A 56019-nucleotide genomic window follows, 5' to 3' on the forward strand; every position below is an offset into this window, starting at 1 on the left:
AAAAACGACCATACCGTGATGCTAGAAGTGTTACCTATGTCCCCGAACACCCGTTACCCATGTCCCCGGTCCATACAAACGCGCGCAACCCATCAAGCAGCATAGGCCTAGCGAAGATTGTTCCTATATAGAGGCCATCACAAGAAAACCGGATAGGAACCGTCGCAAGAAAACCGTTGCGCTGCACGATGGGTTGCGCGCGTTCGACGTCTGCTTGCTATGTTGCGGTTTCGCGCGCTTCACCCATCCTACACCTCGTCGACGGCGTTTCCCACGTAGGATGGGTGAAGCGCGAAGACACACGTCAGAAGGAAAATAAAGCGGAACGCGCGGAACCCATCAAGCAGCCTCGCCCGCATCCACCGCCGCCAAAATCTTCCCAAACAGCGCATCAGCGTGTGCCGAATTCAACCAGCGCACGATAACCACCATCTTGCGCTCCGGTTCCACCCACGTGAACGAGCTGCCCGCGCCCACGCCGAAGAAGCTGGAAGCCGGCACGCTGGGAAACACGCGGCCTTCGTGGTTCAGCCAGATCAGATAACCGTAATACGGCGCAATCTCGCAGGGCGTACGCATCGCCTGAATCCATTCACCCGACAGAATCTGTTTTCCATTTGCGGCCTGCCCGTCATTCAACAGCATTTGACCAATCAGCGCCTGATCGCGCGCGCTGATGGACATGCCGCCGCCCCAGTGCGAACCGCCCGGCACCGACGGCATGCGTTGGCCGTCGATCTCGACCCAGGCGGTGTCGTAGCCCACCCATTGCCAATCTTCGCTGGCGCCGATGGGGCGCGTGACGGCTTCGCGAAAGACCTCGGGCAAGGGTTTGCGGAACAGGTGCAACAGCGCATACGACAACTGGTTGATGCGGACGTCGTTGTATTCCCAATACGTGCCAGGCTGCTGCAAGGGCCGCGCATCGCCCTTCTTGCCGTCGGGCGGCACGCCGAAGGTGACGGCGCGATAGCGGTCTGCCTGGTCCGACACGCCAAAGCGTTCGCCTTCCCATTCGCTTGTCTGCTGCAACAGATGGCGCCAGGTGATGTCGGCGTTCTGGCCTTCGTCAAAGCCGATGCCCGGCACGCGCTTGCCCACGGGCTCGTCCACGTCGGGCAACAGGCCGCGGTCATGCGCCACGCCGGCCAGAATGGCCAGGTACAGCTTGGCCACGCTGAAGGTCAGATCGGCGCGCTCGGGCTCACCCCAGGATGCCACCGTCTTGCCGTCCACCACCACCACGCCCGACACCGGGCCACGATCGTGAATGGGGCCCAGCAGGCGGTTCCAGGGCGGCGGGTCGTTCAGGTGCACGCCAAAGTTGCCCTTGACGCTGCGGTCCCAGGTGGATTCGTGTTCATTGGCGAATTCAATCGCCTGCTGCATAAGCGTGTTCATGGTTTCCCTTCGTGTTGTCTTTGTCTTGCTTGATCTTCAGACCGCCGCCGCGCCCTCGGGCGTGCGCGCCAGAAATTCCATCGCGGCCTGCACGCCGCCGGAACGATGCGGCACGCCCGCGGCGGCCAATCCCATTTCGACGCCGGCCAGCGTGCCGCACAGCGTCAAGTCGTTGAAGTGGCCCAGGTGGCCGATGCGGAAAATGCGGTCAGACAATTTCCCCAGACCCTGCCCAAGCGACATATCGAAGCGTTCCAGAATAAGCTTGCGCAGCGCATCGGCGCTATGCCCCTCGGGCATCATCACTGCGGTCAACGCGGGGCTATGCGCGGCCGGATCCAGGCTCAGCAGTTCCAGCCCCCAACCCGCCACGGCCAGGCGGGTTGCGCGCGCGTGGCGTTCATGGCGCGCGAACACAGCGGGCAAGCCTTCGGCTTGCAACATGGCCAACGCTTCATGCAGGCCGTACAGCAGATTGGTCGACGGCGTATACGGGAAATAGCCCTTGGCGTTGGCCGTCAGCATTTCGCCCCAGTCCCAATACGAACGCGGCAGACGCGCGCTATCGGCTGCCGCCAGCGCACGCGCGCTGACGGCGTTGAACGCCAGGCCCGGCGGCAGCATCAAGCCCTTTTGCGAGCCGGCCACGGTGACGTCCACGCCCCATTCGTCGTGGCGGTAATCAATCGAACCCAAGGAAGAAATCGTGTCCACCATCAGCAGCGCGGGGTGCGCGGCGCGGTCGATCGCGGCACGCACGGCGGCGATGTTGCTGGTGACGCCGGTAGACGTTTCGTTATGCACCACGCACACGGCCTTGATGCGATGCTGCGTGTCTTCGGCCAGGCGCGCGCCGATCACGGCGGCGTCAACGGGATGGCGCCAGTCGCCTTCCACGTAATCCACCTCCAGCCCCAGCCGCCCTGCCAGCTTCTTCCACAGGCTGGCAAAGTGCCCGGTTTCCACCATCAGCACGCGGTCGCCGGGCGACAGCGTATTGACCAGCGCCGCTTCCCAGGCGCCCGTGCCCGACGACGGAAAAATCACCACCGGCGATTGCGTCTGGAAGACCTGCTTCGCGCCTTCCAGCACGGCGAGGCCCAGCGCACCGAACTCGGGTCCGCGATGGTCGATGGTGGGTTGATCAATGGCGCGCAAGACGCGGTCGGGCACATTGGTTGGCCCCGGAATCTGCAAGAAGTGCCGGCCGGACAGATGGGTGTTCAGGGTAAGCATGCGTAGCCCCAGGGTGGAATTTTTTGTATACCAGTGAAAGAAGCACGGCGCTTAACACGGCGTTTGAAACGGCCGGGGCCGAGCACGCGGACTTGCAGCATGCGCCACTCTATCCCATTGTTTTTGCATCGATAACCTAGGGTATACACCCATGATTGAAGTCGCGGCGACGGGTTTATAGTGCAAAAAAACACGGGGAAATGTTGGTATACCAATGAGCAGCAATCCTAGCCTGATGCCGGATTTGGCCAGGTCGGCACGCGCCGATTCCGCCATGCCCGACGCGTTGCCAAACGCCGCCGCGCCACGCGCCGCCGGCAACGGCCGCACGCTGCCCGGCACGGTTGCCAGCGCGCTGCGCGAACGCATCATCCAAGGTGAATTCCCCCCCGGTTCCCGCTTGAACGAACGCGCCTTGTGCGACTTGCTGGGCGTGTCACGCACCCCCTTGCGTGAAGCCTTCCGCGTGCTGGCGGCCGAAGGCCTGGTGCAGATAGAACCCAACCGCGGCGCGCAAGTGGTGGCGCTGTCTGAAGCGAACATCCGCGAGGCCTTCGAAGTGATCGGCGGCCTGGAAGCCATGTCTTGCCGGCTGGCGTGTGAACGCGCCACCGACCTTGAAATTGCCGAGATCCGCGCGCTGACCTACGAGATGATGGCCAGCCACGCGCGCCACGACCTGCCTACCTACTTCCACACGAACCGCGAGATCCACGAACGCATCAGCCTGGCTTCGCACAACAGCCTGCTAAAGCAGTTGTACGAAGCGCAGAACGCGCGCATCCAGAACCTGCGTTTCGTGTCGAACGAGAACCGCCAGAAGTGGGACTTGGCCATGCGTGAACACATCGAGATGGCCGAGGCCCTGGACGCGCGCGACGCGGACAGGCTGGCGGGCATCATGCGGCAGCACTTGCAGCGCAAGTGCGAGGCCGCGCTGAAAAGCCTGAACCCCGATGCGGCGCCCCCGCCCGCGCAATCGTCCAAATCTGGTTGAGCCTGCCCTCCCGGCGCAAGGACGATAACGATAAAAACAGGGCGGCGCGACCCGGAGCGAGACGTTGGATACGCAGTACTTGTAGTGCCTTCCACAGGAGCCTTCACCATGGCTGATAGTCGCTTCACACCGCAGCACCCTGCCTTTGCCCCCGTCTTGCGCGCCCGCCGCATCACCCCGATGCGCGCGGTTGCCGCCGCCCTCCTGGCCTGCGCCACGCTTGCCGCTCAGCCCGCGCTGGCCGGCAAGAAGGACGACACCTTGCGCATGGCCTATGACCAGGCGCCGGAAAGCGTGGACCCGTACTTCAACAATGTGCGGATCGGCGTCATCATTGCCGCCAACGTCTGGGACACGCTGCTCTACCACGACCCCGTCTCCAACGAGTACCGGGGGCAACTGGCCAAGAGCTGGAAGCAGATCGATGACAAGACGATGGAATTCGAGCTGCGCCAAGGCGTGAAATTCCATAACGGCGAAGAGTTCGATGCGGACTCCGTCGTGTACACGCTGAACTATGTGGCAGACCCGAAGAACAAGGCCGTCACGCAGCAAAACGTGTCGTGGATCGACAAGGTCGAAAAAATCGACAAGTACAAGGTGCGCCTGACCACCAAGGCGCCCTTCCCCGCCGCCAAGGAATACCTGTCCACCACCGTGGCCATCCACCCGGCCAAGTACTACAAGGAAGTCGGCCCCCAGGGCATGAACGCCAAGCCGGTGGGCTCTGGCCCGTACAAGGTGGTGGACTACCAGCCGGGCAAGTCCATCACGCTGGAACGCAACACCGAGTACTTCAAGGATTCGCCCAAGGCGCAGCCGAAGATCGGCAAGGTCGTCATCCGCTTCATTCCTGACCGCCAGACGCAGATGGCTGAAGTCATCTCGGGTGGCGAAGACCTGATCATGAGCGTGCCCAAGGACCAGGCCGAACAGCTGGGCCAGATGCCGAACCTGCAGATGGTCACCGGCAACACCATGCGCATCGTGTTCATGCAGATGAACATCAAGGAAGGCACGCCCGCGCCGCAACTGAAAGACGAGCGCGTGCGCAAGGCCATCATCCACGCGATCGACCGCGAATCCATGCTGAAGAACATCGTGGGTGAAGGCGGCGGGCTCATCAACACCATCTGCACGCCCTCGCAAGTGGGTTGCACACAAGATGGCGCGCCCACCTACAAGTACGACCCGGCGCTGTCCAAGAAGCTGCTGGCCGAAGCGGGCTACCCCGACGGTTTCGACATCGACATCGTGGCCTATCGCGAGCGCAACCAGACCGAAGCCATCATCAATTACCTGCGCGCCGTGGGCATCCGCGCCAAGCTGAACTTTTTGCAGTACGCCGCCATGCGCGACATGATCCGCGCCAACAAGGCGTCGCTGACGCACCAGACCTGGGGCTCCAACCTGGTCAACGACGTGTCGGCGTCCACGCCCGTGTACTTCGCCTTCGGCAACGACGACATCACCCGCGACCCCAAGGTGCGCGACCTGCTCAACAAGGGTGACCACACCATCGAGGCCAAGCCGCGCAAAGCGGCCTACAAGGAAGCGCTGGATTTGATTGCGGAGAAGGCGTATGCGGTGCCGCTGTGGACGCTGCCCGCCTACTACGTTGCCACCAAGGACGTGAACTTCAAGCCCTATTCGGACGAACTCGTCCGCTTCTGGGACATGAGCTGGAAGTAAGGCGCAGGCTTGGCGCCGGGCGTGCGTAATGCGCGCCCGGCGTGCTGACACGTTAGAGGAAGTCCTATGCTGTATTTCACGATCAGGCGTCTGGGCCTGGCAGCGCTGGTGGCGCTGACCGTATCGGTCCTGGCGTTCCTGCTGCTGCACCTGTCGGGCGACCCCGCCCTGGCCCTGGCGGGCGAAGGCGCGCGCCAGGCCGACATCGACATGATCCGCAAGACCTACGGGCTGGACCGGCCGCTGGTGGTGCAGTATGCCGATTGGCTCTGGCATATTGCGCAAGGCGATTTCGGTACGTCTGTGTACTTCAAGACCGACGCCGGCCCGCTGATTTGGTCCAAGCTCAAGACCACCTTGATGCTGGGCATGGGCGCGCTGGGCTTCGCGCTGTTTATCTCGATTCCGCTGGGCGTGCTGGCCGCCATCTACAAAGGCAGCGTGATCGACCGCGCCTGTCTGGCCATCGCGGTGCTGGGCCAGGCGCTGCCGAATTTCTTTTTCGCGCTGATCCTGATCATGCTGTTCTCGATCTCGCTGCGCATCCTGCCGGTATCGGGCAGCGGCACCTGGCAGCACTTCGTGATGCCCGCCATTGCGCTGGGCTACTACGTGGCGCCCGCCTTCATGCGGCTGATACGCGCCGGCATGATCGAGGTGCTAGGCGCCGACTACATCCGCACCGCGCGCGCCAAGGGCCTGCCGGCCCGCAAGATCATCTTCAAGCACGCGCTGCGCAACGCCATCGTGCCCGTGGTGGCGCTTGCCGCCGTGCAGTTGGGCTACCTGCTGGGCGGCTCGGTCGTCATTGAAACCATCTTCGCGCTGGACGGGCTGGGCTACCTGGCCTACCAAAGCATTACGTACAAGGACTTTCCGGTGATGCAGCTGATCGTGCTGCTGCTGTCCGTGCTGTATGTGCTGCTGACGCTTGCCGCCGATATCGCCAACGCGTGGCTAGATCCGCGCATCCGGGTGTCCTGACATGACTACGCCTATCCTCACCCCTTCCGTTCCCGGCGCGCCCGCTCCCGCCGCGATGGAGCTGTCCGCGTCCACCTTGCGCTGGCGCCGACTGCGCCGCAACAAGGCCTTGCTGGCGGGCGGCGGCATCCTGCTGATCATTGTGCTGATTGCACTACTGGCGCCGTGGATCTCGCCGCACGACCCCTACTTCCAGGACCTGGCCTACCGAACCGCGCCGCCCGTCTGGTACGAAAAAGGCACCTGGCTGCATCCGCTGGGTACCGATCAGTTGGGCCGCGACTATATGTCGCGCCTGTTCTACGGCGCCCGCATCTCGCTGTTGATCGGCATCAGCGTGGCGCTGATTTCGGGAATCATCGGCACCGCCATGGGCATGGCCGCCGGGTACTTCGGCGGCAAGGTCGACATGGCCGTGTCGTTCCTGATCACAACGCGTTTGTCGATGCCTGTGATTCTGGTGGCGCTGGCTACCGTGGCCATCGTGGGCGGCTCACTGTGGGTCGTCATCCTGGTGCTGGGCCTGCTGAAATGGGACCGCTACGCCGTCGTCATGCGCAGCGCCACGCAGCAGGTGCGGTCGTTGGAATACGTGGCGGCGGCGCAGGCCGCGGGCGCGTCCACCTGGCGCATCGTGTGGGGCGAAGTGCTGCCCAATGTGGTGCCGCAACTGATCGTGATTGCCACGCTGGAAGCCGCCAGCGCCATTCTGCTGGAGGCCTCGCTGTCGTTCCTGGGCCTGGGCGTGCAGCCGCCGCTGCCGTCCTGGGGGCTGATGATTTCGGAAGCCAAGGCCTATATGTTCTTCTCGTTCTGGCTGATCGCCATTCCGGGGTCTGCGTTGGCGCTGCTGATCTTCGCGATCAATCTGGCTGGCGACGGGCTGCATCAACTGCTGACGCCTGAAGAGAGGGCCTGACCATGAACGACAAAGAAATTGTTCTGGACGTGCAAGGGCTGACGGTGGACATCGCCACGCCGCGCGGGCCGCTGCACGCGGTGCGCGACGTGTCGTTCCAGGTCAGGCGCGGTGAAACGCTGTGCCTGGTGGGCGAATCGGGCTGCGGAAAATCGATGACCTCACTGGCCATCATGGGCTTGCTGCCCAAGGCCGCCAAGCGCAGCACGCGCCGCCTGGCGGTGCTGGGCGAAGACCTGTCCGCCGCGCGCGGCCGCCGCATCAATGCGCTGCGCGGCAGCAAGATGGCGATGATCTTCCAGGAACCCATGACGGCGCTGAACCCGGCCTACGCCATTGGCGAGCAACTGACCGAGCACTACATTCACCACCGCCACGCCAGCCAGCAGCAGGCGCGCGACCGCGCCGTGGAACTGCTGGAAAAAGTGGGCATTGCCTCGGCCGGACAGCGCCTGACGCAGTATCCGCATCAGTTGTCGGGCGGCCTGCGCCAGCGCGTGATGATCGCGATGGCGCTGATGTGCGGCCCGGAATTGCTGATCGCCGACGAGCCCAGCACCGCGCTGGACGTCACCATCCAGGCGCAGATTTTGCGCTTGCTGGCCGACCTGCAAGCCGAGCTGGGCATTGCGATGGTGCTGATCACCCATGACCTGGGCGTGGTGGCGCGCATTGCGCAGCAGGTGGCGGTGATGTATGCCGGGCAGATCGTCGAGGAAGGCCCGGTGAAAGACATCTTTGCCACGCCGCGTCATCCGTACACGCAAGGGCTGCTGGGCTGTATTCCCGTGCCCGGCCGCACCCCGCCCGGCGAATCGCTGGGCACGATACCCGGCGTGGTGCCGTCGCTGGTGGGCGACTTGCGCGGCTGCGCCTTCGCCGACCGCTGCCAGTATGTGCAGCCGCAATGCCGCGACACGGTTCCCGTGTACGGCCACCCGCCGCACCAGCAATGGCGCTGCATCCGCCAAGAAGAAGGAGTTCCGGCATGAGCGCGCTCTTGCAAGCTGAAGCCGTCAGTCGGCAGTTTTCGATCCGCTCGGGCATGTTCCGCCCACGCAGTACCTTGCACGCCGTCAATGGGGTGGACCTGGCGGTGGAACGCGGCGCGGTGCTGGGCATCGTGGGCGAATCAGGCTGCGGAAAATCCACGCTGGCGCGCATGCTGCTGGGGCTGACGCCGCCCAGCGCGGGCGTGATCAAGCTGGAAGGGCAAGACATCCGCCAGATGGACCGGCGTGCGCTGGCCCGCCGCGTGCAGCCGATTTTTCAGGATCCGTATTCGTCCTTGAACCCGCGCCGTTCCATCGCGTCCATCGTGTCGCTTCCGCTGGAGGTGCACGGCATCCCCAACCCCAAGCTACACAAGGCCATTGAAATGCTGGAACGCGTGGGCCTGCCGCCGCGCCTGGCGCACAACACGCCGGGGCAGTTGTCGGGCGGGCAACGGCAACGCGTGGCGATTGCGCGGGCGCTGGTCATGAACCCCGAGATCGTCATCTGCGACGAACCGACGTCCGCGCTGGATGTGTCGGTGCAGGCGCAGATCATGAACCTGCTGATGGACCTGCGCCGCGAATTCAACCTGACCTATGTCTTCATCAGCCACAACCTGGCGGTGGTGGAGCACATTGCCACGCACGTGGCCGTGATGTATCTGGGCCGCGTGGTGGAATCCGCCGACACCGCCAAACTGTTCCACGACCCGCGCCACCCGTACACGCAGGCCTTGCTGGCGTCGGTGCTGACGCCCGAGCCCGGGCTGGGCATACCTGACATGGGCTTGGGGCTGTCGTTTCCCGACCCGCTAAACCCGCCGCCGGGCTGCCCCTTTCACCCACGCTGCCAGTACGCGATGGCGCAATGCAAGACCGAACGGCCGGCATTGACCTTGCGCGACGAATCCGTGGTGGCCTGCCATCTGTACCCCGCCGTGTCTTCCCCCGTTTCCCCTACCCTGACCGGAGTCCAACCATCATGAGCCGCGAGCAAGCCATCGCCCAGGCGGAACACTGTTTTGATTCTGGCGCCTTCCGCGCGCTGCTGGCGCGCCGGCTGGCGCTGCCCACGGAAAGCCAGAACCCGGAACGCGCCGCCGTGCTGGCGGACTACCTGGAATCGGAAATCCGCCCCGCGTTCGAGGCGCTGGGTTTCACCTGCCGCACCTTGACGCATCCCAAGGCGCTGGCGCCTTTCCTTTATGCCGAACGGATTGAAGACGCGAGCCTGCCCACCGTGCTGGGCTACGGGCATGGCGACGTCATCCGGGGCTTGGAAAAGGAATGGAAGGAAGGCTTGTCGCCGTGGACGCTGACCGAGGCCGAAGGCCGCTGGTACGGCCGTGGCATCGCCGACAACAAGGGGCAGCACACCATCAACATGGAAGCGTTGCGGCTGGTACTGGAAACGCGCGGCAAGCTGGGCTTCAACGCCAAGTATTTAATTGAAATGGGCGAAGAGACCGGGTCGATGGGTTTGCGGGAACTGTGCGCCGAGCATCGCGACATGCTGGCGGCCGACCTGCTGATCGCGTCCGACGGCCCGCGCCTGGCGCCCCAACGGCCCACCATCTTTCTGGGCGCGCGCGGCAGCCTGAACTTTGATCTGTCGATCGAGGCGCGTGCGGGCGGGCACCATTCGGGCAATTGGGGCGGGCTGATTTCCAACCCCGGCATTCAGTTGGCGCATGCCATTTCCACGATTGTGTCGCCCACCGGCCAGATCCGTATCAAGGAATGGGTGCCCGCGGAATTGCCCGACGCCGTGCGCCGCGCGCTGGCAGATTGCCAGGTGGATGGCGGCACGGACGGCCCCGAGATTGAACCGGAATGGGGCGAACCCGGCCTGTCGCCGGCGGAACGGGTTTTTGGCTGGTGCTCGTTTGAAGTGCTGGCGTATAAAACCGGCAACCCGGAAACGCCTGTCAACGCGATCCCACCGCGTGCATGGGCGCGTTGCCAACTGCGCTTCGTGGTGGGCGTGGACCCGGACGATCTTATTCCCGCGCTGCGCCGCCATCTGGATCGCGAGGGCTTTCCGATGGTGAAGATTGCGCTGACGCGCGAATCCATGTTCCGCGCCACACGCATTGATCCCGACGACGCCTGGGTGCGCTGGGCGGTGGATTCGCTGGAACGCACGTCGGGGCAGAAGACGGCGCTGCTGCCGAATTTGGGCGGGTCATTGCCGAATGATATTTTCACGGACGTGCTGGGCCTGCGCACGATATGGGTCCCGCATTCGTATCCTGGATGTTCGCAGCACGCGCCGAATGAGCACCTGCCGCCGGAGTTGCTGCGGCAAGCGCTGGGGTTGATGACGGGCTTGTATTGGGATTTGGGCGCGGGGGGAACGCCGGCGGTATCTCGGGAGAAGGATGCTTGATGGTTGCACGCGTTGCGCTACACCCATCCTACGGTGCCGCTTCGTAGGATGGGTGTAGCGCGCGAAGGTCGAAAAAAGAAACCCGATTCCTTTCGCGCGAAACCCATCATGCAGCCTATGCGTTGTGGCAGATGTCGTGTCGAACTCAACCGTTGCTTGATGGGTTTCGCGCGTTGCGTGTCGGCGCTTTTTTCACCGACATGCCGCGCTACACCCATCCTACGGTGCCGCTTCGTAGGATGGGTGTAGCGCGCGAAGGTCGGAAAAAGAAACCCGATTCCTTTCGCGCGAAACCCATCATGCAGCCGCTGCGTTGTGGCAGACGTCGTGTCGAACTCAACCGTTGCTTGATGGGTTTCGCGCGTTGCGTGTCGACGCTTTTTTCACCGACATGCCGCGCTACACCCATCCTACGGTGCCGCTTCGTAGGATGGGTGTAGCGCGCGAAGGTCGGAAAAAGAAACCCGATTCCTTTCGCGCGAAACCCATCATGCAGCCGCTGCGTTGTGGCGAACGTCGTGTCGAACTCAACCGTTGCTTGATGGGTTTCGCGCGGTCGATTTTTGTGTTCTTGCGATGGCCTTGGCGCGCTACACCCATCCTACGCACCACCCGAATTGGTTCTCAACAGACAGAGAAAATTCGACATTAGCCCGCTTCTGCTGTCAAATGCCCGCACTGTGCATTTAAAACCAGGAAACGTGCTTTGTCCTATTGCCGTTGGACCGTTACCGCAGCGCTACTATTTGCTTGCGGCGCAAGCCTTGCATCCCCCACCGTGATCCCCGTCAAGATCGCCGATGATCTCGGCGTGCCGTTTATCAGGGTGACGCTTGGCACGGTCAAGACGGATTTGATGCTGGACACGGGCGGTCAGATTGGCATCACCGTGCCCGAAACCCTGATCACCCCCGAGACCGGGGTGTTCCTGACGGGCAGGCAAGAACGCCGGACCGACGTGACCGGGAAAATCTTCCAGGTGCGGCAATTGATTGCCCCCGACGTCTATCTGGACACCGCAAAACTCGGTCCCGTCGCGGGCGCCCTGCATTACGACTGGGGGCTGCGCATCAACGATGACGACCGCATGCCCGCGCCAGAATCGTTGAACGCTGGCGTCATCGGACTGGGCGCCCTGTCCTCGCGCAACATGCTGCTGGATATGGCGCAGCAACGCCTGCTGTTGTACGAACGCGGTGGCATGGAGCGCCCGGACCTGTCTTCCTGGCAGCACGTTCCGTTTGTCTACGACGACGAGGGAATCGTGATCACGCTACACGCCGATGGCATCCCGATACGCTTCTCGCTGGACACCGGCGCCAGCACGTCGATACTGCGCGACGACGCAGCTATCTTCACCCAGCGGCCGTCGCCCTGCGCCGGCAAACAAGCCGAGGACACGCACTGCGGCATCTGGCGGCTGACGCGTCCCGAATCTAACGGTATGCCGCTGGAGGACCTGGACGTTCTCGTCGTCCCCATGGCAGGCGTGCCATTCGACGGATTGATTGGCATGGATTTCCTGCGCAGCCACAAGGTGTTCATCGACTTCGACACGCAGACCCTGCACATCCAGGCCACGCCCGACACGAATGTGTCCGGCTGACCGCGCGGGCAATGGCCCAAAAAAGCCTCCGTCTACGAGGCTTGTCGTTGAGGGTGGCGGATGCCATCCAGCAGCAGGTCTGTGATGAACTCCGCTAGCGCCTGTTGCTGCGCCGCGTCCGGCATCTGGCGGGTGAAGCGCTCGATGATGCCCATCAGCGACTGCGCAAACCAGTCCGCCGAAATCTCCGGGCGAAACAAACCCGCCTGCTGTTCGGCGCGAATGTTGTCAGCGATCATCGCCACCAGTTCGTCCTTCAACGCTTCGGCCGCCGCCACTTGAAAGAAGCCGATGCGGGTCAGGTTGGGGTCTTCTTGCAAGATCGCCAGCAGGCCCAGGATGCCGCCACGAATGCGATCAACCAGTTCGGCACCATCCAGACCTGCCGGCACACGCGCCTGGCTGATCGCCTGGCGCAAGCGCTGCGCGAACATGCCGACCAGCTCGTCGTAGGCCGCTTGCTTGCTTGAGAAGTATTGATAAAAGACAGGCTGCGTCACGCCGGCCCGGGCAACGATGTCGCTGATCCGGGTGTGCTGAAATCCGCGTTCGGCGAACTCCGCGGCGGCAACTTGCAAAAGCTGTAAGCGGGTGCGTTCACCTTTGGTGAGACGCTTGTCTTGCGATAAAGAAGGGGGTCGTGCCGTCATCATCGCGAGAAAGTACCCTGCTTCATGGCTTTGCGCTACTAGTTCGCATGGCCTTCCCGCAACGCAATGTCACGGTATTTCAGGGCTTTCCAAGGGGCGCGCCCAAACGCTTACAAATTACTGAAACAAAGCCGTCGCAATTTCCCGACAAGTGCCGATTCTTATGCGTCCCAATACGTTCCCCAGCCGCGTTGAAACCCCTTGAAGTCACTTGAAATGCCGGTAGCTTTTGCAACAACTCTTGATGCCTGCGCAGCAGTAAAGTAGCGCTATCGCCTTGGCGCATTTCAAATATGCCCGTGCCAGGCGGACAGGAGCAAGATCATGAAACGGTTTACAGGCCGGCTGATTGCCGTGACGGTGGCGCTTGCCGTTGCGGGTGCGCCCGCGATGGCGGGCGGTCGTGGCGGTGGGTGGGGCGGCGGCGGTTACCACGGTGGCTATTACAACGGCGGTGGCTATCACCACCATGGCGGCGGCAGCAGTTCGGACGGTTGGTGGATAGGCGGCGCCTTTGCGCTGGCCGCCGTTGGCCTATTGCTGGCGGCGAACTCTGGCCCCAGTTATGCGCAGACCAGCGTCTACGCCTCGCCGGGCATTGCCTACACGAGCCCGCCGATCTATGCCGCGCCCGTCTATGACGCGCCGCCTGTGTATGCCGAGCCGTCCGTTGCCTATGCGCAACCGCAATCGCAGCTTGAATCGCAGCCGCAATACGCGCCCGTGCAGTACGAGGCCGCGCCCAAGGTCAGCGCCGCCCAGGCCAGCGCCACCGCCGATTGCCAGCGTTGGGCCATGAATCAAAGCGGCTATAACCCGGCCACCATTTCGCAATGGACGACGCAAGTGATGGTGGATTCGTACAACCATTCGCTGGATTCGTGCATGACCAGCCGGGGTTACCGAAGTCAATAAAGCGTGTCAGCGCGCACGTTGCCGCCAACCGCGCCACGCCAGCGCCAGCCCGGCGATCAGCGATGCCGTCGCCGGCAACACCCAGACAAAGCCTGACGACGTATAGACCACTTGGTCCACGGGATCGTAATCGCGACCTAATTCGTTGAAGTCCCACTTCCAATAGAACGCATACCAGGCGTAGTAGAAGAAGGCGGACAGCCCCAGGCACAGTACGGCGCCGACGCGCGCCCGCCACGGGTGGCGCGCGGCGCCCTTCCCGCCCGATCGCCTTGCAACGCGTGCCCCCCAGGCCGCAATGGCCAGCAGCGCCAACACCACGGCTCCCGCGCTAATCCACATCTTGCGCCTCCAACGCTGCCAGGCAAGCGTCGGCCTCGGCCCATTGCTTTTCGCTGAAGACCTGCACGCCGGCGCCGATCAGCAATTCGGCCGTGATGCCCACGCCCTTTTTTCGCTGACCCGAGTAATGGCCGTCATACACATAGCCGCTGCCACACGACGGGCTGCCTTCTTTCAGCACCGCGATGCGAATGCCGCGCTGTCGCGCCACGGACAAGGCCGCATGGCCGCCTTGCACGAATGGCTGGGTGACGTCGTCTCCTGTCACGGCAATCACGCGCGCGCCGCCGGCCAACACATCGGCGGCCCGCTTGCCCGGCTCGATCTCGGCGGGCGGGCGCGGGGTAGCCATGCCGCCCGCGACTTCGGGACACACCGCCACCACCCGCCCTTCCTCGCGCCAGCGAGCCAGGACGGCGTCATCGATGGGCACCGCGCGTCCGTCATAGCGCACGGGGTTGCCTAACAGGCAGGAGCTGATCAACACGTATTGCATAGCGACATCAAACTGGGCTGGGCTTGGAAATTAGCAGCCCTGAATCATAGACCAGCAAGCACGCGCGTCAGTCACGCCCCGACATCAACGCGTGTATCCACGCCCGCAAGCCAGGGTCACGCAGTTCCAACACGTCGAACAAACCCAGCGCGCGCAGGGCCGGCAGCGCATCTTGAATGTCGCGCCGCGCTGCGGCCACCGCCTCTGGCGATGCATTGGCATCGGTGCATACGCGCGCGTTCGCCAGAAACGCACCCACGGTGCCCTTGCGCACCGGCACGCCGTTGAATTCACTGTGGTTCATGCCGTCCGGCAATATGTCTTTGGCTTGCATGCTTGGCTCCTGATAGTGAGGCACAAGCGTTACGATAGCGGCATCACGTTGGCGTTACTGCGGGGTTTTGGCCAATGAATACCGTGTTTCTGCCATCGTCGCCTGCCACCTGTTGATATGACGACTCCCTTGCTGCCCCCCGAACAGGCCCAATCGACTCGCGGCCCGGCGCTGATCGCCGTGCGCCGCGACGACGGCCTGCTGCGCGACACCGCCATGCACCAGCATGCGCGCGGCCAATTGCTGGGCGCCTATCGAGGCTTGCTGACGGTGTATGCGGGCGCGCGGCAATGGGTGGTGCCGGCCGCCCATGCCGTGTGGATTCCGCCCGACCAGCCCCATGGGTTGAGGTCGCATGGGCCGTACGCGGGCTATAGCGCCTACCTGAGTCCTGCGGCCTGCGCGGGCTTGCCCACCACTGCCCATGTGCTGCAAACATCAGCCTTGCTGCTGGCTGCCGTGGACCGCGCCGCATCGTGGAATGGCAATGAGACCGTCGCCGCGCGCATCCGCGTGCAAGAACTGATTCGGGACGAAATACGCACACTACCCTCGACAGGCCAGGCGCTGATTCTGCCTGACGACCCACGCTTGCAACGGCTGGCGGTATCTATTTCGGATCACCCCTCGGACACCCGGTCATTGGATGCCTGGGCGGCGCAGGTCGGCATGGCGCCGCGCACTTTGGCGCGCCGTTTCCTGGCGGAAACCGGCCTGCCCCTGGGCGCATGGCGGCAGCAGGCCCGCCTGATGCGGGCGCAGGAGATGCTGGCGGCGGGGAGTGCCGTGACGACGGTGGCGTTGGAACTGGGCTACGACAACATCAGCGCATTCATCGCCATGTTCAAACGCGAAGTCGGAATCACGCCGGGCCGCTTTCGCGGCCCGGTGCTGTAAACCCGATCAGGATTCCTTGGCCGCCGTCTTGCGAGGGCTGCGGGTACGCGACGCGGTCTTGCGGGCAGGCTTGGCAGGCGCCTCGGCCTGCGGTTCAGCAGCCGGTGCCGATGCCGCCGCTTCGGTTGCCGACGGTTTCGTTGCCGTCGCTCCCCTAGCCGTCGACTTGGTCGCCACCGATTCCGTTGTCACGGCCGGGGCAGCGCGACCCGCGTCCGATTCGCCCGACTTGGCCTTCGTGGTCTTGCTGGCGGCACGGGCGCGCTTGGCCGGGGCTGCCGGAGCAGGTTCCGCCGCCGGCCTGGCGTTTGCGCCTGCGAACGGGTCGGCCACTTTGGCGGGCGCCTTGTCGGCTGCCTCGCGGCGCGTCTCCGCGGGGGGCTCAACGAACGTCCATTCCGCGATATTCACGGCAGGCAGCGGCTGGCGCGCTTGCGGCAAGGGCGTCGGCATGGGCGGCAGGCGCGACGGCTGGACAGGCTTGGGCGCTTGAGCGCGCGCCAGGGCATCCGCGCGCATGGACTCCAGTTTGGCGACTTCCCGAGCAAGCGCCTTGGCGGTTTCCTCGTCGGCCTCGGCTTGCTTGTCGACCTGGGCTTGCTGGTTCGCCTGGCGTTCGGCCTGGGCTGCGCCCTGGAACGATACGGGCGGCGTAGTGGCTGCCGTAGTGGCCGGCGCAGTGGCCGGCGTAAATGCGCCCTCTTGAGTCCGCTCTTGGGTCCGCTCTTGGGTCCGCCGCTCTCGGGTCCGCTCTTGCGCCCGATCCTGCACACCCTCGGGTGCTGCGACCAGATCCGCCACCTGCGCGTCCGGCGCAGCGTCAGACGGCGCGGCGACCGCCGCTTCGCCCGCGCCTTGCTCAACCGCGTGGTTGGCGCCTCGGCCGGATCCGCCCGACTTGCGGCCACCGCGCGATCTACGGGCAGGCCGGGAGCTGGTTTCTTCCTGCTCCGCGCCAGCTTGGGTATCGTCAACATCCACCTGCGCCGCCTCGGCCGACTGTCGGCCCTGCCCGGAACGAGACCTACCCTGGCCGCCCGCGCGGTTCACTTCCGGCGCGCCATCAATGCTGTCGCGATACACATAGGTGCCAGACTTCTCTTCGCGGCCCACTTCCAGGAAGCCGCGCGACTGGGCTTCGTCCAGCAGGTTGCCGAAGGCGCGAAAGCCGTAGTACGACTCGTTGAAATCCGGCTTGCGGCGCTTCAACGCATCTTTCAATGCCGACGCCCAGATCTTGCCGCTGTCGCCGCGTTCGGCCATCAGCGCCTCGAAGGTCTCGACGACCATGTCCACGGCCTGGGTCTTGCGCGCTTCCAGTTCTTCCTTGCGGCGGCGTTCTTCGTCCGGCGTGCGGCGCTGGCCGGTGCCGGCAGCGGCGCCGCCACGGTTGTCGCGGCGGGCGTCGGCGGTGCGCTGGCCTTCGCGCGCCAGGTCGTCATAGAAGATGAATTCGTCGCAGTTGGCAATCAGCAGGTCGGACGTGGATTGCTTCACGCCGACGCCGATCACCTTCTTGTTGTTCTCGCGCAGCTTGGACACCAGGGGCGAAAAGTCGGAATCGCCGCTGATGATCACGAAGGTATTGACGTGCGACTTGGTATAGCAGAAGTCCAGCGCGTCCACGACCAGCCGGATGTCGGCCGAATTCTTGCCCGATTGGCGCACGTGCGGAATTTCGATCAGCTCGAAATTGGCCTCGTGCATGGGGGCCTTGAATTCCTTGTAGCGTTCCCAGTCGCAATAGGCTTTCTTGACGACGATGCTGCCCTTGAGCAACAGGCGTTCCAGCACGGGCCGGATGTCGAATTTCTGGTATTTGGTGTCCCGCACACCCAGCGCCACGTTCTCGAAGTCGCAGAAAAGCGCCATGCTGACGTTTTCGTTGGGGGTAGTCATATTCTTCTCCAAAGCGAGGCGGCCACGTACTTCGGGCCGCCAGATAGCGCTCATGATATACATATCCGGCTTTGGTCCCCCATCCCTACCTGAGCAGCCGCACAATTTCACCCGCGCGGCGGCATGACCTGGCCCCGTTTCTGACGCCCCCGACCGCCTTCCTGACGACTTGCCTAAGCCGGCGCTTACCGGCCCTTTCGCCCCGCTTTCCGGCGGATTGACTTGGGCGCGCGCTGGCTAGAATTCCCGAAAATCCGGCATTCCGGCTCGGCGTGCCATCCCCTTCGGGCAAGATCCATGAATCCGTCTACCCTCATCGGCGCCGCCGTCGGCCTGCTTACCCTTGTTATCGTCGTGGCGCTGTCCGCCACCAACGCCAGCATGTACGTCAACCTGCCGGGTCTGGCCATTGTGCTGGGCGGCACCTGCGCCGCGCTGTTCATCGCCTACCCGCTGTCGGAAGTGCTGCGGATCTTCAAGCTGGTCCGCACGGTGTTCCGTAATGATCAGCACGACCAGCAGCGCGACATCGAAGAACTGGCGACGATGGCGCAACTGTGGATGAACACCGACGTCCACAAGGTCGAGCAGGAACTCAAGAAGGTGTCGAACCCCTTCCTGCGCACCGGCGTGCAGTTGATCATCGACAACACGCCCGAAGACCAGATCATTGAAGTGCTGCAATGGCGCGTGGCGCGACTGCGCGCCCGCGAGCAGGCCGAAGCGCAGATGTTCCGCGTCATGGCCACGTTCGCACCGGCCTTCGGCATGCTGGGCACGCTGATCGCCTTGATCAACATGATGGCGGTGCTGGGCGACGGCAGCATGACCACAATCGGCCAGCACCTGGCCGTGGGTCTGATGACCACGTTCTACGGCATTTTGCTGGCCAACCTGATCTGCAAGCCGATCGCGCTGAAGCTTGAACGCCGCACCGCGCGCCGCGTGGAATCCATGAACATGGTGCTGCAAGGCATTTCGATGATGTGCGAAAAGCGCGGCCCGGCCGTGGTGCGCGAAACGCTGAATTCCTTCGTGCTGCACATCGAAGACGAAATCTACGACGGCGGCGTGGCGGCCGCGCCCGCGTCCAAAGCCAAGGCGGCCGCGCCGGCCAAGGGCCCCGCGAAGGGCGGCCAGGCTGGCGTCAACGCCCCCGTCTCCATCAGCCGCCCAGCCGCCACGCGTCAATGAGCCTGATTTCCCCTTCCCTGGCGCAGCGGATCGAACTGGCCCGCCAGGCCCAACTGCGCGCCCAGAAAGCCGCGGACACGAACGCCTGGCGTCCCAGCAAGACCGACCGCAAGGACCGCTACGCCCGCTGGCACGTCGAAGAAACGGTGGAGCAGGACGCCGAGAACTGGCTGCTGAGCTACCTGGACCTGATCACCCTGCTGCTGGCGATGCTGGTCGTGATGCTGGCGGTGTCGCGCCTGCATGGCCTGGGCGCTGAAGCCTCTGACAAACCCATCGAACTGGTCGGCACGCTGGCGACCGCCGGCTTGCCCAAGTACGACGGTGAATATTCGGAGTTCGACGCCGTCGCCATCCCCGCCAGTTGGGCCGAACCGCCCGCGCCCCCGGCAGCCGCCGTCCAGAGCGCCGAGGCCGCGCCGGTCGAAGACGGCGTGAAGGTGGCCGACGCCGCCCCGCCGCTGGTCGCGCCGTCCAAGGAATCCCTGGGACTGGACGACCTGGGCAAGTCGGTGGATGTGATCATCAACGAACAATCCGTGAGCTTTCGGATCAGCAACGAATTGCTGTTCCCCTCGGGTCAGGCCACCCTCAGCCCGTCCGGCCTGGACGTGATCAAGCGCCTGGCGACCATTCTGAACAAGAACGGGCACCCGGTGTCCGTGGAAGGCCACAGCGACCCGGTGCCGATCCAGACGCGCCAGTTCGCCTCTAACTGGGAACTGTCGACCAGCCGCGCCACCAGCGTGCTGCGTGAACTGGTGCGCGACGGCGTGTCCCCCGACCGCCTGCGCGCGGTGGGCTATGCGGAAACGCGCCCGATCGAATCCAACGACACCCCGGCCGGCCGGGCCGCCAACCGCCGTGTCGAGCTGATCATGGACATCGCGCCGAAACAGGCGCCCACGAAGAAGGCGCAGGCGCCCGCCGAGCCGTCGACGCCCCAGGCGGACACGGCACCGGCGCGGTCCTGAGCGGGCAACCCCGCAACGCTGAGTGCGGGCGACATCACAACAATCAGCACGAGGCTTGTGTCGCCCCAGGGTGGATAAAGGCGTCACGGTCAGGCTGGCGGGGTGCTGGGCAAGGGCGGTAAGCTTCGCCCAATTGCCCCACCGCTCGAACCAGGAAACGCCATGTCCTATATGTTGTTGATCGTTGAACCGGTAGGCCAGCGCGCCCAGCGCACGCCGGACGAAGGCCGCGAGGCCTATGCGCAGATGGTGCGCTACGCCGAAGGCCTGAAAAGCCGTGGCCTGCTCGTCAGCGCCGAATCATTGAAATCGGAATCCGAAAGCGTCCGCCTGCAAATCCGCGACGGCGAACGGTCGCTAATGGACGGGCCATTCGCCGAAGCCAAGGAAATGATCGGCGGATTCTTTCTGTTGACCTGCGACACCCGCGAAGAGGCGCTGGCGCTAGCCGCCGAATGCCCCGCCGCCCAATGGGCAACCGTAGAAGTCCGCGAACTTGGGCCCTGCTTTATGTAGAAGCATGGCCGGCTCCTGGCCACCCACCGCAACGCGGGTTGCACAAGTGACGGCATATTCCTAGAATGCCTTCACTGAATGCATCGGGAGCACCCGCATCATGCCTATGTTGACCGTGAGAAATATCTCTGAAGAAGTGCACCGCGCCCTGCGCGTGCGCGCCGCCCAGCATGGCCGAAGCACCGAAGCCGAGGTCCGCGCCATTCTTGAAGACGCCGTCAAGCCTGAAGGGCGCGTCAAGCTGGGCTCGTTGCTTGCGCAGATCGGCCGCCAGGCCAAGCTCACCGACGAGGAAGCCGCCTTGTTCGACCAACGCGACAAGGCGCCCGCCGCCCCACCGAGGTTTGAATGATTCTGCTGGACACCAATGTCATCTCGGAGCCGCTGCGCCAGGCGCCCGCCGACGCCGTCATCGAATGGATAGACCGGCAGCCCCTGGAAACCTTGTTTCTTTCCGCCGTCACCGTCGCTGAATTGCGCTTTGGCGTGGCCTGCATGCCGGTGGGCAAACGGCGCGACGCCTTGCATGCAGACCTGGAACAGCGCGTCCTGGCCTTGTTTGCTGGGCGCATCCTGGCTTTCGATACCGCCGCCAGCCTGGAGTACGCCGCGCTGATGGCGCGTGCGCGGGCCTCGGGCCAGGCCATCGGCGGGCCAGATGGCTACATTGCCGCCACCGCCGCCGCGCACGGCATGAGCGTCGCGACCCGGGACGTGGCGCCCTTTGAAGCCGCCGGGGTTTCCGTCATCAACCCTTGGGGCGCGCATCCACCGCACTAGTAATTACCCTGGTTTCGCGACATTGCTGTCGATCTGACCGTCTTCCATTCGTCGTCCCCCTACAAGCCCCCGAAGATTCACCCCGGATCGGGCGGCGAAGTCCCAATCCAAGGAGAGACTCGGATGCGTTTCATGATGATTGTGCGGGCCACGCCCGATAGCGAAGCCGGCCTGATGCCGGACGACAGCCTGCTTGCCGCGATGGCGACCTACCACGAAGCGCTGGTCAAGGCCGGCGTGCTGCTGGACGCCAATGGCTTGAAGCCCACGTCTCAAGGCTGGCGCGTGCAATACGCGGACGGCCAACGCCAGGTGGTGGACGGTCCTTTCGCGGAAACCAAGGAACTGATCGCGGGCTACACCCTGATTCAGGTGCGCTCGCGCGAAGAAGCCATGCAATGGGCGATGCGCTTTCCGCAACCCTTCCCCGGCCAAAACTGCGCCATCGAAGTGCGCCAGTTGTACGAACTGGACGACTTCGAACCCAGCCAGCAAGTGGAACGCTTTCGCGACATGCCCAGCGCCAGCCACTGATATTCAGGAGACAAGGCCATGCACAAGCAGATTTTCGTCAACATCGCCATCAACGATATGCAGAAGTCGCAGGACTTCTTCAAAAAGCTGGGTTTCACCTTCAACCCCGATTTCACCAACGAGCAAGGCGCCTGCATGGTCATCAGCGATGACATCTACGCCATGCTGCTGACGCGTGACTTCTTCCAGGGCTTTACCGGCAAACCGCTGGTGGACGCCAAAGAGGCAACCGAAGTCCTGATCTGCCTGTCTTGCGAAAGCCGCGCCGAAGTCGACGATCTGGTCGCCCGCGCGCGGGCCGCCGGCGGCGCCGTGCCGCGCGAGCCGCAAGACCACGGCTTCATGTACGCGCACGGCTTCGAAGACCTGGACGGCCACATCTGGGAACTGGTCCACATGGCGCCCGGCGAGGTTCCCGCGGCATGACGCAGGCGGCCACGCATCGAGCCATCGAGGCGGTCTGGCGGATCGAGGCCGCCAGCGTCATCGCTGGCGTCGCGCGCCTGGTGCGCGACGTCGGGCTGGCCGAAGAACTGGCGCAGGATGCGCTGGTGACCGCCCTGGAACGCTGGCCGCAGACCGGCGTGCCGGACAACCCGGGAGCCTGGCTGATGACCACCGCAAAGAACCGTGCCCGCGACCGCTTGCGGCTGGATGCGCTGCACACCCGCAAGCACGAGCAGATCGGCCACGAACTTGAAGCCTTGCACGCGGACGTAGAGCCCGACTTTGTCGACGCGCTGGACGCCGCACGGCAGGACGACATCGGCGACGACCTGCTGCGCCTGGTGTTCACCGCCTGCCATCCGGTGCTGTCCACCGATGCCCGGGTGGCGCTCACGCTGCGCCTGCTGGGCGGGCTGTCCACCGCCGAGATCGCCCGTGCGTTTCTGGCATCGGAATCCACCATTGCCCAGCGCATCGTGCGCGCCAAGCGCAGCTTGACCGCCGCGAATGTGCCGTTTGAAGTGCCCGATGCCAAGGACCGCGCCGCGCGCCTGGCGTCGGTGCTGGAAGTCATCTACCTGATCTTCAATGAAGGTTATTCGGCGACCTCGGGCGACGACTGGATGCGCCCGGCGCTGTGCGACGAAGCCCTGCGGCTGGGCCGCATCCTGGCCGAACTCACGCCGGACGATGCGGAAGTGCACGGTCTGGTGGCGCTGATGGAACTGCAAGCCTCGCGCCTGCATGCGCGCACGGATGCCGACGGCAAACCGGTGCTGCTGATGGACCAGGACCGCAGCCGCTGGGCCCCCTTGCTGATCCGGCGCGGCTTGGCCGCGTTGACCCGCGCCGCCGCGCTAGGCGGGCCGCCTGGCCCCTATGTCTTGCAAGCTGAACTGGCCGCCTGCCACGCGCGCGCGGCCACGCCGCCCGACACCGACTGGCCACGCATCGTGGCGCTTTACGACGCGCTGGTGCAATTGACGCCCTCGCCCGTGGTGGCGTTGAACCGCGCGGTGGCCGTGGGTATGGCGTTCGGGCCGCAGGCGGGCTTGGACCTGGTCGACGCGCTGGCAAGCGAGCCCGCCCTGGCCAACTACCACTGGCTGCCCAGCGTGCGCGGCGACCTGCTGGCCAAGCTGGGGCGCAACGCCGAAGCACGTACAGAATTCGAGCGCGCGGCCGGCATGACCCGCAACGCCCGCGAACGCGAACTGCTGTTGGCGCGCGCCCAGGCGATGCAGGCGTAGGTGGTTTAAATTCCACGCATGGGTTCCCTGCCTGCCGCCTTATCCGATTCCGACGCCGATGCCGGCGCTTCCGTCTTGACGGGCGTGCCGGCGGCGTTCGACCATCCCAACGACCGCGCCGAATTTCGCCGCGCGGCGCATCAGCCCGGCGTGGAGCTGTACCGCGCCCACATCATCCGCCACGCCTTCGAACCGCACACGCACGAAGCCTATGGCCTGGGCGCCATCGAATCCGGCGTCGAACGGTTTCGCTATCGGGGCGCCGATCACCTGGCGCCGTCCGGCTCGGTCGTGCTGATGAACCCCGACGAACTGCACACCGGCCGCGCCGAAACGGAAGGCGGCTGGCGCTATCGCATGGTGTACATCGACCCCGACGTGGTGGCGCGTGTATCAGGCGAAGCCGGGTGGTGGTTCGACACGGCCGTCGGCCATGACGTCGCCAGCGCACAGCGCGTCACCGCCCTGCTCGACTCCTTGTGGCAGGCGCGTGAACCCCTAGCCTTCGACAGCGCACTCTACACGCTGCTCAGCGAATTCCGCCGCCACGCCCAGGTGCCGCGCGATGCGCCGCCCGAGGGCGCGCCGCGTTTTGCGCCGGTCGTCGACTACCTGCGCGCGAACCTGTCGCGCCGCCTCACGCTGGATGAACTGGCGGCGGTGGCGGGGCTGAGCCCCTTTCATTTCCTGCGGCGCTTTCAGTCGCACTACCACGCCACGCCCCAGCAGATGCTGATGGCCTTGCGGCTGTTTGAAGCCAAGCGGCTGTTGGCTGCGGGCATCCCGCCCGCTCAGGCGGCGCTGGCGGCCGGCCTGACCGACCAGGCGCACCTGACGCGGGCGTTTTCGCGCCGCTACGGCGTCACGCCCGCCCGCTATCAGAAGCAGGTGCGTGGGTAGGCTCACCACACCGCAATCTGGTACAAGAATCGCCCCGCTCGCGCCGCTAGACTGCCCGCATCGATACGCAGGAGCATGGCATGTGGGCAGGAACCCTTTACGCGCTGGCCGCTGGCTTGATGTGGGGGCTGGTGTTCGTGGGGCCGTTGTTGCTGCCGGAATACCCGGCCGCGCTGCAATCGGTGGCGCGCTACCTGGCGTTTGGCTTGATCGCGCTGCCGTTGGCGTGGCTGGACCGCAATCGGCTACGGCAGTTGCGCCGCGCCGACTGGATCGAGGCGCTGAAACTCGCCGCCATCGGCAACCTGCTGTACTACCTGTGCCTGGCCAGCGCCATCCAGCGCGCGGGCGGCCCCGTGCCCACGATGATCATCGGCACGCTGCCGGTGGTGATTGCCGTTTGCGCCAACCTGCGCAACGCGCGCCGCGACGGCAAGCTGCCATGGAAGCGGCTGGCGCCATCGCTGGCTCTGATTGCGCTGGGCATTGGCTGCGTCAACCAGGTAGAGCTGCAAGCGCTGCGTCAGGACGCGGACGCCGACTTATCGCGCTACGCCGTGGGCGCCCTGCTGGCGCTGGCCGCCGTCGCCTGCTGGACCTGGTATCCCCTGCGAAACGCCGACTGGCTGCGGGCGCACCCCGACCGCAGCCCCAGCACCTGGGCCACCGCGCAGGGCGTGGCCACCCTGCCGCTGGCGCTGGCGGGCTACGCCGTGCTCTGGGCAGGCATGGCCGCTACCGGCAGCCCGTTCGACATGCCGCTGGGACCGCGCCCCGACGTATTCCTGGGCCTGATGATCGCCATCGGCCTGTTCGCGTCCTGGCTGGGCACGCTGTGCTGGAACGAGGCCAGCCAACGCTTGCCCACCGCCCTGGCCGGCCAGCTTATCGTCTTTGAAACACTGGCCGCGCTGGCCTACGCCTTCATTCTGCGCGGCACCATGCCGCAACCGCTGACCTTGGTTGGCATCGCGTGCCTGATGGTGGGCGTGCTGCGCGCGGTGCGCGTCAAGCCGGTGCCGGTGCCCACGCCGCTATAGCCGGGCCGCCCGAACTCGCCGTAGACCGGCGGCAATCACCAAGCCCCCCAGCCCCGCCGCCAACACCACATACGACGCGGCCCCCCATCCGTAGCGGTCTATCACCCCGCCCACGGTGACCGGCCCGATCACCTGGCCCAGGTTGCTGCCCTGCATCACCAGCCCGACCGACGCCGCCGTCAGCGCGGGGCGTGGCGCGACCAGCGGCGCGGTGCCCAGCAACGTGGCGGGGATCAGGCCGCCCACCGCCGAGAACAGCACGCACAGCAGGAAGGTCGGCATGGCCGGCAACACGGATTGGAAGATCAGCAGTGCCACCAGGCCCATCGTGGCGCTGGCGCAGGCGATCAGGGTGGATCGCCGCCAGCCGCGCGCCAGCAGCACGCCCGCGCCCAGATTGCCGATGATGTTGGCGGCGCTGGCGATGGCGCTGTACAGGCCGGCTTGCGCCAGGGTCAGGCCCAGTTGTTCCATCAACAGCACCGGCAGGAATGTGAACAGCGCGAAGAACATCAGGCTGTAAAGCGTGAACGACAGGGCCAGCAATACCGGCCCGGCCGCGCCCAGCGTATCGACGGTGTCCTGCCGCAAGCCGCGCCAAGACAGCGATGCCGAGGCCGTGGATTCCCCCACGGGCACCAACGCCGCCACGCTTGCCAGCGCCACGGCCACCGCCGCGCCCGCGCACCACCAATAGGCCTGCCAGTGGTCAAACGCCTGCGAGGCCAGCATCGCGACGGCCATGCCGGTCGGCATGTAGCAGCTCCAGAGCGCAAAGGCGAAATCCCGGCCGGATGCCGACACCATGCGCTGCAAGGCTGCGGGGCCGGCCACGGTAATCATCAGGAAACCCAGGCCCTCGACCACGCGGGACGCCAGCAGCAGCCCGTAGCTGGGCGCCATGGCGCCCATGGCCGTGCCCAGCGCCGTGGCGAGCAAGCCCAGCAGCAGCATGCGCCGCGCGCCGAAACGCGCGATCACGCCGCCTGCGGCAATACCGCCCACCACGCCCAAAAGAGAAAACACCGCGGTCAGCGTGCCGATCGACGCCAGGTCCAGGCCCATGTCCTGGCGCAACAAGGGCGCGGCGATGATCACCTTGCCCACCTGCAACGACGCCACCACGCCGGCGCCCACAATAGCCAGCACCCCGGTCCAACGGGTTTCACCCTGATTCATTGCTGCCTCGATACCCATGCGATGGTCGCCAGCATGCCCGCTGGAAGCGATCTTGAGAAGTGATAAATTTTCGATAAAAATGATCGACAAAATAGATCACTGAATCGACCAGCCCGCCCGATGATAGACGCCCTGACCCTGGACCAATTGCGCGTGTTTGCCGCCGTGGCCGACGCCGGCAGCTTTCGCGCCGCCGCCCGACGCCTGTCGCGCGTGCAATCGGCCGTCAGCCACGCCATCGCCAATATGGAACAGCAGTTGGGCGTGACGCTGTTCGACCGCGCCGGCCATCGCCCGGTGATGACGCCGCAAGGCCAGGCACTGCTGGCCAATGCCCGCGACATTCTGCTGCGCGTGGACGCCATGCGCGCGCGGGCGCAAGGCATGGGCACGGGTGTCGAACTTGAGCTTTCGCTGGTGGTGGATACCCTATTTCCGATCGCCACGGTGGGCTCGGCGCTAAAGACCATGCGCGACTTGTATCCCATGGTGGCCACGCGCGTGGCGGTCTTGCCGCTGGGTGGACCGATTGATGCGCTGCTGTCGGGCAGCCATACGCTGGGCATCATTGCGGGCGAACATTTTCGCCATCCGCGCATCACCGTGCAGGCCTTGTCGTCGGTGCAGATGGTGGCGGTCGTGAGCGCCGGCCATCCACTGGCGCGGCACGCAGCCAGCAACACCGCGCTGGGCGCGCCGGAATTGGCCGACCATTTGCAGATTGTGCAGTCCGATCCGTCCAGCTTGAGCGAGGGGCGCGACTTTGCGGTGCTGTCGCCACAAACCTGCCGCGTCAGCGGCCAGGACACCAAGCATGCCTTGATTGTGGCGGGCCTGGGTTGGGGCCGACTGCCGCTCTGGCAAGTGGAGCACGACCTGGCCGAAGGCAGATTGGTGCGCCTGCCCACGCACAGCCTGGGGCGCGGCAGCCAGGTCGCCACCGAGACGTACCTGGCGCACCGCATCGACATGCCGCTGGGTCCGGCCGCGCGCGCGTTTGCGGAAGCGCTGAGGGCCAGCGCCTAAGCATTGCGCCTACGTATTGCGCCTAAGCATCGCGCCTACTCGCCAAGCCGCAAGCTCCGCCTGCGACACCTATCGCCCCCTAGGCCTTGCGATCCCCCCGCGCGGGCGCTTGCGCATAGCTCACCCCCATACCCGCGCGCACATCATTCTGAATGCCATAGGGCGCGATCGGATAGCGCAAGCCGTTGGCGGCCAAGGCCTTCATGCCCTCGATGGCAATCGGCAGATAGCGCGGTGGCAAGGCCATCAGCATTTCTTCATCGGGCACGCCGCCGTAGCGGCGTTCGGCGAAACAGGGCAAGGACAAGCTCGGTTCGCCTGTGGCAAGCGCCCGTCCCCAGGAATCCGCACAGGCGGTTTCGCCCACCACGCTGAAGTCAAAGCGCCGATAGTTCTTCCACTGCAAGCCATTGATAAGAATGATCATCTGCCCCGGCGTGGCATACACCAGGCAGATGTCGGGCGGGTTCAGCCGGCCCGAGGCCAGCGGCGACACCACCAAGCCCCGGTACTTGCCCGCGGGCACACAGGACAGCGCTTCCTGGCGCGCACGCGCGTCGGCTTCGGTGGCATGCCATACGCCCACGTAGTCCTTGCCGCTTTTCCAGGCTTCGTCCTGCGGGCCAAGACCTATCACCGCGCGGCATTGCGACCCGACAAGATCATCGCCCGTGATGCCCACCGTCCAGCCTAGCCGCGCCGCCATGCCGACGATCTGGTCGGTGGTGTGCGTGGCCTGCGGTCGACGCAAGCCCTTCACGCCGGCCATGTCCGCTTCGTTCTCGAACAGCTTCATGCCGATGACCGTGGTCTTCAAGCGCAGCAGCTTGTTCAGGTCGTCCACCAGTTGCGGCCAGTTCAAGGCCGCGTCTTGCGTTGTCTCTTCCATACCTGTCCTTTGGACTGTTGTGCGCGGCGTCTGCCGCGATGGGAATTCGTGCCGGCGAGTTGGGCGCGGCTTGATCGCCTGCTGCCCAATCGCTGATCAGCCGTAAGCATGCACCAATCCGCCCATGCATGAAACACGCAGACCCAGGGTCAGGGTGTGCGCCCAATGCCGCCTGGCGCTTGCCGCTGCAACATCGCAAACATAGCCTGAACCGGCGCGCTGTCCGCCGCCTGCGCGGACGCTGCCAACCCGAATGACCGGTACAGCGGCGCGGCGAGTCGCAGCACACGCAAGCCGCGACGGTTCTCAGGCAAGGTCAACGCGGGCACCAGCGACACACCCACGCCTTCGCGCACCAGCGCAAACGTGCTGCTCCAGTCGCGCACCGTAGCGCGCACGTCCGTGATCATCACGCCCTCGCCATTCGCCACGCTTTGCGCATGCACGCTGCATCCGCCCGTGGCCAGCACGAATGGCTGCCCGGCAAGCTCGGCCAGATTGATGGCGTTGCCGGCGCGCGCCAGCGGATGCGCGGCGGGCAGCACGGCCAACCATTCATCCTCGCCAAGCGGGCACACGTGCCGGTCGGGCGCGGCGTTCAGCACCACGCCCACATCCACGGTGTTGGCCGCCAGCAGCGTTTCGACTTCATCATCGCTGGCTTCCAGGGAAACGACATCGATGGCCGGATGCAATTGCCGAAAGCGCCGCAACACGGGCGGCAGAATCGTCGAGAACACCATCGGAAAACTGGCCAGCCGCAAGGTGCCGCGCGCTGCACCGCGCGCGTCTTGCGCCATACCCTGTATGCGTCGCAGCGCATCCAGCATGACGCGCGCCTCGTCCGCCACGCGCAGCCCCAATGCGGTTGGCAACGTCTGCCGGCGTTCGCGGGTGAAGAGCGGCGCACCCAGCGTGTCCTCCAGGTTGGCGATGGCCTGGCTGGCGCCGGACTGGGTCATGCCCACCTCGGCCGCCGCGTGCGTGATGTTGCCGGCGTCGGCCACCGCCAGCACCAGGCGCCAATGCATCAGGTTCATCATGGCATTAGCTCTTCTTATTTCACATTTTTGAAGAAGTAATTTTACGCATGCCTCGGGCGGGCTCAAGCTGAACGCCTTGTTGAATCAGGAGTGACCGATGAAGCTGTATTACGCCCCCGACACCTGCTCCCTATCGCCGCACATCGTGCTGCGCGAACTGGGCCTGCCCTTCACGCTGGTGCGCGTGAACAACCAGACCAAGCGCACAGAAGACGGCGGCGATTTCCTGGCGATCAACCCCAAGGGCTACGTCGCCGCCCTGCAACGTGACAACGGGCAGGTGCTGACAGAGGGGCCGGCCATCGTGCAGTACCTGGCCGACTTGAAGCCGGAAGCCGGATTGGCGCCGGCCAACGGCACGTGGGAGCGCAGCCGCTTGCAGGAATGGCTGAACTTCATCAGCACCGAAATCCATGGCGGCTTTGGCCCGCTGTTCAACCGCGCGCTGCCGCCCGCTGCACGCCAGTGGTGGCAGGCGCGGTTGGAAAAACGGCTGGACTATGTGGCGGGCGCCTTGCAGCCGCATTCGTATCTGGTCGACGACCGCTTCGGCGTGGCCGACGCCTACCTGTACACGGTCTTGCGCTGGGCCGCGTTCTTCGACATCAGCCTGACGCGCTGGCCTGCTCTGGCGGACTACATGGCCCGCATCGGCGAGCGGCCCGGCGTGCGGGCGGCGTTGGCGGCCGAAGGACTTGCCAGCGGTACGTAATTCCTGACGCGCGCCATCTTGCCGCAAGCGTTGCCGTCGCAGCTCGCCGCCCCGTTCAGCGAAACGCGTCCACACCCCGCATCAACGCCTGCGCCATCTTTGGCTGGCGCAACTGCTCCAACCACCACGTCAGCGCGCGCCCTTCGTGGCCCCCGCGCCACGCCAGGTAAAGCAAGTTGGGTTCACGCGGGGTCTCGGTGCTTTTTTCCACCAATTCGCCGCGCGCCAGCAACGACGCCACGCGATGGCGCGGCACCCAGCCCACGCCCAGCCCGTCGCGCTGCGCCAGAATCTTGGCGCGCATGCTGGGCACGGCCAGCACCGCCTGCCCGCCCACGCGGCCGTAGCCGCGCGCCGCCGCGCCGCGCGATGTGTCCGCGACCACCACGGCGCGATGCTGCTGAATCTGGTCTTGCCGCAAGGGTGTTTTCAGCTTGGCCAGCGGATGGCGGGGCGACACCGCGAACAACCATTCCATCTCCCCCAATTCCGCCCACTGCAGATTGGGCATAGACTGAGGTTCGTTCGTCGCCCCCACGATGAGGTCGGCCCGGCCTTCGCGCAGCGCTTCCCAGGTGCCGCCCAACACCTCTTGCGTCAAGCGCAGGCTTACCCCGGATTCCAGGCGATCAAACGCGCGGATCAAGGGCAGCATCAATTCGAATTCCAGAATTTCGTCGCTGACGATGAGCAGACGGTCTTCCCACCCGTTGGCCACCTGCTTGACCCGCTGCGTCAACCGCGACACGTCCTGCATCAGGCGAGCGGCTTCATCGGCCAGCAACTGGCCGGCTGGCGTCAATTGCAGTCGATAGCGGCGACGATCAAACAGCAAGGCGTCGAATCGCTCTTCCAGTTGGCGCGCCGCGTGAGATACCGACGACGGCGCGCGGCCCAGTTTCACCGCCGCGCGGGACAGGCTGCCGCTGTCCCGGATGGCTTCCAGCAGCGCCAGTTCATTGACCGTCAACATGTGCGATTCCTTCGAACGTGTTCATGCGAAAGATCGTACGACAAAGCGCCAGCCCTGGCGCAACATGGCTACACCTTATCGAACGACTCCCAAGGAGATCACCATGAACCGTTTTGAACACAAGACCGTATTGGTCACCGGCGGCACCAGCGGCATTGGGCTGGCGGCGGCGCAGGCGTTTGCGGCCGAAGGCGCCCGCGTCATCGTCACGGGGCGCGACGAAGCCGCGTTGGAAACCACGCGCGGCGCCCTGGGCGGCAATGCACTGGCGATCCGCAATGTGGCGGGCGCGCCGGGCGCCGCCGCCGCGCTGGCACAAGCACTGAAAGACGCGGACGTGCGCCTGGACGCCGTCTTCTTCAACGCCGGCATCGCCAAGTTCGCCACCTTGGCCGAATCCACCGAAGACCTTTGGGACCAAACCTTCAACACCAATAGCAAGGGCGTGTTCTTTCAGTTGCAAGCGCTGGACCCGCTGCTGAACCCAGGCGCGTCCATCGTGCTGAATGGGTCCATCAGCGCCCACATCGGCATGCCGGCATCCAGCATCTACGGCGCCAGCAAGGCCGCGCTGATCTCATTGGCCAAGACCTTGTCGGCGGAACTATTGCCGCGCGGCATCCGCGTGAACGTGGTCAGCCCCGGCCCGATCTCCACCCCCATCTACGGCAAGCTGGGCCTGGACGCGGAAACCCTGGAGAAGACCGCCGCCGGCATCCAGGCGCAGATCCCGCTGGGCCGCTTTGGCACGCCACAAGAATTGGCGTCGACCGTGCTGCACCTGGCCGCGCCGGAATCCGCGTTCATCGTGGGCACCGAGATCATCGTGGATGGGGGAATGAGTCAGCTCTGACTCATCAGCTCTGACTCATCAGCTCTGACTCATCAGCGCTGCCCCCTCTGCTACGCCCCGATCGAGCGCAATGCGCGCTGACAGATGCGTTCGGTGGCAGCGCCTGGCTTGCCCGCCAGCCATCGCGCGCAGACCTCCCGCACCCAGTCGGGCTGGTCCTTGGCGGTGTCGTTCAACCAGTTGGCCACCGAATCCTGCACGTACACCGAGGGGTCTGCGCGCAACGGCTCCAATAAGGGCAGCGCCATGGCGGGGTCGGCTTTTAGCGCCGCGATGTGCGCGCACCAGACACCGCGCGGGCGCAGGCATTCGCTGGCAAAGCGGCGCACGCGCTCGGAAGGGTCTTGCGTCCAGGGGCGCAATGCCTGAATGGCCGCCGGCAGATCAGCCGTCAGGCGCGGGCGCACCGCCAGCCATGCCCATTCGCGCACGCCGAAATGCGCATCGTCGGCCAAGGGGCGGATCCGCTCAAGCCGCGCGCGCAAGGGCAAGTCCGGCACTGCGCCGATGACGAAGCAGGCCCAGCCGCGCACGGTGTCGGACGCATGCGCGGCAAGCTGCGCTTCGCAATCGGCGCCCAATGCTTGCACCAGAAGTTCGGCGGCCAGCGCCATGCGTTTGGAAATTCCCAGCGCCGCCTGCGCCTGCATCCGCGCGATGGCCTCGGGCCCGGCTTGCGGCGCCGCCGCCTGCATCAGCGCCGCGAAATCCACCGCCAGGCATTCGGTCAGCGTCGTGGCTGGCGCGCCCGCATTCAGTTGCGCCAGTCGCGCGGCGGGGATGTCCTTGACGCCACGCCCGCTGGGTTTGGCGGTGGGTGATTTTTTGGCGGTGGGCATGTTGGCGGTGGGTGATCTGGCGGTGCGTGATTCGGCGGCGGGTGGTTTGGCTGTACTCATGACTGCCTCTGCGCGATAGCGGCGCGGCCGGCATCGGTGCCGCGCCAGACGCGTGCCAGCAATCCGCTTAGTTGTGTCTTGTCCGCCGCGCTCAACTTGCCGAACAGCGACGCGATCCAGGCCGTGTGCTCGTCGAACAACTGCGCCGCCGCAGTCTTGCCCTTGGGGGTCAAGGTCACCATGATCTTGCGACGATCGCCCTGGCCCGCCTGGCGAAGCACATAGCCGTCCCGCGCCAAGCCATCGAGCAGGCCCGTGATGGTGGCGCGCGTAACGCCCGCCCCGTCCGCCAACTGATGCGGCGACAAGCCATCGGTCTGCTCGTGCAACAGAAACAGCAGCACGAACTTGCCTTCCGACAATTGCCGGGGCGCCAGGCGCGCCGCGCAATCGCGGTCGATGGCATTGGCCAGCGACAACAGCTGAAAGCACAGTCCCATATCGTCGGCCGAGGCCAGGCCGCGCCGCGCGGCTTCGTCCAGCAGCGCGTGATGTTTGGGTTCAAGCATAGGGAGGTCGGGAGGCAAGGCGAGATTCCTGGTTCAATTCACGGGCAGATAGTAAGGCACCTAATTATAGGAAGGCAAGGCGGGGCGTTGGCCGCCGATATTCCCCGCGATCCACCACGAGCCCCCTGCCGCTATCATCCCGATCTTCCCCCCAAGCGATCCGCCCATTCCGATGATCCCTATCCTTCCTGCCCGTCTGCTGCTTGGCGCGTTGGCACTGGCCGTGTTGGCGCCCTGCGCCGCGCCGGCCGACGCCGCGTTGCGCACCGTTTACCGTGGCACGCTCGAAGGCGCGGGCGATGTGGTGATGGAACTGGATAGCGAGGCGCCTTCGGGCGGCACATCGACGGGCCGGTATTTCTATCCAAAGCACGGCGTCGACATTCCCTTGAAGGGCACGCCCGAGGCGTTAACGGAACCTCGCCTGTTTCAGGACCTGGCGCAAGCCGGCATCGACCCCGACACGCCGGCTGCCGCCGCCGCCACCTGGCAAGGGCGGCGCGACGCCGACGGCTATCGCGGACGATGGATCGACGCGCGCACGGGCAGGCAACGTGCGTTCACGCTGCGCCGCGTGGCCCAGTACGATCCCGACGCGCTGGCGCCGGACAGCGTGCAAGCGGTTACCGACGCGATCAGCGGCGGCACGGGTAGCGGTATCGATCGCGGCGTCGGCATCAATGCCACCAACGCCCCGTACGAAACCCTGAAGCTTGCGGGTTTCGCCAAACCGGCCGGCCCCGACAGCGGCACGGGCGCAGTCGCCTACCGTATGTGGCGCGATCCGCGCACCAAGTTCAGCTACCCGCGCCTGAGCCGCCACCCCGACCCGCAAGTGCTCACGCGCGTCAACCACCTGCTTGAACAACGCCATTGGCAGATGAACCTGGCCGCGCTGGCTTGCATGGCGTCCGCCTATACCGACGACAACCCCGCCGCCGGTACGCTGGGCAGCTATGACGACGAAGCCATCACGGTGCAGTGGTTATCGTCCGCGCTGATGACCGTGACCGAGTCCGGCAGCCTGTACTGCGGTGGCGCGCATCCCGATAATCATTTCGAGCCCTACACCTTCGACCTGCTGCAAGGCGGCTATCTGGATTGGAACCGTGTGCTGGACGCATACGTGCCGGGCGACAACGGATGGCGCCAGGCAAGCCCCGCCCTGCTTGCGCTGGTGGAGAAAGCCCGCGCGCCGCTGGCCGGCGCAAAGATCGAGAACACGGAAGAGGCATCGCTGAAGGAATGCTCTGACCTTTGGCCCAGCTATCTGGCCTTGGGCACCCAGGCGCCGGGCGTGCTGACCCTGTCAGTCTCCGGCGTGGGCCACGCGATGGGCGTATGCCTGGGAACGCACGCAAGTGTGCCGTTCAAGGACCTGACGCCGTATCTGGCGCCGGGCGGGCAGGCTTATCTGGTGGGTGAATAGCGGGTTGGCGAACAGCGGGGTGGTCGCATGGCGGACCTAAGCGCTTGATTACGTTATCAGCGCATCGTGAATACGGCGGGCAATGACCGGATCATCCAGGTAGCCCTCGATGCCGTGCTGATTGCCGGTATGGTTGGCGACGTCGGTCTTGTTTTCGATAGGCGGATTGACCCGGAAATTTCGCTGGTCCAGCGGGTACAAGGCCACCACGTCGTGCGGGTCCAGCGCGTTGAACCAATTGCCCACGCAGGTCGGGTGCGACACGCCGCCCAGCCGGTCGCGTATGGCCTTGATGCCCAGCGGCGAACCCAGCGTAATCAAGGTGGGCACGCGCCACCCAGCCTGGGCGGTCGTTTGCAGCAGCATCAGATAGGCAACGATGGTGCCCAGTGAATGGGCCACCACCACCTTGTCCGCCGAGTTATCAAAGGCGAGACCGACGCCGCGATGAATGACCGTACGCACGTTGGTCTTGCGCAAGTACATATAGACGTCATGGGTCAGCATGCCGATCAGCGCGCTGCCGCCCGGCATGTGCTGGTCGATCGTGCGCAGCACCGCGTGAACCCAGCGCCAATTTTGCACGCCGCGCTCAATCACCATCGGCTCGCCGTCGCGCGGGATATTTCGGTTGATCTCGTCCTCGCCGATCCGGCAGGCCACGATATATTCGTCCAGCAAGTCCAACAGGAAGCCCGAAGCGGCGGCGTCGTCTTGCGCGCCGCGCACGATGATCTTCGCCGCCGAGTGCTCGTCCACGCCGCGCACCAGGTCCCTGAGCGTGTCGCCATAGAAAGGGAACCGGATCCGTTCGACAGGAATGGGCAGGGACAGCCCGGCTTTGCCCAGCCCCCGCTCCCAGGCGGCAATCCACTCGCGCTTGAGCGTCTCGGAGGCTTGGTCGTGTTGCGATCGGCCATGGATCAGCACCAGCTCTTTCATAAGGTCGGCGCCGACATCGAGTAGGCCTCGGCCTGTCCGGTGGAAGGCTCCAGCCACCCCGCCAGGCGCTGCATCCCTTGCGGCGAGTAATGCGCCCACAACTGGCCTGTGTCGTACTGGCGCAGGCTGCGCAGTTCGGCAGGCAGCGTGTGCCCCAAGGCATCCATCAGAACCCATCCGGTTGAAAGCAAGGGCGTGGCGGGCATGAAATCAGTGGGCGTGTAGGGGCCACGCAGCAGGTCGCGCGACAGCAATGCCAGGTCGAACAGATGGACGCCCAAACGCTGGAACATGTAGTCGCGCAACTCGCGGATACGGTCAATTTCGCCGATCTCGCGGTAGGCGTAGGCCGCGTAAAGGGCCAGGGCGGGATCCAGGAATTGCAGCTTGGCCATGCGCTCGTCCAAGGCCTGCGCGCTGGTCTTGTCGACTTCAAATACGTTTTGCTTGGCGGCTTCCGCCACCACGGCGCGCAGCCACTGAAGCTGGCGCATATCGTCGGTGTCGGCCTGGGCGTACAGCGGGTCGTAGTGCAGCGCGATGCGTTCTTCGGCGTCCCATCTCAGCGTGGCGATGCATCCGTGGAAGACGGGAACCAGCAAGCCCGAGCCGTCGCGCAGTTGCACCATGGCCTGCTTGGGCGTCCAGAGGTCCGGGAATTCCCAGTAGTGGAACGTTGCGGTGTCTGCGCTGCCGGTAGCGCCGACCGAACCGAAGCCGGGCTTGATGGCGCCGTCGTACTCCAGGCACCGTACGCCTTGAACCCGTTGCCCGATCACGACCAGACCGGGTGCTTCCAACCCGGGAACGTCTTCGCCAACCGCCGCGACCGCCTTGTGAAGCACGTCTCGCGCTTGTTCGCTCAGGGCATGCAGGGGAGGAATTTCCAGGCTGGCATCGTCAAACGGATGACACAGCGCACGGCTGACCAGACCTTCCGCCGACAACGGCGCGCTTTTATCCTCCGGGTCTCCATCTTCGGGGCCCAGTTCGTCAGAATCCGATCGACCGCTCTCCGCATCACTACTGATCATGGCAACCAAGCCGTTGGATCCCGCTTGCGGAACGCCAAGATCGAATCGTGCGATCCAAGCTTGATCGCCTGAGTAGAGGAGTGCGTCGGGCCTCTGGTCGACTGAAACGGGCAAACCGTGCTTGCGCAGATATTCGGGCACAAGCTTCTTCAGCGCCTTCTTCAATGGCAACGGCCGTATAAAGCCGCGCTCGACCAAGTGCGGTCTTGTACCGCGCAACACATCGGAGAGAACCTCGGTGTAGGCCGCCTTATACACATGGTTGGCCCCCACGCGCACAGGCACTTCCAAGGCCGGCGCACCTAGCCTGGTGGCGTAGAAGGTATCGACCTCGCGCGAGTCGTCATCGTCGATTGGATTGGGGAATATGCCAGCGCCTTGCATACGCGCTTGGGCCATGCCGCGCACGACGGTGCGGCAGGCGTCTGAAATGAACACCACATGGCGCACGCTGCTGTATAGCGCGGTTTCAATGCTGCCCGTCAAGTTGACTGCTGCGTTCTGATCAGCGGGCGCATCGGACAAGTGCCAGAACTCCGCGCGGCCGACCAAGGAGCCGTGTCCGGAGAAATAGACAATCAACTGTTCCACCGGGTCCTGCTCAACAAAATGCCGGACCCAACGGTAGATCTGATGAGTCGTCACAGGCTCCCCCGCGCCGTCCGTGATGCGGGCAATGCGGTCTGCCGGAATGCCCTGCCCGCGCGCCCATTGCTCCATCAGGTCCACGGCGCTTTCCACCGCTTCCAGACGGCCCAAATGGCCGCGCGTCTGGCTAACGCCGATAAGAACGATTGCCCGATCCATGCCGTCTCGCCTTGACGCGCCTTGCGCGCCTGTGCCCAAGCGTTTACCTGGATGCAGGTCTTTCAACCCGGCCGCCGAAAAGAGTACGCCCGGGGTCCCCAGGCGCACAATGATGCATGGGCACCGGGTAGCAAGCGCTGCCCCAGGCCCCGGCGCTGCGCCTAGCGGTACAGCACCGTCGGCAGCCACATCCCGATTTCCGGGAACATGTACAGCAGGAAGATCGCCACGATCTGGATGCCCATGAACGGCATCATGCCCAGGAAAATCTGGTTCAGCGTGACGTGCGGCGGCGATACGCCTTTCAGATAGAACGCCGACATGGCCACGGGCGGCGACAAGAACGCGGTTTGCAGGTTCAGCGCCACCAGCAGGCCGAAGAACAAGGGGTCGATGCCGAAGGTGTTCAGAAGCGGCACGAAGATGGGCATGAAGATCACGATGATCTCGGTCCATTCCAAGGGCCAGCCCAGCAGGAAAATAATGGCCTGCGCCAGCAACAGGAACTGGATGGGCGTAAGGCCCAGCGACAGCACCCATTCTTCAATGATGCGCTGGCCGCCCAGCAGCGCGAACGCCGCCGAGAAAATGGACGAGCCCACGAACAGCCAGCACACCATTGCACTGGTCTTGGCGGTAAGGAATACCGATTCGCGCAGCACCGGCAGGTTCAGGCGCCGGTACGCCAGCGCCAGCAAGGCGCCGCCCATGGCGCCCATGGCCGCGGCTTCGCTAGGCGTGGCCAGCCCGAAGACGATGGAACCCAGCACCGCCGCGATCATCACCGCCAAGGGGAAGAACGAGCCCATCAGCATCTTGAAGATCTCAAGGCGCGCCCAGGTCAGCGCGGCGTAGAAGACCACCAGCATCACCGCGCAGATGGCGGCAAAGATCCAGAACCCGGTTGGGGCCGGCACGGCGTCGTCCTTGTCTTCAACGGCGGCCGAGGCGGCGGCAGCAGCGGGCTCGGTGGCGGGTTCGGCCTGCGGCGTGCCGGGCGGCTCCGCCAAGCCGCCTGAACCGGCATCCGACAACGGCGGCTCGGCCAAGCCATCGACCGGGGGTTCGCTCAGCCCGGAATCAAACCCGCCCGAATCAAAACCGCCAGAATCAAAGCCACCGCCCCCCAATTGCAGTTCAGCGGGAATCTCGTATTCCACCACCGGGCGCGTCAGCCCATGGTGCACCACCGCCACCAGCAACACGGTCACGGCCAGCGGCGCCAGCACCGTCGCCATGTTGCGCAGCATGAAGCCGAACGGCACGCCGTGGTTGCGGCGGCCCTTGAACATGGCGGCCACCATGCCGGTCAAGGCGCGCGTGTATCCGGCGGCGGCCAAGGTCTTGGTTTCGGGTGACAAGGGCACGCCGCGCTCGCTAACCGGCAAGGGCGGCGCCATGTCGGGGCGCAGCTTGGCCAGGATGATCACGTAGCCCATATACAGCGCGGCCAGCATGATGCCGGGAAACAGTGCGCCGGCGTACAACTGCACCACCGACACGCCCGTGGTCGCGCCGTACACGATCAACATGACCGACGGCGGCAGCAAGATGCCCAGGCAACCGCCCGCCGTGATGGACCCGGCCGTCAGGCGCACGCTGTAGCCGGCCTTCAACATGGCGGGCATGGCCAACAGGCCCATCAACGTCACCACCGCGCCGACAATGCCGGTGGCGGTGGCGAAGATGGCGCAGGTGGCCAGCGTGGCTACCGCCAGCGCGCCGGGCAGACGCGCCAGCGCCAGGTGCATGGACCGGAACAGTTTTTCAATCAGGTTGGCGCGTTCAACCAAGTACCCCATGAAGACGAAGAGCGGAATTGAAATCAGCGAATCGTTCGTCATGGTCGCGTACGTGCGCTGCACCATCAGGTCCAGCGTCTGCCTGATCGAGCGGCCCGCGTCGTCGCTTTGCAGGTAATACGCCAGGAACGTGAACAACACGCCCATGCCCATCAGCGTGAACGCCGTGGGAAAGCCCAGCATGATGGCCACGACAATCAGCGCCAGCATCAACAGCCCGATGTGCCCCTGGGTGATCTCGCCCCATGGGGTCAGAAAGGCGATCATCGACAGCACTATCCCGATGCAGGACAGGCCAAACCACAACGCCTTGTGGATTTTCATCGGTGGGGTTCCCGGGGGGTGGTCACGTAACGGTCCAGTTGGGCGATGTCTTCGTCCTTCACGTGCACCATCTTCTTCAGCTTGTCGATGTCCACTTCCTCGACGTCTTCTTCGCGTGACGGCCACGCGCCGCGCCGCAGGCACAACACGCAACGCAGCACCTCGGCCACGCCTTGCAGCAGCAGCACCGCGCCCGCCACGGGAATGAAGGCCTTGAAGGGATAGATGGGCGGCCCGTTGGCCATCAGCGACGAGTGCTCGCCGATGGCGATGGAGTAGCTGGCGTAATACCAGCCCGCCCACACCAGCGCGATCACGCCGGGAAAGAAGAACACCAGGTACAGGATCAAGTCCAGGCCACCCTGTACGCGCGGCGGCAGGAAGCCGTAGAGGATGTCGCCGCGCACGTGGCCGTTCTTGGCCAGCGTGTAGGCGCCGGCCATCATGAAGAGGATGCCGTAATACATCATCTGCATGTCGAACGCCCAGGCGCTGGGCTTGTTCAGCAGATACCGCGCCGCCACCTCCCAGCACACGTGCAGGGTCAGTACGACGATCAGCCAGGCAAAAGTCTTGCCAACGAAGGTGGAGACGCGGTCTATCAGACGGACGAGACGAAGCATCGATGGGCCTGGGTTGGGGTCAGGCCGGCTTGCTGCTACGCGAGAAATAATGGTTGTAGGCCATTCGGAAATTGACCGAGGTATCCCCCTGCCAACGCCCCACCCGTTCGGCGAAAGCGCGCTGCGATTCCAGCACTTTCTTGAACAAGGGGTTCTCGGCCGAGCGCTTGGCGATCATCTCGTCCCAGATCTTCAACTGCTGCTGCAGGATGGCGTCAGGCGTCTTGTAGAACTTGACGTTGTGTTCCTTCTGCAGCTTGATGTAGTCCTGCGAGTAGCGGTTCGCGGCCTTCCAGGACATGTCGGCGCTGCTGGCCTGCGCCGCATAGCTCAGCACGTGCTTCAAGTGCGGCGGCAGCGCGTCGTACTTGGCCTTGTTGAACAGGATTTCGAACTGTTCCGCGCTTTGGTGAAAGCTCTGCAGCATGCAGATCTTGGACACGTCCTGAAAGCCCAGCGCCAGGTCCGACGATGCGTTGTTGAACTCGGCGCCATCCAGCAGGCCGCGGTCCAGGGCGGGCACGATTTCACCGCCCGGCAAGGCGTTCACCGCCAGGCCCATGGCGGTGTACATATCGATGGCCAGGCCCACGGTGCGGAACTTCACGCCCTTGACGTCTTCAACCTTGGTGACCGGCCGCTTGAACCAGCCAAAGGGTTGCGTGGGCATCGGGCCATACATCAGGGACACCACGTTCACGCCCATGGCCTTCTGGATTTCCGTCAGCAGGTCCTTGCCGCCGCCGTACTCGTGCCAGGCCAGCAGCATGTTGGCGTCCATGCCAAACGCGGGCCCCGAGCCCCATAGCGCCACGGCCGTATTCTTGCCGTACCAATAAGCCACCACGCCATGCCCGCCGTCCAGCGTGCCAGCCGACACCGCGTCCAGCAGGTCAAACGCCTTCACCACCGCGCCCGCTGGCAACACCTCGATCGTCAACTGGCCGCCGGCCATGTCGTTGACCTTTTGCGCGTAGTCGCGGGCGAACTCGTGGAAGATGTCGTTGGCGGGCCAAGTGCTTTGGAACCGCATCGAAATGGGCGCGTTCTGCGCCCGGGTGACAGCAGGAAAACCCAGTGCGGCGGCGCCCGCGACGGCAGCGCCGGAAATGAACTTGCGGCGGGGCTTTGTGACGTGTTGCATGGCTTCTTGTCTCCTTGGTGGACTACATGGGACCAGCTTGTAGTAACTGCACCTGCGAGGACGCGGGGGATCGCCTGCTGCGCGCTTCCCTGTGTCGGGGCTACGACTGCTTTGCAACTTTGTGCTGATTAAACCTGCCTGACTAACGGCTGACAATCAGCTTGTTGTCGGGAATTACCCTACAGGGGGGCTAGTGCATATGAAGGGGATGTTGCGCTTGCCCGACCTGCCGCGCGGCCAGGCAATGTGCATGCCATCACGAAGCAGGCCTACTCGGGCCGACGCACCGCGCGGACCTTGCCGCTGTTGCCGCCGCCGCAGAAAAAGCGGCCCGCGCCATCCGACTCCAGGCCCGATACGCCCACGCCCGCCGGCATCTCGACGCTTTCCAGCACGGCGCCGGTGGCCAGGTCCAGGCGGCGCAAATCGCTGTCGTCGTTCTCCCAGGTGCCATGCCAGAGTTCGCCGTCCACCCAGGTCACGCCGGTGACATAGCGATTGGATTCGATGGTGCGCAACACGCGGCCGGTCTCCGGGTCCACTTGGTGGATCTTGCGTTGCTGGTATTGGCCGACCCACAGCGAGCCGTCGGCCCAGGCCATGCCGGACGCTTCGGCGCCGCCGGGCGCGGGGATGGTGGCGTGCACGCGGCCGTCGGCCGGGTCCAGCTTCAGAATGCTGCCGTCCGAAATTTGATAAAGGAATTTGCCGTCGAAGGCGGTGCCGGCGTTGGCCACCATGTTCAACGTGCGCTGCGTTTCGCCGCTGTCGGGGTCCAGGTTGATTAGCTTGTCACCCGTGGCAAACCAGATCTGGCTGCCGTCGTAGCTCACGCCATGCACGGCGTCGACATCAGGGAAAGGACCGTATTCACGCAGGATTTGGGCTTGGCTTCGTTTCATGTCTGGCTCCTTGTAATGGGGTGAATCCATGCTACAGGCCGGGCACCAGCGTGGGGAGTAACAAGCTTGTCGTGAATGCCGGCACGGCCGGTGTCGTCCAGCGCCGCGCGCGGCCATGGCCCAGCGGCTGCGCCTGGCCCGCCGCCGCCAGCGCATCCAAGGCGCGCTGCACCGTGCGCTGGCTCGCGCCCAGGGCCAAGGCCAAGGCCGAACTGGACCACGCCTGCCCATCCACCAGGCAGGCCAGCACCGCCGCGTGATCGCGGTCCGCAACGTCGACGGGACGGGCAAGCACGATGACCTGCGTGTCCGCATGCGGGTGCAGCACAAAGCCATGCCGCGTGGCATTCACGTCCGCCATGCCTTGCATCGCGGTGCGCAAACGCCCAATTTCCACGCGCAGCCGCACCCGATGCGACTCGTCTTGAAAGCCGGTGCGGAAAGCTTTGGCGATCAGCAGTTCGCGGGTTACGTCTTGCGGCCAGGCCTCGGCCAGCATGCGCGCCAGCGTGAACAACACGGGGCGACTGGCCAGCGGCGCCGTCTGGCCGTTCTGGCGCAAGACGTTACGGCACGCGTCGACAATCAGCGCCGAAGACGCCAACAGCGTTTCCACCTCGTCCAGCAACAGGTCGCGCGCACCCTCGCGCGCGATCAGGCGTGCGGCCGGCGCGCGCAGCGTCTGCACCGCTTGATCCACCTCGGCCTGCAAGGCGGCAATGCCCGCCTCACGCGCAGCCTGTTCGGCGCGCGCCAGCGCCGCTCTGGCACGGCCGGCCTGCACGCGCCGCAGCGCGATGCCGGCCGCGATCAGTTCATGCATGGCGCGGGACGCGGCCGGCACGGCGTCGCCGTCCACGCTGGCCAGCGTTTGTTCGGCATCGTCCAGGCGGCCCAACATCAATAAGCGCCGCGCCGCCAGATACGCGGCATGCGCCGCATTGACGGCGTCGCCCTGCGCGGCCAGCGTGGCGCGCGCGGCCGCCAGCGATTTCTCGGGCCAGGCCAGGTCACGCGAGGCCAGCGCGACTTCGGCTTCGGCCACGATGCAGCGGGCGCGCGCCAACGCATGCGCCGGCCCAAACGCGCGGGCCGCCTGGCGCAACAAGACCTTGGCCCGAACGAAATCGCCCAATTGCGCCATGGCGATCCCGCGCAAGGCCAAGGCAGGCGCATCATCACGCAGCGCGACGTGGTTCAGCGCGGTCAGCGGGTCGCCCGCGGCCAGGGCGCGCGCCGCGCTTGTGATCAGCAAATCCATGAATGTCTCGCCACCTTCAACCCTTGCCCATGCCGGTTGCGACTGAATCTACCACTGCCCGTGGCGCGGATGCGTGGATGCCCATGCGGCCCCATTTACAAGCGGCGCCTGCCCACCCGCCCTTCAGCCGCCTGCCAGCGTGTAAACTCCCCCCTTTTTGACTCTGGTGGTATGTTGCAAGCCCCACAGCGCACAGGTTTAAGCGGCCCGACGCTCATTCGCTTGCTGACTCGCCTGACGGATGTCGACGTTCCGGAATCCAGGCAATCTCTGTCCGACCATTTGAGCCAGTGGCTCGGCTGGACGGACGCGATCGCGCTGTCCGCGGCGCTGACCACGAGCCCGCCGGTAATCGCCCCCGGCGCGCGCCTGTTCAGCAGCGCCGAAGAGCGTGAATGCGTGCGCGTGCGCACGACGCTGGCCGACGCCATCGCCAGCGATACGGCGGCCACAAGCGCCAAGCGGTTCGTGCCGGGACAGGCGCCTGCCAAGCCGTCGGCGGCGGTTGAGGAAGCCCAGGCCGATTACTCGAATTTTCGTCAGCGGTACGTGTCCTTACAGCACACGATGGAGACCAGCGTGGGCAATTTGCGCAGCCGCCTGCGCGGCATGGTCGCCGCCAGGAATGGCGAGATGACGCGCTTGGCCGTGGTGGACGCCATCATGGACCGCGCGTTGCTGCCCAAGGAACGCACGCTGCTGGGCGCGATCCCGAAGCTGCTGCAAGGGCATTTCGAGCGTTTGCGCCTGGCCGAAGAAGCGCAAGCGCCGGCCACCCCAGGTGCGTGGCTGGACGTATTCCGCAAGGATATGCGCAGCGTTCTGCTTGCCGAATTGGATGTACGTTTACAACCGGTGGAAGGGCTGCTTGCCGCCCTTCGCGCCAGCTAACCAGGACACCATGTCCAAGACTCTGATCAATTTCGTTGTGTTTTTGGCCGGTTTGGCCGTTGTGGGCTGGATTGGCGCGGGCTACGCGGGGTCCAACCCGCTTGCGCTGGCCGTGACGCTGCTGATAGCCGTCTGTTACCTGGCCGGCGCGTGGGAACTGCTGGGTTATCAGCAAGCCACGTCGAGCCTGACGCGCGCAACCGCCGCGCTGTCCGAAGCGCCCGCCAGCCTGGCTTCCTGGCTGGACCAACTGCACCCCAGCCTGCGCAACGCCGCGCGCCTGCGCGTTGAAGGTGAACGGGTAGGCTTGCCCGGCCCGGCCCTGGCGCCCTATCTGGTTGGCCTGTTAGTGCTGCTGGGCATGCTGGGCACGTTCCTGGGCATGGTCGTGACGCTGCGCGGCACCGGGATGGCGCTGGAAAGCGCGACCGACCTGGGCGCCATCCGCGCGTCGCTGGCCGCGCCGGTCAAGGGCCTGGGCTTTGCGTTCGGCACCTCGATTGCCGGGGTGGCTTCGTCCGCCATGCTGGGTCTGCTAGCCGCGCTGTGCCGCCGTGATCGGGTGCAGGCCGCGCAGCTGCTGGACAGCAAGATCGCCACGACCCTGCGCGTGTATTCGCAAAGCTATCAGCGCGAAGAATCCTTCAAGCTGCTGCAACGCCAGGCCGAAGTCATGCAGCGCCAGGCCGAGGCCATGCCGACGCTGGTTGACCGCCTGCAAGCCATGATGCAGAACATGGAGCAGCAGACGCGCGCCATGAATGACCGCCAATTGGCCAGCCAGGACGCTTTCCAGGGCAAGGCCGAAGCCGCCTACGCCCGGCTGGCGTCGGTGATGGAACAGTCCATGAAGGAAGGCGTGGCCGAAAGCGCGCGTTCCGCCGGCGTGGCCTTGCAGCCCGTCGTGCAGGCCACGATGGAAAGCCTGTCGCGCGAAACCGCCAGCCTGCAAGACACGGTGGCGCAAGCCGTGCAGCAACAATTGAGCAGCCTGACCTCGGGCTTCCAGGCGTCCACCGCCAATGTGGCCGACATCTGGAACCAGGCGCTGGCCGGCCAGCAACGCGCAAGCGAAACGCTGGCGCAAGACCTGCGCGCCTCGATGGACCGCTTTGCCGAAACCTTCGAACAACGCTCGGCCGCGCTGCTGGACGGCGTGTCCGCGCGCCTGGAGGCGTCGTCGGGCAATATGTCGGAAGCCTGGACTTCCGCGCTGTCGCGCCAGGAGCGCGTCAGCGAAAAACTGGCGGGCGACAACCTGCAAGCGCTGACCGCCGCCGCCGCCAGCTTTGAACAGCATTCCGCGTCGCTGCTGCGCACGCTGAACGATTCGCACGCGCTGTTGCAGTCGGACCTGGCCTCGCGCGATCAACAGCGCCTGGCCGCCTGGGCCGAGACCCTGGGCGCCATGGGCGCCACGCTGCGCCAGGAATGGGAACAGGCCGGCACCCAAGCCGCCGACCGCCAACAGGCCATTAGCGACACGCTGGCGCAGACCGTGCGCGACATCAACGCGCAGGCCGCCGCGCAAGCCCGCGTGCTGGAAGCCGTGTCGGCCCGCATGGAAGCTGCCGCCAACAGCGTGTCGGACCGCTGGAACAGCGCGCTGAGCCGCCACGAACAAGTCAGCGAGAAGCTGGCGCAAGACAATCAACAAGCCTTGACGACGGCGGCCGCCGCGTTCGAGGCGCATTCGGCGTCGCTGCTGCGCACGCTGGACCAGTCGCATGCCGAGCTGCATGCCGCCTTGGCCGCGAAGGACCACGAACGCCTGTCCGCCTGGACCGATACGCTGGCTACCATGGCCGCTACCTTGGGTCAGGAATGGAAGGCGGTTGGCGACCAGAGCGTGGCGCGCCATCAGGAAATCAGCGACGCGCTGGCCCAGACCGCGCAGAACGTCACCGGCCAGACCGAAGCGCAGTCCCGTCTGCTGGACAGCGTGTCGACCCGCCTGGAGACCGCCGCAAACAGCGTGACCCAGGCCTGGACCGAGGCCCAGACGCGCCAGGCGCAGTTGGGCGAGAAGCTGGCCGCCGACAACCAGCAAGCCCTGAGCACCGCCGCCGCTGCGTTCGAGCAGCACTCGGCCGCGCTGTTGCGCACGCTGGACCAATCGCACGCGGACCTGCAAGCGGCGCTGGCCGCCAAGGACGAAGAACGCCTGTCCGCCTGGACCACCAAGCTGGCCGCCATGGCTGACGCGCTGGGCCAGGAATGGGAACTGGCGGGCGCGCAGGCCGCCACCCGCCAGCAGGAACTGACGCAGGCGCTGGGCCAGGCCACGCAAGAGATCACGGCGCAGACCCAGGCGCAGGCCGGCGTGTTGGAGACCGTGTCCACGCGCCTGGAAACCGCCGCCAGCCAGGTCACGCAAGCCTGGACCGACGCGCAGACGCGCCAGGAACAGCTAGGCCAGCAATTGGCCGAGGCCAATCAGCAGGCGCTGGAGGCGGCCGCGGCCACCTTCGAGCAACACTCGACGTCGCTCTTGCACACGCTGGACCAGTCGCACGCGGACCTGCAAGCGGCGCTGGCCGCCAAGGACGAAGAACGCCTGTCCGCCTGGACCGCCAAGCTGGCCGCGCTGGCCGACACGCTGGCGCAAACCGCGCACGGCATCACCGCGCAAACGCAGGCGCACGCCAGCGAAACCATTGCCGAAATCGGCCGCCTGGTGCAGGCCGCGTCGGAAGCGCCGAAGGCTGCCGCCGACGTCATCGGCGAACTGCGCCAGAAGCTGTCCGACAGCATGGTCCGCGACAACGACATGCTGCAAGAGCGCAATCGTTTGCTGGACACGCTGGACACCCTGCTCAATGCCGTCAACCACACCGCCGCCGAACAACGCTCGGCGGTGGACGCGCTGCTGGCCTCGTCGGCCGAATTGCTGGAGCGCGTGGGCACGCAGTTCACCGAACGCGTCGAAGCCGAAACCGGCAAGCTGACGGACGTGGCGGCGCACGTCACCACCAGCGCGGTGGAAGTGGCCAGCCTGGGCGAATCCTTCGGCGCGGCGGTGCAGTTGTTCGGCGAGTCCAACAACACGCTGGTGGAACACCTGCAACGCATTGAAGCCGCGCTGGACAAGTCGATTGCGCGGGGCGACGAACAGCTGTCCTACTACGTGGCGCAAGCGCGCGAAGTGGTGGACCTGAGCCTGATGTCGCAAAAGCAGATTATTGAAAACCTGCAGCAGCTGGCCGTCCAGCGCGCTGCCGCCAGCGCGGAAACCGCATGAGCGACGACATCGACGGCGGCATCGAGCCTTCCGCCCCCGCCTGGGCCGTGTTCGGCGACCTGATGTCGGTGCTGCTGGGCGCCTTCGTGCTGATTCTGGTCAGCGTGATCGGCATGCAGTTGCAGTTGTCGACGCAGTTGGAAGAAGAGGTCAAGCAGCGCCAGGAAGAAACCCAGCGTCGCGAAACGCTGGAACAGGCGCTGGCCGTTCCGCTGGCGGCGGGCCGCGTAACCCTGGTCAATGGCCGCATCGGCATCAGCGGCAGCGTGCTGTTTGCGCTGAACTCCGACCAGTTGCAGCCGGAAGGCCGCGAGATTCTGAAATCGCTGATTGAACCGCTATCCAGGTACCTGAAAACGCACGACGAAATTCTGATGGTCAGCGGCTATACCGACAACCAGCAGGTGCACGAGGGCAACCGCCGCTTTGCGGACAACTGGGATCTGTCGGCGCAGCGCGCCCTGACCGTCACGCGCGCCTTGATCGACGAAGGCGTGCCGTCTTCCACGGTGTTCGCAGCGGCGTTCGGGTCCGAGCAGCCGGTGGCGTCCAACACCGACGAGGAAGGCCGCGCCAAGAATCGCCGGGTAGAGATCACGCCCATCCCCAAGCAATCCGATGCCCCGGGAAAACCGCGTGAGCAGTGACGGCAGCAGCCAAGGCACGCTGGACGCGCAGGCCATTGTGGATGCGCAGGCCATGCTGGACGCTTGGCGCGAGGGTGGAGCCGACCAGGCCGACCCGGTGCGCTTTTGCTTCCTGCAAGCGATGGCGCGGCGCGCCGCCGTGCTGGACGGCCCGGCGCGGCAGTTGCTGGACGAAAAGTTGGCGGGGCATTTGAATGCCTACGCGCAGTTGCTGGATGCCGAGCCGGATGCCAATGCGGATGTCGAACCAGAAGCTGGGGCAGACGCCGAACCGGATGCCGAACCCAGCGCGCTGGCCGGTTTGCTGGCTTATCTGGCGGACCCAAGTCTGAACACCCCGGATGGCGAGCCCGACTGGAACCGCGACGCGCTCGGCCTGCGCGAGGCTTACCCCGACGTGCAGATGCTGGAGTATTTTCGCGCCGTGTGGTCGCGCGTCAGCGCTGACCGGCAGGTGCGGCAGTCGCAGCAGCAGGTGCACAAGAACGCCGGCCCGCTCAATTCCAACCAGTTGGTGCACCGTGCGCTGTCCTTGATGCGCGAGTTATCGCCCGGTTACCTGCAGCAGTTCCTGTCGTACACGGACGCGCTGATGTGGATGGAGCAGATCCACGCGGCCACCGCGCCCGCCCCCAAGGACGCCGCGCGGGGCGCCGCCAAGAAAACATCGCGGGCAAAGGCGCGCTAAGCGTACGGAAAGGCGTACCCAGGCTCGCGCGCAAGCAGCCCGGCGTTCAGGGCAAATGGCCGTGCTGCCTATAATTGCCCTAGCCAGCGGCCCAAGCCCATCGCCCCAAACCCGCCGCCCCGACCCATCGTCCCAACTTCCGCTTTGACGGCAGCCATGCCGTGCCTCATGTCCACCTTGCCTCTACGCGTGCTGTCCATCATCCCTCCGATGACGCAGCTGAATACGCCCTACCCCTCCACCGCCTACCTGACCGGTTTCCTGCGTTCGCGCGACGTGAACGCGGTGCAGGAAGACCTGGCGCTTGCGCTGGTGTTGCGCCTGTTGTCGGCGGAGGGCTTGCGCGCCGTGGCGGAGCGGGTCAACGCCCTGCAGCTTGAAAAGCACACGCCCGCCATCCAGGCCTTCGTGGCGATGCAGCCGCGCTACCTGGCCACCATCGGGCCGACCATCGCTTTCCTGCAAGGGCGGGATTCCACGCTGGCGCACCGCATCGTGGGGCGTCACTTCCTGCCCGAAGGCCCGCGTTTCAGCACGCTGGACGTCTACATGGACGAAGACGGCGGCGACCCCTTGGGTTGGGCGTTCGGCGCGTTGGGGCTGCAAGACCGCGCCAAGCACCTGGCCACCCTCTACCTGAACGACCTGGCCGACGTGCTGCGCGACGCCGTGGACGATCGCTTTGAATTCGTGCGCTATGCCGAATCGCTGGCGGGCAGCCAGCCCACCTTCGACCCCTTGGCCAACGCCCTGGCCAGCGCGCCCACGCTGGTGGACGACACACTGCGCGAACTGACGACCGAAGCCCTGTCGCGCCACGCGCCGACGATGGTGCTGTTGTCGGTGCCGTTTCCCGGCGCGGTCTACGCGGCCTTCCGCATCGCGCAGACCATCAAGGCGCAAGACCCCAGCATCGTCACCGTGCTGGGCGGCGGCTTCGTCAATACCGAACTGCGCGAACTGAAAGACCCGCGCGTGTTCGACTACTTTGACTACGTCTGCCTGGATGCCGGCGAACGCCCGCTCTTGGCCTTGCTGGAACACGTGCAGGGCAAGCGCTCGCGCCAACGCCTGGTGCGTACCTTCGTGCGCAACCAGGACAGCGGCGCCGTGCAGTACGTGAACCTGGTGGAACCCGACGTGGCCTTCGCGGAAGTGGGCACGCCCACCTGGGACGGCCTGCCGCTGGACCGCTACCTGTCGCTGCTGGACATGCTGAACCCCATGCACCGCCTCTGGAGCGACGGGCGCTGGAACAAGCTGACCGTGGCGCACGGCTGCTACTGGAAAAAATGCAGCTTCTGCGACGTCAGCCTGGACTACATCGGCCGTTATGAAGGCGCGTCGGCGTCCGTACTGGCCGACCGCATTGAAGCCATCGTGCGTGAAACCGGGCAGACCGGTTTCCACTTTGTGGACGAAGCCGCGCCACCCAAGTCACTCAAGGCGCTGGCCACCGAACTCATCGAGCGCAACACGGGCATTTCGTGGTGGGGCAACATCCGCTTCGAAAAAACCTTCAGCCCCGAACTGTGCGAACTGCTGGCTGACAGCGGCTGCATCGCCGTGTCGGGCGGTTTGGAAGTGGCGTCGGACCGCTTGCTGAACCTGATGAAGAAAGGCGTGTCGGTCGATCAGGTGGCCCGCGTCACGCGCGCGTTTTCGGACGCCGGCATCCTGGTACATGCGTATCTGATGTACGGCTTTCCGACGCAAACGGTGCAAGACACCGTGGACGCGCTGGAGTACGTGCGCCAACTGTTCGCCAACGACTGCATCCAAAGCGGGTTCTTCCATCGCTTTGCCTGTACGGTGCATTCGCCGGTGGGCAAGAACCCCGAGGAATACGGGGTGACGCTGCAACCGCTGCCGCCTGTTACCTTCGCCAAGAACGACATCGGTTTTCATGACCCCACGGGCGTGGATCATGATGCGCTGGGCCGCGCGCTGAAGAAAGCCATCTATAACTACATGCACGGCATTGGCCTGGATGAAGACGTGCGAACCTGGTTTCCGTTCAAGGTGCCGAAAACCACCGTGTCGAAAAACCGCATTGCGCGGGCGCTCAGCCAGCAAGGCTAAGGCAGGGGCGGCCTCGATTTGCGCGAAGCCCCCAACGCGCAGTACCATACGGTCCATATACAAACCATATATGGATCATTCTTTATGGGCCTCGTCAAAATCTCTGAGCAGATGCATGAGAATCTGCGCGTCGCCAGCGGCGCCCTCAGCCGCTCGATCAATTCCCAAGCCGAACACTGGATGCGCATCGGCATGCTGTCCGAGCTCTATCCCGAACTGCGCCACGCTGACATCTGCCAGTTGCTGATCCGCATTGAACAGGGCGAAGGCTTCACCATTGCCTCCCTGTCTCGGCGGCTGCCGGACGCGGCCCAGGAGGTCGCGTAAATGGCACGCAAGGTATCCATCAAATCCGCCGCTGATATCGAAATGGCCCGCAAGGCCGGCGCCATGGCGGCCGAAGTGCTGCACATGATCGGCGAACACGTGCGCCCCGGCGTTACCACCGACGAGCTTGACCGCATCTGCAACGAATACATCGTCAATGTGCTGAAAGCCATTCCCGCCAACGTCGGCTACCACGGCTTTCCCAAGACCATCTGCGCGTCGGTCAACCATGTGATCTGCCACGGCATTCCCGGGCCCAAGGTGCTGAAAAACGGCGACATCCTGAACATCGACGTGGCCGTCATCAAGGACGGCTGGTTTGGCGACACCAGCCGCATGTACTACGTGGGCCAACCCAGCCCGCTGGCGCGCCGCCTGGTCAACACCACCTATGAAGCCACCCGCGCCGGCATCATGGCTGTGAAGCCGGGCGCCACGCTGGGCGACATCGGCCACGCCATCCAGACCGTGGCGCACCGCGAACACTTTTCCATCGTGCGCGAATACTGCGGCCACGGCATCGGCCAGATCTACCACGACGAACCGCAGGTGCTGCACTACGGCCGGCCCGGCGAAGGGCTGGTGCTGCAACCCGGCATGATGTTCACCATCGAACCCATGATCAACGCGGGCAAACCGGCCACCAAGCAGTTGCCTGACGGCTGGACCGTGGTCACCAAAGACCGTTCGCTGTCGGCGCAATGGGAACACATGGTGGTGGTGACCGACACCGGCTACGAGGTGCTGACGCCTTGGCCCGACGGCTACGGCGACTATCCGCCGATTCCCTGAAGCGCCTTTCCTGACGCGCCTTTCCTGAACCCAGCCTTCCTGAACCCCGCCTTTCCTGATCACGCCGGATAGGCGCAAAGGGCAAGGACCGGAGTGCAAGCCGCCAAGGGCACGATCATGATCGTGCCCTTGCCGTTTTCGGCGCAGCGTTTGTTCCCCCATGCCCACCCTGCCCCTTGCGTTTCGCCGCCTGGCCGCTTCCAACTTGGCCGCCCAGTTTTCCGAGCAGATGGCGCTGGCGGCCGCGCCGCTGGTCGCCGTGCTGGCGCTGGGCGCCACCGCCGCGCAGACCGGCACACTGCAAGCCGCGCAAACCTTGCCCTTTCTATTGCTATCGATGCCGGCCGGCGTGCTGGCCGACCGCATGTCGCGCAAAGCGCTGATGACCGCTGCCGAATGCGTGCGCGCCGCCAGCCTGCTGGGGCTGCTGGCCTTGTTGTGGATGGGTGGACTGAACCTGGCCTGGCTGGCCGCGCTGGGTTTTCTGGGCGCGGTTGGCACCGTGGCGTACAACGTTTCCGCGCCGGCATTGCTGCCCCGGCTGGTGCCCGCCAGCGAATTGGCCAGCGCCAACCGCTGGCTGGAACTGGCGCGCAGCAGCGCGTTCGCGGCGGGGCCGGCGGCGGGCGGCGCGCTGGTCGGCTGGATGGGCGCGCCCACCGCGTATGTGCTGGCCACCACCTTGTCTTTGCTGGCGGCGGCGCTGCTGGCGGGCTTGCCTCGGGACGGGTCGGCGGGTAACGCGAACCTGGCCAACGCCCCGCGCCGCCATCCCTTGACCGAACTGCGCGAAGGGGCCGCGTTCGTCGCCACGCACCCGCTGCTGCGTCCCGTGCTGATCACGGCGGTGTTCTTCAATACCGCCTGGTTCGTGCTGCAAGCCGTGTACGTGGTCTATGCCATTGAGCGCCTGGGCTTGAACGCCACGGGCGTGGGCATCACCTTGGGCGTGTACGGCGGCGGCATGCTGGCGGGCGCCCTGGCCGCGCCATGGCTGGCGCGCCGCCTGTCCTTTGGCGCGATGATCGCGGCCGGACCGCTATCGGCCTTGGCGGCAAGCGTTCTGTTGCTGTTCACCTTGGCGTATCCGTCGGGCGTGGTCGCGGCGGTGGGCTTCTTCCTGTTTGGGGCGGGCCCGATCTTGTGGACCATTACCACCACGACGTTGCGCCAGGCCGTCACGCCGAACGCGCTGCTGGGCCGCGTATCGGCCGTGATCCTGACAGCTACCTATGGCGCGCGGCCCGTGGGCGCGCTGATTGGCGCGGCGCTGGCCGACCGCATCGGGCTGGACGCCTGCCTGTGGGTGTCGACTGCGGGCTTTCTGGTGCAGTTCGTGGTGTTGTTCACGTCGCCCGTCGCGCGCCTGCAAAGCCAACCACACACCGTTGAAGCCTGACCCGAGGGTCGAAGTCCGCCAGCAATCTGTTGTGCCTGCGCGCGCGTGGCTCTGTATCTGGCGGCCGTGGCTGCCTGCCGCTAGACTGCGGCGATACCCCTTTGATATTGCTTCCAGCCGCCGCACAACCGCCCTGCTCGCCACCGAAAATGCTGAAAATCCTGGGCAAAGCCTCGTCCATCAATGTGCGCAAAGTGCTCTGGACCTGCGCGGAACTGACCCTGCCCTTTACCCGCGAAGACTGGGGCTCGGGCTTTCAGCCCACCAGCGACCCGCGCTTTCTGGCGCTGAACCCGAACGCCATGGTGCCCGTCATCCAGGACGGAGACTTCGTGCTGTGGGAGTCGAACAGCATCATCCGCTACCTGGCCGCGCAGTACGGCGGGCAGGCGCTCTATCCGGCTGAACCGAAATTACGAGCGCGCGTGGATCAATGGATGGATTGGCAGGCCACCGACCTGAACCGGTCCTGGAGCTACGCCTTCATGGCGCTGGCGCGGCAATCGCCCGCGCACCAGGATGCGGCCAGTATCGCGGCGTCGTGCCAGGCTTGGGCCTTGTACATGGGCATCCTGGATACCCGGCTGGCGCAAACCGGTGCGTATGTAGCGGGCGAGGCCTTCAGCTTGGCGGACATCCCCATCGGCCTATCGGTCAACCGCTGGTTCGCGACGCCTTTCGGCCCTGCCCATGAAAAACCCGCCCTGCCCGCCGTCAGCGCCTATTACGACCGGCTGGCCGCCCGCGAGGGCTACCGGCTGTACGGGCGCAACGGCATGGTTTGACGGGTGGGCTTGGCTGACGGGTCCGCTGACCGATCAGCCAGCCTGCTGTGCTACTTCACCACGCCGCAGACCAAACGCCCGCCCCCGCCGCCCAGCGGCTCGGGCTTGTCGCTATAGTTGTCGCCGCCTATGTGCACCATCATCGCGTGCCCTTTCACATCGGCCAGCTTCAGATGTGGCGCCACCACGGCTTTCTTGGCCGTGCCGTCTTCCGCCACCGTAATGAACGGCAGATCGCCCTGGTGCCCGTCCTTGGCCATCGGCCCCTTGTGGGCCTTGGTGCCCTTGGGGTCCAGATGCCCGCCCGCCGCGCCGCCAGGCACCATCTTGCCGTTCACCATGCCCGGCATGCAGGAACCCTTTTCGTGGACGTGAAAGCCGTGCTCGCCCGGCTTCAAGCCGTTCAGATTGGGCGTGATCTCCAGCCCACCCGGGGTGTCCTTCAGCGAAATCGTGCCGGCGCTTTTGCCCAGGCCGTCGGCGGTCAGGAACGACATCGAAACGTCTTCGGCCAGCACGGCGCCAGACGCGCCCGCCATCGTCAGCGCCGCGACAAGCATCGAGATTTTCTTCATGAAGTGCCTCCTGGAATCATGCACGCAAGGTGCGGATGCCCGGCCAGCGCAAACCTTGCCGCCTGGCCCAGGGCGCAGAAAACAATAGCACCGGGGCAAGTCGGCGCACCAGCATTCTTCCTTCCTGATACAAGCGATCAGGCTTCTTAACGATTCACCAGCAGCACCAGCGCGTGCAGCGCAACACCGATCAGCCCGCCGACCAGCGTGCCGTTAAAGCGGATGTATTGCAGGTCGCGCCCCACGCTCAGCTCCAGTTCGTCGACCAGATGGCGTTCGTCCCAGTTTTTCACCGTGCGTGAGATGTGTTCGGTCACGCCGATGCGCAGCCGGCCGGTCAGGCGACGCGCGCTGCCCATCACGTGGCTGTTGATGGCGTCGCGCAGGCTTGGGTCTTCGCCCAGCTTGCGGCCCAGCGCCAGCATGGCGCGTTCCAGATGGCCGGCCAGCGCCGAGTTTTCGTCAGACAGGTCGCGCCGCAAGGCGGTGTGGATGTCGTCCCACAGGCCTTGCACGTATTCCTGCACCTTGGGGTGGTCAATGGCGCGCTGCTTCAAGGCTTCAACCTGGGCCGACAAGGCCGGGTCGGTCTTCAGGCGTTCGATGTAATTCAGCACCCAGGCTTCGTAGTCGCGCCGCACGGGATGGTCGGGTTCGGACAGCACGTCGCGCAGCTCGTCCATCAAGGCCATGGCCAGGCGGTCGGCCAGGTTGTCGGCAATGCCGTCCACCGACTTCACCACGTCCACCGCCGCGATGATGCGCGGCCATTCCTTGCGCGCAAATTTCACCAGCAGCGTGGACGCGCGTTCCTTCACGTCGTCTTCGCCCAGGTAGCCGCCCAGGCGCTCCAT

57 protein-coding genes (1 of these 57 only partly in view) are annotated in these 56019 nt (G+C 65.2%); 35 read left to right on the forward strand and 22 right to left on the reverse strand.

The window, feature by feature from the left end:
* Positions 1-339: 339 nt before the first annotated feature.
* Positions 340-1401: a serine hydrolase domain-containing protein gene (locus tag WBR68_RS20375; RefSeq protein WP_230695086.1), complete on the reverse strand. Its 1062-nt coding sequence runs from the start codon at positions 1399-1401 to the stop codon at positions 340-342.
* 36 nt (positions 1402-1437) lie between these two features.
* On the reverse strand, positions 1438-2637 hold the full coding sequence (locus WBR68_RS20380) for a pyridoxal-phosphate-dependent aminotransferase family protein (RefSeq protein WP_050446614.1): 1200 nt from the start codon (positions 2635-2637) through the stop codon (positions 1438-1440).
* A 274-nt stretch (positions 2638-2911) separates the two neighbouring features.
* Here WBR68_RS20380 and WBR68_RS20385 point away from each other — a divergent pair, with 274 nt between their 5' ends.
* From WBR68_RS20385 to WBR68_RS20420, 10 genes are all read left to right on the forward strand, one after another.
* Positions 2912-3634 carry a GntR family transcriptional regulator gene (locus tag WBR68_RS20385; RefSeq protein WP_370641258.1) on the forward strand — a complete coding sequence of 241 codons (723 nt, stop codon included), beginning with the start codon at positions 2912-2914 and terminating at the stop codon, positions 3632-3634.
* A 108-nt stretch (positions 3635-3742) separates the two neighbouring features.
* Positions 3743-5326, forward strand: a complete 1584-nt coding sequence (locus WBR68_RS20390) for an ABC transporter substrate-binding protein (RefSeq protein WP_230695088.1) — start codon at positions 3743-3745, stop codon at positions 5324-5326.
* A gap of 66 nt (positions 5327-5392) precedes the next feature.
* Positions 5393-6310: an ABC transporter permease gene (locus WBR68_RS20395; RefSeq protein ID WP_050446616.1), complete on the forward strand. Its 918-nt coding sequence runs from the start codon at positions 5393-5395 to the stop codon at positions 6308-6310.
* Position 6311: 1 nt separating this feature from the next.
* A complete protein-coding gene (locus WBR68_RS20400; protein ID WP_230695089.1) occupies positions 6312-7229 on the forward strand; it encodes an ABC transporter permease in 918 nt (305 codons plus the stop codon).
* Positions 7230-7231: 2 nt separating this feature from the next.
* Positions 7232-8221 carry an ABC transporter ATP-binding protein gene (locus WBR68_RS20405; protein WP_230695090.1) on the forward strand — a complete coding sequence of 330 codons (990 nt, stop codon included), beginning with the start codon at positions 7232-7234 and terminating at the stop codon, positions 8219-8221.
* A complete protein-coding gene (locus tag WBR68_RS20410) occupies positions 8218-9210 on the forward strand; it encodes an ABC transporter ATP-binding protein (protein ID WP_230695091.1) in 993 nt (330 codons plus the stop codon). The genes WBR68_RS20405 and WBR68_RS20410 overlap by 4 nt, the downstream gene beginning before the upstream one ends.
* Complete coding sequence (locus tag WBR68_RS20415; protein ID WP_127184751.1) at positions 9207-10613, forward strand: M20 family metallopeptidase; 1407 nt, start codon at positions 9207-9209, stop codon at positions 10611-10613. The genes WBR68_RS20410 and WBR68_RS20415 overlap by 4 nt, the downstream gene beginning before the upstream one ends.
* An 85-nt stretch (positions 10614-10698) precedes the next feature.
* Complete coding sequence (locus WBR68_RS31505; protein WP_370641259.1) at positions 10699-10773, forward strand: hypothetical protein; 75 nt, start codon at positions 10699-10701, stop codon at positions 10771-10773.
* A 116-nt stretch (positions 10774-10889) separates the two neighbouring features.
* Entirely contained in the window at positions 10890-10964 is a 75-nt protein-coding gene (locus WBR68_RS31510) for a hypothetical protein (RefSeq protein WP_127186369.1), read from the forward strand.
* 427 nt (positions 10965-11391) lie between these two features.
* Entirely contained in the window at positions 11392-12219 is an 828-nt protein-coding gene (locus tag WBR68_RS20420; protein ID WP_230695092.1) for an aspartyl protease family protein, read from the forward strand.
* Between the two features lie 32 nt (positions 12220-12251).
* On the opposite strand, the gene WBR68_RS20425 is transcribed toward WBR68_RS20420, so the two are convergent.
* Positions 12252-12872 carry a TetR/AcrR family transcriptional regulator gene (locus WBR68_RS20425; protein ID WP_127184753.1) on the reverse strand — a complete coding sequence of 207 codons (621 nt, stop codon included), beginning with the start codon at positions 12870-12872 and terminating at the stop codon, positions 12252-12254.
* Between the two features lie 321 nt (positions 12873-13193).
* On the opposite strand from WBR68_RS20425, the gene WBR68_RS20430 reads away from it, so the two are divergent.
* Positions 13194-13784, forward strand: coding sequence for a hypothetical protein (locus WBR68_RS20430; protein WP_230695093.1), 591 nt, complete (start codon positions 13194-13196; stop codon positions 13782-13784).
* 6 nt (positions 13785-13790) lie between these two features.
* On the opposite strand, the gene WBR68_RS20435 is transcribed toward WBR68_RS20430, so the two are convergent.
* The 3 genes from WBR68_RS20435 to WBR68_RS20445 all read right to left on the reverse strand — a co-directional run bounded on the left by WBR68_RS20435 (position 13791) and on the right by WBR68_RS20445 (position 14956).
* Entirely contained in the window at positions 13791-14126 is a 336-nt protein-coding gene (locus tag WBR68_RS20435) for a hypothetical protein (protein ID WP_230695094.1), read from the reverse strand.
* Positions 14116-14622 carry a DUF523 domain-containing protein gene (locus WBR68_RS20440; RefSeq protein ID WP_230695095.1) on the reverse strand — a complete coding sequence of 169 codons (507 nt, stop codon included), beginning with the start codon at positions 14620-14622 and terminating at the stop codon, positions 14116-14118. The genes WBR68_RS20435 and WBR68_RS20440 overlap by 11 nt, the downstream gene beginning before the upstream one ends.
* A 67-nt stretch (positions 14623-14689) precedes the next feature.
* On the reverse strand, positions 14690-14956 hold the full coding sequence (locus tag WBR68_RS20445; protein ID WP_230695096.1) for a hypothetical protein: 267 nt from the start codon (positions 14954-14956) through the stop codon (positions 14690-14692).
* Positions 14957-15073: 117 nt separating this feature from the next.
* Between WBR68_RS20445 and WBR68_RS20450 the strand changes: the two genes are divergently transcribed.
* Positions 15074-15853 (forward strand): AraC family transcriptional regulator, encoded by a 780-nt coding sequence (locus tag WBR68_RS20450; RefSeq protein WP_230695097.1) that lies wholly within the window; start codon positions 15074-15076, stop codon positions 15851-15853.
* 6 nt (positions 15854-15859) lie between these two features.
* On the opposite strand, the gene WBR68_RS20455 is transcribed toward WBR68_RS20450, so the two are convergent.
* Positions 15860-17752 carry an NYN domain-containing protein gene (locus tag WBR68_RS20455; protein WP_230695098.1) on the reverse strand — a complete coding sequence of 631 codons (1893 nt, stop codon included), beginning with the start codon at positions 17750-17752 and terminating at the stop codon, positions 15860-15862.
* Between the two features lie 297 nt (positions 17753-18049).
* Between WBR68_RS20455 and WBR68_RS20460 the strand changes: the two genes are divergently transcribed.
* From WBR68_RS20460 to WBR68_RS20505, 10 genes are all read left to right on the forward strand, one after another.
* Positions 18050-18946: a motility protein A gene (locus tag WBR68_RS20460; RefSeq protein ID WP_230695099.1), complete on the forward strand. Its 897-nt coding sequence runs from the start codon at positions 18050-18052 to the stop codon at positions 18944-18946.
* Positions 18943-19920: an OmpA/MotB family protein gene (locus WBR68_RS20465; RefSeq protein ID WP_050446634.1), complete on the forward strand. Its 978-nt coding sequence runs from the start codon at positions 18943-18945 to the stop codon at positions 19918-19920. Before WBR68_RS20460 ends, WBR68_RS20465 begins: the two co-directional genes overlap by 4 nt.
* Before the next feature lie 162 nt (positions 19921-20082).
* Complete coding sequence (locus WBR68_RS20470) at positions 20083-20436, forward strand: YciI family protein (RefSeq protein ID WP_050446635.1); 354 nt, start codon at positions 20083-20085, stop codon at positions 20434-20436.
* Between the two features lie 100 nt (positions 20437-20536).
* Positions 20537-20788, forward strand: coding sequence for a FitA-like ribbon-helix-helix domain-containing protein (locus WBR68_RS20475; protein ID WP_127184763.1), 252 nt, complete (start codon positions 20537-20539; stop codon positions 20786-20788).
* Entirely contained in the window at positions 20785-21216 is a 432-nt protein-coding gene (locus WBR68_RS20480; protein ID WP_050446637.1) for a type II toxin-antitoxin system VapC family toxin, read from the forward strand. The genes WBR68_RS20475 and WBR68_RS20480 overlap by 4 nt, the downstream gene beginning before the upstream one ends.
* A gap of 123 nt (positions 21217-21339) precedes the next feature.
* Positions 21340-21750, forward strand: coding sequence for a YciI family protein (locus WBR68_RS20485; RefSeq protein ID WP_050446638.1), 411 nt, complete (start codon positions 21340-21342; stop codon positions 21748-21750).
* Between the two features lie 18 nt (positions 21751-21768).
* Positions 21769-22176, forward strand: a complete 408-nt coding sequence (locus WBR68_RS20490; RefSeq protein ID WP_230695100.1) for a VOC family protein — start codon at positions 21769-21771, stop codon at positions 22174-22176.
* Positions 22173-23447 carry an RNA polymerase sigma factor gene (locus WBR68_RS20495; protein WP_230695101.1) on the forward strand — a complete coding sequence of 425 codons (1275 nt, stop codon included), beginning with the start codon at positions 22173-22175 and terminating at the stop codon, positions 23445-23447. The genes WBR68_RS20490 and WBR68_RS20495 overlap by 4 nt, the downstream gene beginning before the upstream one ends.
* Positions 23448-23465: 18 nt before the next feature.
* Positions 23466-24347, forward strand: coding sequence for an AraC family transcriptional regulator (locus WBR68_RS20500; protein ID WP_230695102.1), 882 nt, complete (start codon positions 23466-23468; stop codon positions 24345-24347).
* A gap of 80 nt (positions 24348-24427) precedes the next feature.
* Positions 24428-25387, forward strand: coding sequence for a DMT family transporter (locus tag WBR68_RS20505; protein ID WP_230695103.1), 960 nt, complete (start codon positions 24428-24430; stop codon positions 25385-25387).
* Here the strand turns inward: WBR68_RS20505 and WBR68_RS20510 are convergent.
* The gene (locus tag WBR68_RS20510) at positions 25382-26584 is read right to left on the reverse strand and encodes an MFS transporter (RefSeq protein WP_230695104.1); all 1203 of its coding nucleotides are present in this window, start codon (positions 26582-26584) and stop codon (positions 25382-25384) included. The genes WBR68_RS20505 and WBR68_RS20510 overlap by 6 nt on opposite strands.
* Positions 26585-26686: 102 nt before the next feature.
* Here WBR68_RS20510 and WBR68_RS20515 point away from each other — a divergent pair, with 102 nt between their 5' ends.
* The gene (locus tag WBR68_RS20515) at positions 26687-27592 is read left to right on the forward strand and encodes a LysR family transcriptional regulator (protein ID WP_230695105.1); all 906 of its coding nucleotides are present in this window, start codon (positions 26687-26689) and stop codon (positions 27590-27592) included.
* Between the two features lie 79 nt (positions 27593-27671).
* On the opposite strand, the gene WBR68_RS20520 is transcribed toward WBR68_RS20515, so the two are convergent.
* Together WBR68_RS20520 and WBR68_RS20525 are read right to left on the reverse strand one after the other, a co-directional pair.
* Positions 27672-28481 (reverse strand): DUF169 domain-containing protein, encoded by an 810-nt coding sequence (locus tag WBR68_RS20520; RefSeq protein WP_230695106.1) that lies wholly within the window; start codon positions 28479-28481, stop codon positions 27672-27674.
* A gap of 149 nt (positions 28482-28630) precedes the next feature.
* Positions 28631-29524 (reverse strand): LysR family transcriptional regulator, encoded by an 894-nt coding sequence (locus WBR68_RS20525; RefSeq protein WP_230695107.1) that lies wholly within the window; start codon positions 29522-29524, stop codon positions 28631-28633.
* Positions 29525-29621: 97 nt separating this feature from the next.
* On the opposite strand from WBR68_RS20525, the gene gstA reads away from it, so the two are divergent.
* Positions 29622-30236, forward strand: coding sequence for a glutathione transferase GstA (gene gstA / locus WBR68_RS20530; RefSeq protein WP_230695108.1), 615 nt, complete (start codon positions 29622-29624; stop codon positions 30234-30236).
* Between the two features lie 55 nt (positions 30237-30291).
* On the opposite strand, the gene WBR68_RS20535 is transcribed toward gstA, so the two are convergent.
* On the reverse strand, positions 30292-31209 hold the full coding sequence (locus WBR68_RS20535) for a LysR substrate-binding domain-containing protein (RefSeq protein ID WP_230695109.1): 918 nt from the start codon (positions 31207-31209) through the stop codon (positions 30292-30294).
* A 103-nt stretch (positions 31210-31312) separates the two neighbouring features.
* On the opposite strand from WBR68_RS20535, the gene WBR68_RS20540 reads away from it, so the two are divergent.
* A complete protein-coding gene (locus tag WBR68_RS20540) occupies positions 31313-32062 on the forward strand; it encodes an SDR family oxidoreductase (RefSeq protein ID WP_050446648.1) in 750 nt (249 codons plus the stop codon).
* A 50-nt stretch (positions 32063-32112) separates the two neighbouring features.
* Here WBR68_RS20540 and WBR68_RS20545 read toward each other — a convergent pair whose 3' ends face one another.
* Together WBR68_RS20545 and WBR68_RS20550 are read right to left on the reverse strand one after the other, a co-directional pair.
* Positions 32113-32901, reverse strand: a complete 789-nt coding sequence (locus WBR68_RS20545; protein WP_230695181.1) for a HEAT repeat domain-containing protein — start codon at positions 32899-32901, stop codon at positions 32113-32115.
* Between the two features lie 56 nt (positions 32902-32957).
* Positions 32958-33470 (reverse strand): MarR family winged helix-turn-helix transcriptional regulator, encoded by a 513-nt coding sequence (locus tag WBR68_RS20550; protein WP_230695110.1) that lies wholly within the window; start codon positions 33468-33470, stop codon positions 32958-32960.
* Between the two features lie 172 nt (positions 33471-33642).
* Between WBR68_RS20550 and WBR68_RS20555 the strand changes: the two genes are divergently transcribed.
* On the forward strand, positions 33643-34899 hold the full coding sequence (locus WBR68_RS20555; RefSeq protein WP_230695111.1) for a hypothetical protein: 1257 nt from the start codon (positions 33643-33645) through the stop codon (positions 34897-34899).
* A gap of 48 nt (positions 34900-34947) precedes the next feature.
* Here the strand turns inward: WBR68_RS20555 and WBR68_RS20560 are convergent, their stop codons facing one another.
* The 7 genes from WBR68_RS20560 to WBR68_RS20590 all read right to left on the reverse strand — a co-directional run bounded on the left by WBR68_RS20560 (position 34948) and on the right by WBR68_RS20590 (position 43738).
* Positions 34948-35841 carry a hypothetical protein gene (locus tag WBR68_RS20560; RefSeq protein WP_230695112.1) on the reverse strand — a complete coding sequence of 298 codons (894 nt, stop codon included), beginning with the start codon at positions 35839-35841 and terminating at the stop codon, positions 34948-34950.
* The gene (locus WBR68_RS20565; protein ID WP_230695113.1) at positions 35838-37682 is read right to left on the reverse strand and encodes a caspase family protein; all 1845 of its coding nucleotides are present in this window, start codon (positions 37680-37682) and stop codon (positions 35838-35840) included. The genes WBR68_RS20560 and WBR68_RS20565 overlap by 4 nt, the downstream gene beginning before the upstream one ends.
* 161 nt (positions 37683-37843) lie before the next feature.
* Positions 37844-39808, reverse strand: coding sequence for a TRAP transporter large permease (locus WBR68_RS20570; protein ID WP_050446652.1), 1965 nt, complete (start codon positions 39806-39808; stop codon positions 37844-37846).
* Complete coding sequence (locus tag WBR68_RS20575) at positions 39805-40431, reverse strand: TRAP transporter small permease subunit (RefSeq protein WP_050446653.1); 627 nt, start codon at positions 40429-40431, stop codon at positions 39805-39807. Before WBR68_RS20575 ends, WBR68_RS20570 begins: the two co-directional genes overlap by 4 nt.
* Positions 40432-40450: 19 nt before the next feature.
* On the reverse strand, positions 40451-41575 hold the full coding sequence (locus tag WBR68_RS20580; protein WP_050446654.1) for a TRAP transporter substrate-binding protein: 1125 nt from the start codon (positions 41573-41575) through the stop codon (positions 40451-40453).
* Positions 41576-41844: 269 nt separating this feature from the next.
* Positions 41845-42477 carry a Vgb family protein gene (locus WBR68_RS20585; RefSeq protein ID WP_230695114.1) on the reverse strand — a complete coding sequence of 211 codons (633 nt, stop codon included), beginning with the start codon at positions 42475-42477 and terminating at the stop codon, positions 41845-41847.
* Between the two features lie 31 nt (positions 42478-42508).
* A complete protein-coding gene (locus WBR68_RS20590; protein ID WP_230695115.1) occupies positions 42509-43738 on the reverse strand; it encodes a helix-turn-helix domain-containing protein in 1230 nt (409 codons plus the stop codon).
* A gap of 171 nt (positions 43739-43909) precedes the next feature.
* On the opposite strand from WBR68_RS20590, the gene WBR68_RS20595 reads away from it, so the two are divergent.
* The 9 genes from WBR68_RS20595 to WBR68_RS20635 all read left to right on the forward strand — a co-directional run bounded on the left by WBR68_RS20595 (position 43910) and on the right by WBR68_RS20635 (position 54590).
* Positions 43910-44629, forward strand: coding sequence for a DUF3348 domain-containing protein (locus tag WBR68_RS20595; RefSeq protein ID WP_050446657.1), 720 nt, complete (start codon positions 43910-43912; stop codon positions 44627-44629).
* Between the two features lie 10 nt (positions 44630-44639).
* A complete protein-coding gene (locus WBR68_RS20600; RefSeq protein ID WP_230695116.1) occupies positions 44640-47870 on the forward strand; it encodes a DUF802 domain-containing protein in 3231 nt (1076 codons plus the stop codon).
* Positions 47867-48517: an OmpA family protein gene (locus WBR68_RS20605; RefSeq protein WP_050446658.1), complete on the forward strand. Its 651-nt coding sequence runs from the start codon at positions 47867-47869 to the stop codon at positions 48515-48517. Before WBR68_RS20600 ends, WBR68_RS20605 begins: the two co-directional genes overlap by 4 nt.
* A complete protein-coding gene (locus WBR68_RS20610) occupies positions 48507-49205 on the forward strand; it encodes a DUF2894 domain-containing protein (RefSeq protein WP_370641257.1) in 699 nt (232 codons plus the stop codon). Before WBR68_RS20605 ends, WBR68_RS20610 begins: the two co-directional genes overlap by 11 nt.
* A 168-nt stretch (positions 49206-49373) precedes the next feature.
* On the forward strand, positions 49374-51287 hold the full coding sequence (locus tag WBR68_RS20615) for a B12-binding domain-containing radical SAM protein (RefSeq protein WP_230695117.1): 1914 nt from the start codon (positions 49374-49376) through the stop codon (positions 51285-51287).
* 84 nt (positions 51288-51371) lie between these two features.
* Positions 51372-51614: a ParD-like family protein gene (locus WBR68_RS20620; protein ID WP_050446659.1), complete on the forward strand. Its 243-nt coding sequence runs from the start codon at positions 51372-51374 to the stop codon at positions 51612-51614.
* Complete coding sequence (gene map / locus WBR68_RS20625; RefSeq protein WP_050446660.1) at positions 51615-52406, forward strand: type I methionyl aminopeptidase; 792 nt, start codon at positions 51615-51617, stop codon at positions 52404-52406.
* Between the two features lie 160 nt (positions 52407-52566).
* Positions 52567-53805, forward strand: coding sequence for an MFS transporter (locus WBR68_RS20630; RefSeq protein WP_230695118.1), 1239 nt, complete (start codon positions 52567-52569; stop codon positions 53803-53805).
* A gap of 149 nt (positions 53806-53954) precedes the next feature.
* Positions 53955-54590, forward strand: a complete 636-nt coding sequence (locus WBR68_RS20635) for a glutathione S-transferase family protein (protein WP_127184781.1) — start codon at positions 53955-53957, stop codon at positions 54588-54590.
* Between the two features lie 50 nt (positions 54591-54640).
* Here the strand turns inward: WBR68_RS20635 and sodC are convergent, their stop codons facing one another.
* The gene (gene sodC / locus WBR68_RS20640; RefSeq protein ID WP_050446663.1) at positions 54641-55165 is read right to left on the reverse strand and encodes a superoxide dismutase family protein; all 525 of its coding nucleotides are present in this window, start codon (positions 55163-55165) and stop codon (positions 54641-54643) included.
* A gap of 146 nt (positions 55166-55311) precedes the next feature.
* A protein-coding gene (locus WBR68_RS20645) for a DUF445 domain-containing protein (protein ID WP_050446739.1) crosses the window boundary here: on the reverse strand, positions 55312-56019 show its 3' portion. Its footprint extends 537 nt past the window's final position; 708 of the gene's 1245 nt are visible here — the last part of the coding sequence; the start codon falls outside the window, past its right edge; the stop codon is at positions 55312-55314.

This window comes from Achromobacter sp. JD-1, from assembly GCF_038594925.1.
GTDB classification, from domain to species: Bacteria; Pseudomonadota; Gammaproteobacteria; order Burkholderiales; family Burkholderiaceae_B; genus Achromobacter; species Achromobacter spanius_C.

Bases quoted from the DNA above. Each gene is read 5' to 3' on its own strand.
- map (WP_050446660.1), top strand. From the start codon at position 51,615: ATGGCACGCAAGGTATCCATCAAATCCGCCGCTGATATCGAAATGGCC.
- WBR68_RS20515 (WP_230695105.1), top strand. From the start codon at position 26,687: ATGATAGACGCCCTGACCCTGGACCAATTGCGCGTGTTTGCCGCCGTG.
- WBR68_RS20410 (WP_230695091.1), top strand. From the start codon at position 8,218: ATGAGCGCGCTCTTGCAAGCTGAAGCCGTCAGTCGGCAGTTTTCGATC.
- WBR68_RS20395 (WP_050446616.1), top strand. From the start codon at position 5,393: ATGCTGTATTTCACGATCAGGCGTCTGGGCCTGGCAGCGCTGGTGGCG.
- WBR68_RS20570 (WP_050446652.1), bottom strand. From the start codon at position 39,808: ATGAAAATCCACAAGGCGTTGTGGTTTGGCCTGTCCTGCATCGGGATA.
- WBR68_RS20430 (WP_230695093.1), top strand. From the start codon at position 13,194: ATGAAACGGTTTACAGGCCGGCTGATTGCCGTGACGGTGGCGCTTGCC.
- WBR68_RS20405 (WP_230695090.1), top strand. From the start codon at position 7,232: ATGAACGACAAAGAAATTGTTCTGGACGTGCAAGGGCTGACGGTGGAC.
- WBR68_RS20400 (WP_230695089.1), top strand. From the start codon at position 6,312: ATGACTACGCCTATCCTCACCCCTTCCGTTCCCGGCGCGCCCGCTCCC.
- WBR68_RS20450 (WP_230695097.1), top strand. From the start codon at position 15,074: ATGACGACTCCCTTGCTGCCCCCCGAACAGGCCCAATCGACTCGCGGC.
- WBR68_RS20510 (WP_230695104.1), bottom strand. From the start codon at position 26,584: ATGGGTATCGAGGCAGCAATGAATCAGGGTGAAACCCGTTGGACCGGG.
- WBR68_RS20435 (WP_230695094.1), bottom strand. From the start codon at position 14,126: ATGTGGATTAGCGCGGGAGCCGTGGTGTTGGCGCTGCTGGCCATTGCG.
- WBR68_RS20580 (WP_050446654.1), bottom strand. From the start codon at position 41,575: ATGCAACACGTCACAAAGCCCCGCCGCAAGTTCATTTCCGGCGCTGCC.
- WBR68_RS20465 (WP_050446634.1), top strand. From the start codon at position 18,943: ATGAGCCTGATTTCCCCTTCCCTGGCGCAGCGGATCGAACTGGCCCGC.
- WBR68_RS20540 (WP_050446648.1), top strand. From the start codon at position 31,313: ATGAACCGTTTTGAACACAAGACCGTATTGGTCACCGGCGGCACCAGC.
- gstA (WP_230695108.1), top strand. From the start codon at position 29,622: ATGAAGCTGTATTACGCCCCCGACACCTGCTCCCTATCGCCGCACATC.
- WBR68_RS20385 (WP_370641258.1), top strand. From the start codon at position 2,912: ATGCCCGACGCGTTGCCAAACGCCGCCGCGCCACGCGCCGCCGGCAAC.
- WBR68_RS20470 (WP_050446635.1), top strand. From the start codon at position 20,083: ATGTCCTATATGTTGTTGATCGTTGAACCGGTAGGCCAGCGCGCCCAG.
- WBR68_RS20500 (WP_230695102.1), top strand. From the start codon at position 23,466: ATGGGTTCCCTGCCTGCCGCCTTATCCGATTCCGACGCCGATGCCGGC.
- WBR68_RS20555 (WP_230695111.1), top strand. From the start codon at position 33,643: ATGATCCCTATCCTTCCTGCCCGTCTGCTGCTTGGCGCGTTGGCACTG.
- WBR68_RS20585 (WP_230695114.1), bottom strand. From the start codon at position 42,477: ATGAAACGAAGCCAAGCCCAAATCCTGCGTGAATACGGTCCTTTCCCT.
- WBR68_RS20455 (WP_230695098.1), bottom strand. From the start codon at position 17,752: ATGACTACCCCCAACGAAAACGTCAGCATGGCGCTTTTCTGCGACTTC.
- WBR68_RS20380 (WP_050446614.1), bottom strand. From the start codon at position 2,637: ATGCTTACCCTGAACACCCATCTGTCCGGCCGGCACTTCTTGCAGATT.
- WBR68_RS20475 (WP_127184763.1), top strand. From the start codon at position 20,537: ATGCCTATGTTGACCGTGAGAAATATCTCTGAAGAAGTGCACCGCGCC.
- WBR68_RS20375 (WP_230695086.1), bottom strand. From the start codon at position 1,401: ATGAACACGCTTATGCAGCAGGCGATTGAATTCGCCAATGAACACGAA.
- WBR68_RS20545 (WP_230695181.1), bottom strand. From the start codon at position 32,901: ATGCCCACCGCCAAAAAATCACCCACCGCCAAACCCAGCGGGCGTGGC.
- WBR68_RS20485 (WP_050446638.1), top strand. From the start codon at position 21,340: ATGCGTTTCATGATGATTGTGCGGGCCACGCCCGATAGCGAAGCCGGC.
- WBR68_RS20440 (WP_230695095.1), bottom strand. From the start codon at position 14,622: ATGCAATACGTGTTGATCAGCTCCTGCCTGTTAGGCAACCCCGTGCGC.
- WBR68_RS20560 (WP_230695112.1), bottom strand. From the start codon at position 35,841: ATGAAAGAGCTGGTGCTGATCCATGGCCGATCGCAACACGACCAAGCC.
- WBR68_RS20605 (WP_050446658.1), top strand. From the start codon at position 47,867: ATGAGCGACGACATCGACGGCGGCATCGAGCCTTCCGCCCCCGCCTGG.
- WBR68_RS20600 (WP_230695116.1), top strand. From the start codon at position 44,640: ATGTCCAAGACTCTGATCAATTTCGTTGTGTTTTTGGCCGGTTTGGCC.
- WBR68_RS20575 (WP_050446653.1), bottom strand. From the start codon at position 40,431: ATGCTTCGTCTCGTCCGTCTGATAGACCGCGTCTCCACCTTCGTTGGC.
- WBR68_RS20535 (WP_230695109.1), bottom strand. From the start codon at position 31,209: ATGTTGACGGTCAATGAACTGGCGCTGCTGGAAGCCATCCGGGACAGC.
- WBR68_RS20620 (WP_050446659.1), top strand. From the start codon at position 51,372: ATGGGCCTCGTCAAAATCTCTGAGCAGATGCATGAGAATCTGCGCGTC.
- WBR68_RS20460 (WP_230695099.1), top strand. From the start codon at position 18,050: ATGAATCCGTCTACCCTCATCGGCGCCGCCGTCGGCCTGCTTACCCTT.
- WBR68_RS20635 (WP_127184781.1), top strand. From the start codon at position 53,955: ATGCTGAAAATCCTGGGCAAAGCCTCGTCCATCAATGTGCGCAAAGTG.
- WBR68_RS20590 (WP_230695115.1), bottom strand. From the start codon at position 43,738: ATGGATTTGCTGATCACAAGCGCGGCGCGCGCCCTGGCCGCGGGCGAC.
- WBR68_RS20480 (WP_050446637.1), top strand. From the start codon at position 20,785: ATGATTCTGCTGGACACCAATGTCATCTCGGAGCCGCTGCGCCAGGCG.
- WBR68_RS20490 (WP_230695100.1), top strand. From the start codon at position 21,769: ATGCACAAGCAGATTTTCGTCAACATCGCCATCAACGATATGCAGAAG.
- WBR68_RS20415 (WP_127184751.1), top strand. From the start codon at position 9,207: ATGAGCCGCGAGCAAGCCATCGCCCAGGCGGAACACTGTTTTGATTCT.
- WBR68_RS20525 (WP_230695107.1), bottom strand. From the start codon at position 29,524: ATGATGAACCTGATGCATTGGCGCCTGGTGCTGGCGGTGGCCGACGCC.
- WBR68_RS20565 (WP_230695113.1), bottom strand. From the start codon at position 37,682: ATGGATCGGGCAATCGTTCTTATCGGCGTTAGCCAGACGCGCGGCCAT.
- WBR68_RS20390 (WP_230695088.1), top strand. From the start codon at position 3,743: ATGGCTGATAGTCGCTTCACACCGCAGCACCCTGCCTTTGCCCCCGTC.
- WBR68_RS20615 (WP_230695117.1), top strand. From the start codon at position 49,374: ATGTCCACCTTGCCTCTACGCGTGCTGTCCATCATCCCTCCGATGACG.
- WBR68_RS20550 (WP_230695110.1), bottom strand. From the start codon at position 33,470: ATGCTTGAACCCAAACATCACGCGCTGCTGGACGAAGCCGCGCGGCGC.
- WBR68_RS20425 (WP_127184753.1), bottom strand. From the start codon at position 12,872: ATGATGACGGCACGACCCCCTTCTTTATCGCAAGACAAGCGTCTCACC.
- WBR68_RS20595 (WP_050446657.1), top strand. From the start codon at position 43,910: ATGTTGCAAGCCCCACAGCGCACAGGTTTAAGCGGCCCGACGCTCATT.
- WBR68_RS20495 (WP_230695101.1), top strand. From the start codon at position 22,173: ATGACGCAGGCGGCCACGCATCGAGCCATCGAGGCGGTCTGGCGGATC.
- WBR68_RS20505 (WP_230695103.1), top strand. From the start codon at position 24,428: ATGTGGGCAGGAACCCTTTACGCGCTGGCCGCTGGCTTGATGTGGGGG.
- WBR68_RS20630 (WP_230695118.1), top strand. From the start codon at position 52,567: ATGCCCACCCTGCCCCTTGCGTTTCGCCGCCTGGCCGCTTCCAACTTG.
- sodC (WP_050446663.1), bottom strand. From the start codon at position 55,165: ATGAAGAAAATCTCGATGCTTGTCGCGGCGCTGACGATGGCGGGCGCG.
- WBR68_RS20520 (WP_230695106.1), bottom strand. From the start codon at position 28,481: ATGGAAGAGACAACGCAAGACGCGGCCTTGAACTGGCCGCAACTGGTG.
- WBR68_RS20445 (WP_230695096.1), bottom strand. From the start codon at position 14,956: ATGCAAGCCAAAGACATATTGCCGGACGGCATGAACCACAGTGAATTC.